General features: G+C 62.3%; 55 protein-coding genes and 2 pseudogenes (2 of these 57 running past the window's edge). 36 read left to right on the top strand and 21 right to left on the bottom strand.

The window, feature by feature from the left end; genetic code table 11:
* From CK215_RS17110 to CK215_RS31815, 9 genes are all read left to right on the top strand, one after another.
* On the top strand, positions 1–521 hold the 3' portion of the coding sequence (locus tag CK215_RS17110; protein ID WP_095779451.1) for a transcription termination/antitermination NusG family protein. Its footprint begins 43 nt before the window's first position; the window shows 521 of its 564 coding nt (coding positions 44–564); the start codon falls outside the window, past its left edge; the stop codon is at positions 519–521.
* Between the two features lie 272 nt (positions 522–793).
* Complete coding sequence (locus CK215_RS17105; RefSeq protein ID WP_245418719.1) at positions 794–2542, top strand: hypothetical protein; 1749 nt, start codon at positions 794–796, stop codon at positions 2540–2542.
* A 184-nt stretch (positions 2543–2726) separates the two neighbouring features.
* Positions 2727–3947: a glycosyltransferase gene (locus CK215_RS17100; RefSeq protein ID WP_095831607.1), complete on the top strand. Its 1221-nt coding sequence runs from the start codon at positions 2727–2729 to the stop codon at positions 3945–3947.
* A 136-nt stretch (positions 3948–4083) separates the two neighbouring features.
* Positions 4084–5448, top strand: coding sequence for a polysaccharide biosynthesis/export family protein (locus CK215_RS17095; RefSeq protein ID WP_245418718.1), 1365 nt, complete (start codon positions 4084–4086; stop codon positions 5446–5448).
* Positions 5449–5475: 27 nt separating this feature from the next.
* A complete protein-coding gene (locus CK215_RS17090) occupies positions 5476–7659 on the top strand; it encodes a type I secretion system permease/ATPase (RefSeq protein WP_245418717.1) in 2184 nt (727 codons plus the stop codon).
* Positions 7660–7686: 27 nt separating this feature from the next.
* Positions 7687–9006, top strand: coding sequence for an HlyD family type I secretion periplasmic adaptor subunit (locus tag CK215_RS17085; RefSeq protein WP_095831606.1), 1320 nt, complete (start codon positions 7687–7689; stop codon positions 9004–9006).
* A gap of 54 nt (positions 9007–9060) precedes the next feature.
* The gene (locus CK215_RS17080) at positions 9061–10014 is read left to right on the top strand and encodes a sulfotransferase (RefSeq protein ID WP_095784038.1); all 954 of its coding nucleotides are present in this window, start codon (positions 9061–9063) and stop codon (positions 10012–10014) included.
* 72 nt (positions 10015–10086) lie between these two features.
* A complete protein-coding gene (locus CK215_RS17075; protein WP_245418716.1) occupies positions 10087–11592 on the top strand; it encodes a lipopolysaccharide biosynthesis protein in 1506 nt (501 codons plus the stop codon).
* Between the two features lie 151 nt (positions 11593–11743).
* The gene (locus CK215_RS31815) at positions 11744–14371 is read left to right on the top strand and encodes an RTX toxin (protein WP_245418715.1); all 2628 of its coding nucleotides are present in this window, start codon (positions 11744–11746) and stop codon (positions 14369–14371) included.
* A 171-nt stretch (positions 14372–14542) separates the two neighbouring features.
* On the opposite strand, the gene CK215_RS17065 is transcribed toward CK215_RS31815, so the two are convergent.
* The 6 genes from CK215_RS17065 to CK215_RS17040 form a co-directional block, all read right to left on the bottom strand.
* Positions 14543–14785, bottom strand: a complete 243-nt coding sequence (locus CK215_RS17065; protein WP_082980372.1) for a hypothetical protein — start codon at positions 14783–14785, stop codon at positions 14543–14545.
* A gap of 79 nt (positions 14786–14864) precedes the next feature.
* Positions 14865–15866, bottom strand: coding sequence for a nucleotidyltransferase family protein (locus CK215_RS17060; protein ID WP_066992056.1), 1002 nt, complete (start codon positions 15864–15866; stop codon positions 14865–14867).
* Positions 15857–17008: a PqqD family protein gene (locus CK215_RS17055; protein ID WP_095831605.1), complete on the bottom strand. Its 1152-nt coding sequence runs from the start codon at positions 17006–17008 to the stop codon at positions 15857–15859. The genes CK215_RS17060 and CK215_RS17055 overlap by 10 nt, the downstream gene beginning before the upstream one ends.
* 156 nt (positions 17009–17164) lie before the next feature.
* Positions 17165–18169 carry a hypothetical protein gene (locus tag CK215_RS17050; RefSeq protein ID WP_095831683.1) on the bottom strand — a complete coding sequence of 335 codons (1005 nt, stop codon included), beginning with the start codon at positions 18167–18169 and terminating at the stop codon, positions 17165–17167.
* Positions 18170–18177: 8 nt separating this feature from the next.
* A complete protein-coding gene (locus tag CK215_RS17045; protein ID WP_066992051.1) occupies positions 18178–19011 on the bottom strand; it encodes a hypothetical protein in 834 nt (277 codons plus the stop codon).
* A gap of 43 nt (positions 19012–19054) precedes the next feature.
* Positions 19055–20359 (bottom strand): O-antigen ligase family protein, encoded by a 1305-nt coding sequence (locus tag CK215_RS17040; protein ID WP_066992048.1) that lies wholly within the window; start codon positions 20357–20359, stop codon positions 19055–19057.
* Between the two features lie 411 nt (positions 20360–20770).
* Here CK215_RS17040 and CK215_RS17035 point away from each other — a divergent pair, with 411 nt between their 5' ends.
* On the top strand, positions 20771–21019 hold the full coding sequence (locus CK215_RS17035; RefSeq protein WP_095783956.1) for a hypothetical protein: 249 nt from the start codon (positions 20771–20773) through the stop codon (positions 21017–21019).
* 84 nt (positions 21020–21103) lie between these two features.
* On the opposite strand, the gene CK215_RS17030 is transcribed toward CK215_RS17035, so the two are convergent.
* Positions 21104–21691, bottom strand: a complete 588-nt coding sequence (locus CK215_RS17030) for a sugar transferase (RefSeq protein ID WP_170950320.1) — start codon at positions 21689–21691, stop codon at positions 21104–21106.
* A gap of 426 nt (positions 21692–22117) precedes the next feature.
* Between CK215_RS17030 and CK215_RS17025 the strand changes: the two genes are divergently transcribed.
* The gene (locus tag CK215_RS17025) at positions 22118–23323 is read left to right on the top strand and encodes a hypothetical protein (RefSeq protein WP_095783955.1); all 1206 of its coding nucleotides are present in this window, start codon (positions 22118–22120) and stop codon (positions 23321–23323) included.
* A gap of 149 nt (positions 23324–23472) precedes the next feature.
* On the opposite strand, the gene CK215_RS17020 is transcribed toward CK215_RS17025, so the two are convergent.
* The gene (locus CK215_RS17020; protein WP_245418714.1) at positions 23473–24183 is read right to left on the bottom strand and encodes a response regulator transcription factor; all 711 of its coding nucleotides are present in this window, start codon (positions 24181–24183) and stop codon (positions 23473–23475) included.
* Positions 24184–25103: 920 nt separating this feature from the next.
* Positions 25104–25712, bottom strand: a complete 609-nt coding sequence (locus CK215_RS17015; RefSeq protein ID WP_095831604.1) for a cysteine hydrolase family protein — start codon at positions 25710–25712, stop codon at positions 25104–25106.
* Between the two features lie 159 nt (positions 25713–25871).
* Between CK215_RS17015 and CK215_RS17010 the strand changes: the two genes are divergently transcribed.
* Both CK215_RS17010 and CK215_RS17005 read left to right on the top strand, forming a co-directional pair.
* Positions 25872–26903 carry an ATP-dependent DNA ligase gene (locus CK215_RS17010; protein ID WP_095831603.1) on the top strand — a complete coding sequence of 344 codons (1032 nt, stop codon included), beginning with the start codon at positions 25872–25874 and terminating at the stop codon, positions 26901–26903.
* 131 nt (positions 26904–27034) lie between these two features.
* Positions 27035–27316 (top strand): hypothetical protein, encoded by a 282-nt coding sequence (locus CK215_RS17005; RefSeq protein WP_066992031.1) that lies wholly within the window; start codon positions 27035–27037, stop codon positions 27314–27316.
* A 16-nt stretch (positions 27317–27332) separates the two neighbouring features.
* Here the strand turns inward: CK215_RS17005 and CK215_RS17000 are convergent, their stop codons facing one another.
* The 5 genes from CK215_RS17000 to CK215_RS31330 form a co-directional block, all read right to left on the bottom strand.
* Positions 27333–28157 carry a Ku protein gene (locus CK215_RS17000; RefSeq protein ID WP_095779472.1) on the bottom strand — a complete coding sequence of 275 codons (825 nt, stop codon included), beginning with the start codon at positions 28155–28157 and terminating at the stop codon, positions 27333–27335.
* Positions 28158–28162: 5 nt separating this feature from the next.
* Positions 28163–28339: a hypothetical protein gene (locus CK215_RS31335; protein ID WP_082953724.1), complete on the bottom strand. Its 177-nt coding sequence runs from the start codon at positions 28337–28339 to the stop codon at positions 28163–28165.
* 76 nt (positions 28340–28415) lie between these two features.
* Positions 28416–29162 carry a metallophosphoesterase gene (locus CK215_RS16990; RefSeq protein ID WP_067320643.1) on the bottom strand — a complete coding sequence of 249 codons (747 nt, stop codon included), beginning with the start codon at positions 29160–29162 and terminating at the stop codon, positions 28416–28418.
* On the bottom strand, positions 29155–29961 hold the full coding sequence (locus CK215_RS16985) for a nucleotidyltransferase (protein ID WP_095831682.1): 807 nt from the start codon (positions 29959–29961) through the stop codon (positions 29155–29157). The genes CK215_RS16990 and CK215_RS16985 overlap by 8 nt, the downstream gene beginning before the upstream one ends.
* A gap of 181 nt (positions 29962–30142) precedes the next feature.
* Positions 30143–30304 carry a hypothetical protein gene (locus CK215_RS31330; protein WP_082953723.1) on the bottom strand — a complete coding sequence of 54 codons (162 nt, stop codon included), beginning with the start codon at positions 30302–30304 and terminating at the stop codon, positions 30143–30145.
* Between the two features lie 583 nt (positions 30305–30887).
* Between CK215_RS31330 and CK215_RS16975 the strand changes: the two genes are divergently transcribed.
* Both CK215_RS16975 and CK215_RS16970 read left to right on the top strand, forming a co-directional pair.
* Positions 30888–31448: a hypothetical protein gene (locus tag CK215_RS16975; RefSeq protein ID WP_066992020.1), complete on the top strand. Its 561-nt coding sequence runs from the start codon at positions 30888–30890 to the stop codon at positions 31446–31448.
* Between the two features lie 8 nt (positions 31449–31456).
* Entirely contained in the window at positions 31457–31669 is a 213-nt protein-coding gene (locus CK215_RS16970) for a hypothetical protein (RefSeq protein WP_095831602.1), read from the top strand.
* A 66-nt stretch (positions 31670–31735) separates the two neighbouring features.
* Here the strand turns inward: CK215_RS16970 and CK215_RS16965 are convergent, their stop codons facing one another.
* Positions 31736–31999 carry a hypothetical protein gene (locus CK215_RS16965; RefSeq protein WP_095831681.1) on the bottom strand — a complete coding sequence of 88 codons (264 nt, stop codon included), beginning with the start codon at positions 31997–31999 and terminating at the stop codon, positions 31736–31738.
* A 182-nt stretch (positions 32000–32181) separates the two neighbouring features.
* Between CK215_RS16965 and CK215_RS16960 the strand changes: the two genes are divergently transcribed.
* Positions 32182–32472, top strand: coding sequence for a hypothetical protein (locus CK215_RS16960; protein WP_095831601.1), 291 nt, complete (start codon positions 32182–32184; stop codon positions 32470–32472).
* A gap of 46 nt (positions 32473–32518) precedes the next feature.
* Positions 32519–34510 carry a protein-L-isoaspartate(D-aspartate) O-methyltransferase gene (locus CK215_RS16955; RefSeq protein ID WP_095783945.1) on the top strand — a complete coding sequence of 664 codons (1992 nt, stop codon included), beginning with the start codon at positions 32519–32521 and terminating at the stop codon, positions 34508–34510.
* Positions 34511–34582: 72 nt separating this feature from the next.
* Here CK215_RS16955 and CK215_RS16950 read toward each other — a convergent pair whose 3' ends face one another.
* Positions 34583–34900, bottom strand: coding sequence for a hypothetical protein (locus CK215_RS16950; RefSeq protein WP_095831680.1), 318 nt, complete (start codon positions 34898–34900; stop codon positions 34583–34585).
* A gap of 166 nt (positions 34901–35066) precedes the next feature.
* Here CK215_RS16950 and CK215_RS16945 point away from each other — a divergent pair.
* Both CK215_RS16945 and CK215_RS31325 read left to right on the top strand, forming a co-directional pair.
* Positions 35067–35159: pseudogene (locus CK215_RS16945) on the top strand (DUF2934 domain-containing protein); the annotation flags it as partial.
* 44 nt (positions 35160–35203) lie between these two features.
* Positions 35204–35341 (top strand): hypothetical protein, encoded by a 138-nt coding sequence (locus CK215_RS31325; RefSeq protein ID WP_156752600.1) that lies wholly within the window; start codon positions 35204–35206, stop codon positions 35339–35341.
* 145 nt (positions 35342–35486) lie between these two features.
* Here CK215_RS31325 and CK215_RS16940 read toward each other — a convergent pair whose 3' ends face one another.
* Together CK215_RS16940 and CK215_RS16935 are read right to left on the bottom strand one after the other, a co-directional pair.
* Complete coding sequence (locus CK215_RS16940) at positions 35487–35912, bottom strand: hypothetical protein (RefSeq protein WP_066992011.1); 426 nt, start codon at positions 35910–35912, stop codon at positions 35487–35489.
* Positions 35913–36249: 337 nt separating this feature from the next.
* The gene (locus CK215_RS16935) at positions 36250–36735 is read right to left on the bottom strand and encodes a hypothetical protein (RefSeq protein ID WP_095831600.1); all 486 of its coding nucleotides are present in this window, start codon (positions 36733–36735) and stop codon (positions 36250–36252) included.
* Positions 36736–36932: 197 nt separating this feature from the next.
* On the opposite strand from CK215_RS16935, the gene CK215_RS16930 reads away from it, so the two are divergent.
* Positions 36933–37253, top strand: a complete 321-nt coding sequence (locus CK215_RS16930) for a hypothetical protein (protein WP_095831599.1) — start codon at positions 36933–36935, stop codon at positions 37251–37253.
* A 381-nt stretch (positions 37254–37634) separates the two neighbouring features.
* Here the strand turns inward: CK215_RS16930 and CK215_RS16925 are convergent, their stop codons facing one another.
* Together CK215_RS16925 and CK215_RS16915 are read right to left on the bottom strand one after the other, a co-directional pair.
* On the bottom strand, positions 37635–38501 hold the full coding sequence (locus tag CK215_RS16925) for a Ku protein (RefSeq protein ID WP_095831679.1): 867 nt from the start codon (positions 38499–38501) through the stop codon (positions 37635–37637).
* Between the two features lie 564 nt (positions 38502–39065).
* On the bottom strand, positions 39066–39305 hold the full coding sequence (locus CK215_RS16915; protein WP_095831598.1) for a hypothetical protein: 240 nt from the start codon (positions 39303–39305) through the stop codon (positions 39066–39068).
* Positions 39306–39465: 160 nt separating this feature from the next.
* On the opposite strand from CK215_RS16915, the gene CK215_RS16910 reads away from it, so the two are divergent.
* The gene (locus tag CK215_RS16910; protein WP_095826294.1) at positions 39466–40251 is read left to right on the top strand and encodes an SDR family NAD(P)-dependent oxidoreductase; all 786 of its coding nucleotides are present in this window, start codon (positions 39466–39468) and stop codon (positions 40249–40251) included.
* 80 nt (positions 40252–40331) lie between these two features.
* Positions 40332–41510: a zinc-dependent alcohol dehydrogenase gene (locus CK215_RS16905; protein WP_095831678.1), complete on the top strand. Its 1179-nt coding sequence runs from the start codon at positions 40332–40334 to the stop codon at positions 41508–41510.
* Between the two features lie 386 nt (positions 41511–41896).
* On the opposite strand, the gene CK215_RS16900 is transcribed toward CK215_RS16905, so the two are convergent.
* Positions 41897–42169: a hypothetical protein gene (locus tag CK215_RS16900; protein ID WP_095779479.1), complete on the bottom strand. Its 273-nt coding sequence runs from the start codon at positions 42167–42169 to the stop codon at positions 41897–41899.
* Between the two features lie 213 nt (positions 42170–42382).
* On the opposite strand from CK215_RS16900, the gene CK215_RS16895 reads away from it, so the two are divergent.
* The 14 genes and pseudogenes from CK215_RS16895 to CK215_RS16830 form a co-directional block, all read left to right on the top strand.
* Entirely contained in the window at positions 42383–43489 is a 1107-nt protein-coding gene (locus CK215_RS16895) for an SDR family NAD(P)-dependent oxidoreductase (protein WP_095831597.1), read from the top strand.
* Positions 43486–44559: an NAD-dependent epimerase/dehydratase family protein gene (locus CK215_RS16890; protein WP_095831596.1), complete on the top strand. Its 1074-nt coding sequence runs from the start codon at positions 43486–43488 to the stop codon at positions 44557–44559. The genes CK215_RS16895 and CK215_RS16890 overlap by 4 nt, the downstream gene beginning before the upstream one ends.
* A complete protein-coding gene (locus tag CK215_RS16885) occupies positions 44556–45848 on the top strand; it encodes a TIGR04295 family B12-binding domain-containing radical SAM protein (RefSeq protein ID WP_095831595.1) in 1293 nt (430 codons plus the stop codon). Before CK215_RS16890 ends, CK215_RS16885 begins: the two co-directional genes overlap by 4 nt.
* Positions 45833–46933, top strand: a complete 1101-nt coding sequence (locus tag CK215_RS16880) for a glycosyltransferase family 4 protein (RefSeq protein ID WP_095831594.1) — start codon at positions 45833–45835, stop codon at positions 46931–46933. The genes CK215_RS16885 and CK215_RS16880 overlap by 16 nt, the downstream gene beginning before the upstream one ends.
* 2 nt (positions 46934–46935) lie before the next feature.
* Positions 46936–48066, top strand: a complete 1131-nt coding sequence (locus CK215_RS16875; RefSeq protein ID WP_095831593.1) for a glycosyltransferase — start codon at positions 46936–46938, stop codon at positions 48064–48066.
* Entirely contained in the window at positions 48063–49157 is a 1095-nt protein-coding gene (locus tag CK215_RS16870) for a glycosyltransferase (protein ID WP_095831592.1), read from the top strand. Before CK215_RS16875 ends, CK215_RS16870 begins: the two co-directional genes overlap by 4 nt.
* The gene (locus CK215_RS16865; RefSeq protein WP_095831591.1) at positions 49154–50263 is read left to right on the top strand and encodes a glycosyltransferase; all 1110 of its coding nucleotides are present in this window, start codon (positions 49154–49156) and stop codon (positions 50261–50263) included. Before CK215_RS16870 ends, CK215_RS16865 begins: the two co-directional genes overlap by 4 nt.
* A gap of 23 nt (positions 50264–50286) precedes the next feature.
* Positions 50287–51243, top strand: a pseudogene (locus CK215_RS16860) (UDP-glucuronic acid decarboxylase family protein); the annotation flags it as partial.
* Between the two features lie 448 nt (positions 51244–51691).
* Positions 51692–51850 carry a DUF3309 domain-containing protein gene (locus tag CK215_RS16855; protein ID WP_066991972.1) on the top strand — a complete coding sequence of 53 codons (159 nt, stop codon included), beginning with the start codon at positions 51692–51694 and terminating at the stop codon, positions 51848–51850.
* A gap of 191 nt (positions 51851–52041) precedes the next feature.
* Entirely contained in the window at positions 52042–53145 is a 1104-nt protein-coding gene (locus CK215_RS16850) for an inositol-3-phosphate synthase (RefSeq protein ID WP_095831590.1), read from the top strand.
* Positions 53142–53735: a histidine phosphatase family protein gene (locus CK215_RS16845; protein WP_095831589.1), complete on the top strand. Its 594-nt coding sequence runs from the start codon at positions 53142–53144 to the stop codon at positions 53733–53735. The genes CK215_RS16850 and CK215_RS16845 overlap by 4 nt, the downstream gene beginning before the upstream one ends.
* Positions 53736–53748: 13 nt before the next feature.
* Positions 53749–54849 carry a glycosyltransferase gene (locus CK215_RS16840; protein WP_095831588.1) on the top strand — a complete coding sequence of 367 codons (1101 nt, stop codon included), beginning with the start codon at positions 53749–53751 and terminating at the stop codon, positions 54847–54849.
* Positions 54849–55652 (top strand): sugar phosphate nucleotidyltransferase, encoded by an 804-nt coding sequence (locus CK215_RS16835; protein ID WP_067320592.1) that lies wholly within the window; start codon positions 54849–54851, stop codon positions 55650–55652. Before CK215_RS16840 ends, CK215_RS16835 begins: the two co-directional genes overlap by 1 nt.
* Positions 55653–55654: 2 nt before the next feature.
* Positions 55655–56098 carry the 5' portion of a TIGR04290 family methyltransferase gene (locus CK215_RS16830; RefSeq protein WP_095831587.1) on the top strand. 318 nt of this gene lie beyond the right edge of the window, so only the first 444 of its 762 coding nucleotides appear in the window; it begins with the start codon at positions 55655–55657; the stop codon falls past the right edge of the window.

The raw sequence follows: 56098 nt of genomic DNA, 5'->3' as shown, positions 1-56098 counted from the left end.
CGGACAAAAGTCACGGCGGCGAAGCTGCGCGCTGGTGCGTGGTCCAAACGCACCAGCATTCCGAGAGCCTTGCCGAGCGGCACCTGCTGTCGCAGAACTTCCGGACCTATCTGCCCAAGCGCAGGCGAACCGTCCGGCACGCCCGCAGGGTCAGGACCGTCTCCAGCGCGTATTTCGACTGCTATCTGTTCGTCTCCCTGGCTGTCCATCAGCAGAGCTGGTACCCGATCAACTCGACCGTGGGCGTCCGAAAGCTCGTCATGAGCAAGGGCATGCCGGTACCGGCGCCTTATGGGGTGGTTGAATCCTTGATATCGGCAACCGATGAGGACGGGATTTTGCACCCGGACATCCTGTTGAGGCCGGGCCAGAAAATCAGGATCATAGACGGGCCATTTTCGGACCAGCTCGGGATTCTTGATCATGTCGGAAGCGCCGGAGCGGTCAGAATCCTTCTCGACATCATGAACCGGTCTACTCCTATCACTATTGATCGGGACAAGTTGTCGATAGTGTCTTGAAACTACTCGGTGAGTTTTTACTCACCGCTTTCGTTACACAGATGCCGAAATACTCGGCAGGGAGTGATGAGTTGGCACCCAATTCACCCTCGGTGCGGTAGCCTGCGAAGGTGATGTCAGAACCTGCGGGCCGGCACTGAGACGATTGGTCGTTCGACATCCCAGGAACACCAGCCCACCGAGGGGCTTGGACTTACCGCACGCCAGTTCCACGACGTTTCCGGCGACGACGAGCGAGTGACGCTCGCCCGCGACCAATCACGAGAAATCTCTTGCAAACACCACGCAAGTCCAAATCGGCAGCCTTCCCTCCGGCCGGGGCCGGAGACCTTCGGGATCGTCTGCAGCCGCAGCAGTATCGCCGCTGGGCTACGGAGGCCAAGGCGGAGATCGTGGCGGAAACGTTGGCGCCGGGAGCGAATGTTTCAGCGTCGGCGAAGACTGTTGGCGCGGGCGCATTGGGCAGCCACTCAGGTGCAGCGCCGTATCAAACTGACGGAGGCGCTCCTTTCAGGCCGATCGAAACGGCGCCGGCACTGCCGATTGCCAGCGAACTGTTTCGAGCACTCAATGAAGCTGGCGTGAGGTACGGAATTATTCAGGATCTCGCGTCCGTGCATAACGGATTTGCCGGACGGGATGATCTGGATGTGCTTTTGGACAAGCATGACTACCCGCTCTTCTGCTCCATCGTCTGTCAATTGCACGGCCGGCGCGGCGTGAGCCTCTCCTGCTACGACAATGTCTGTGCCGGCAGAGAAGACTGGTTCCTGCCTGACTTCACGCATGGCCGCTATCTCCATCTCGATATGCATATCGGTGCCCGCGTCGGCCGGGAATTTCGCAAGCGCTATCCGGCTTTCGATTATGCGGCGATCACGCGATGGGAGGCGATTTGCGTCGACGGAGTATCGGTTCCGGTGGTCTCTCCCGAAGACGAGCTTCGAATAGCGATTGCCCGCTTCGCCTTCCGCGCCTCGGCGCTTCCATGGAGGCAATGGATCACCCTCGACGAGGGTTGGAAGCAGCACTTTGCGCGCCTGCCGTCCACGTCGGACGAGCACGGCTTGCAGGTCGTCGACTGCACGTTTGACGGCGCAAGAACGGTGCGCTGCAGGTTCCTGCAAAGCGCCGACGGCTTGGCCGCCCACCGCGGAGATCTGGCCAGACTGCGGCGTTCGATCCGGGAAATGTGTGGTTATACGGGACGCCCCGCTATCGCCGATGCGGCGGTCCATCTGGTGCGCAAGACCTGCTATCTCGCCCTGAGATCCCTCCACCGCTTGCTGCCGGGGCGCTTTCCACCGAAGAGACGGCCCGCAGCTGGTGGATTCGTGGTGGCCTTGATAGGTCCCGATGGCATGGGCAAGAGCACTCAGGCTACCCGGCTGAGGCAGATATTCGGGTGGAAATTCGGGTGTGCCCAAGTCTATGTCGGAACTGGCGATGGCAATGGATGGCGGCTTCGCAAGGCATTGCAGACCGTCGTCTCTCCCCATAGACGGCGCCTGAAGTCCCTGGCCCAGAACGATGGCAGCGATTCCTCCGGCCGGGCTTGGTCGAAGGGAGGACTTGTCGCTGCCGCGTTGGCGTTTTGGGCGGTTTTCATCGCTTTTGAGCGATACGCTGTGGTGAAACGCGCACATCGATGGTCGACGCGCGGCATAATCGTCATTTGCGACCGGTGGCCGCAGGCGCTCGGCAGGGGATATCTGGACGGGCCGACCATTCCCGCTCGCCTGTTCTCCGTCCCAGGCCTGTCAGTTCTCGCCCGGCTTGAGCAGCGACTCTACGAGAAGATGGCGGAACGCCGCCCACACCTCGTTTTGCACCTCGTTTCAGACTTTGCGGTCTCCGAACAGCGAAAGCCCGGGGACATCAGGAAAGAAGCGTTCGACGCGCGGCTATCGCTGATGGCGGAACTGCGGGCGAAGGACAAGGATATCCGGACCGTTGACGCCAGCGCCGGCATAGAGGCCGTCGGCCAAGAGTTGTTCAGGCATATTTGGCTGTCTCTCTGAGAGGCAAATCGGGCGGTCCAACCGCCCCGCATCATCCCCGACGTGCAGCTTTTACGCGATCGCGCCGAACGACGGGCGAGCCCGGCCCGTGCCCCGAACCCGCGGAAGGCGCCCCGCGACACTCCCGCTCGATCCCCTCGATCTCTCGCCGCTCCCGGATTTCATGTCCCTGAGGTACAAGCAAATGAAGATCGTTCATGTGATCACCAGACTGCTTCGAGCCGGCTCCGAGGAGAACACGTTGGCTTGCTGTCTCGCTCAGGCGCGGCACGGCCATGAAGTGCTGTTGGTTCACGGCGCGGAATACGACCCGAGGTTACGGGCATCCCTTGCCGGAGCCCTGCGAGTGGTGACGCTGGAAAAACTCATCAATCCGATCTCGCCATCCCGCGACGTTTCCGCCTTAAGGCAGCTCACCCGCCTTATGCGTGATTGGCGGCCCGACATCGTGCACACCCATCAAAGCAAAGCCGGCATTGTCGGCCGCCTCGCTGCCAAGGAAGCCAATATCTCCGGCATCATACACGGTGTCCACATCTTGCCTTTCGTGCATGTCGGCCGCGGGCAGAGGCTGGTGTTCCTGGCCGCCGAACGCCTGGCCGCGAGGTTCACGCGCGCTTTCATCGATGTCAGTCAGGCCATGCGCGACATCTGCATCGCCAATCATCTGGGCAGCCCCGATCAGCACCATGTCGTCCATTCCGGCTTCGATCTGGCACGCTTCGCGAACGCGCGCTGGCCGCAAGATCCGCATCTGCTCCTGGGGACGGCTGCCGGGGAGCCAAAGCCGCCGGTGGTCCTGATGTTGGCCGCGCTGGAACCGAGAAAACGCCACGTCGAGTTCATTGAGGCATTCGGCAAAGTCGTTGACCGAGTTCCAAACGTGCGACTGCTCCTCGCCGGTGACGGACCGGCGCGTTCGGACGTCGAATTTGCCATTGAACGATCCCCATTCGCAAACAACATTCGCATGATCGGCTACCATAGCGAGCCCGAACGACTGATCAGCCTGGCGGACGTGTGCGTGCTGACCTCGATGCGAGAGGGATTGCCTCGCGTCATGATGCAGTATCTGGCCGGCGGTCGAGCCAGCGTGGTCTCGCATTTGCCCGGCGTGGAAGAGGTTGTTCGCCATGGCGTGAACGGAATTGTGACCCCGGCCGAGGATGTGGGCGCCGCGGCGGCGGCTGTCGCCGGTCTTCTCGAGAACCAGCAGCACCGCACTCAACTTGCCGACGGCGCGAAACGCACCGACCTGTCGTCCTGGGGGCTGGACGCCATGTGCGAAAGCGTCGAGCAGATTTATCAATCGGTGCTCGAGCCCACCCCTTCGGCCGCGAGGCCAAACGAGGCAAGAATTCGTGACCGCCTCGCCGGGCAAACCTTCGGGCTGCACGGATTTTGATCAGCCTTCGCTGCTCCGATGGAGTTCGCAATGCAGGCTTACTTCTCGAACCGTAGGAAGAACCTCGTGTCACGCTCCCGCCGGCGAATGTCGGCGGGCCCCGATGGCAGCAGGCTAGACAACCGGAGTACCGACGATGCGTATGCGTATTGACCAGCAATTTCCTCCCAAGCCTCTGCGCATGAAGGGCTGGTGCCGACGGCTAGTTTCCAACTTCGAACCCGCGGTCGGCAGCATGCTCGCAATGATCGGTGGGCTTGCCGTTGCCATTGTACTGCTCACCGCAAGTGCATCGCGCGCGGATGGATACACCTTCGACACCGGCGACATCCTGCGTGTGTCCGTGATCGGCGAACAATCCTATCCGCTGGAGGTCGTTGTCGATGATCGGGGCTCGATCTCACTGCCAATGTTGGGTGATATCAAAGCGCGCGGCCTGACCACCGTTGCCCTCTCGCAGGCCATCCAGCAAGCATTTCAGCAGCAGAAGCTGATCCTCCAGCCGTTCGTGAAAGTGGAGATCGGACAATACCGGCCATTTTTCATCTCCGGAACGGTGGCCCACCCCGGATCCTATCCGTTTCAACCCGGAATAACGGTTCGCCATGCACTCGCCATAGCAGGCGGGTTTCGCGCCAGCGCTGTGGGCAACACGGAGCCCGCCCTGGAAATAGCTGATCTGCGAAGCGCGCGCTCAAACCTGGCGCTTGAAGAATATCGCCTGAAGGTCCGTCTTGCCCGGCTCCAGGCGGAAAGTCGACTGGAAAAGTCCTTCGTCGCTCCTCCCGATTCGCCCGTCGAGTTTGGCGGGCAGTTGATTGACGGCATCATCGCGTCTGAACAGCAGCAGTTGGACGCCCGGCTTGCCGCGTATCGGGATGACGTTTCCTACCTGGAGGCCTCGCTGGATCGGGCGAAGAAGGAAGCGGCCATGCTAGCCGCGGCCAGGGAAGAACGTGAAAAGACCGCGAACATCCAACTGCAAGAACTGCAATCTGCCCGGTCTCTGCGGGAAAAGGGTTTGATAACGAACTCGAATGTGTTGACGGCGGAACGAGCACATACCAGCTATCGGGCTGAACTGGCGCAGACGGAATTGCAGCAGGAACAGGCGCAGCAGGCGATGCTGAACGCTGAAAGCGAGCTGCGAAAGAAGCACCAAAGTCACGAAATGGAATTGATCGGCCAGACCCAGGACGCGCAAGTTGAGCTCGGAAAAATCCAAAGTCAAATCAGATACGTGGCCGACAAGCTTCTCTTTATCTTCACTTACGGCGAACAGAGAACCTTCGACGACCTGCAGGGCTCGGTGAGGATTTCCATCTTCAGGCGCGACCAGAAGATCGCCCACGACATCGTCGCCGATCAAAACACGGAAGTGAGAGCCGGCGACGTCATCGAGGTTTCCGTCGTGGCCAACAAGGGGTTCTACGCTCCGGACTCTGGTATCTCTCCCAAAGTGCAAAATCCGGCCGTCCAGCGCAGCATGGTCGGCCAATAGAGCAGCAGATATCTTCGGAATTTTGACGTGATCTTTGGCACAGCATTGACGGCCTTTGGAGCGCGTCCCCGCCGGGCGAATTTCCATGCCAAGACGAAGCAGCGGCCGCCAAAGCGCCCCCGCACAACTGCGCGCCGCAAGAAGTCGAGCAAGGCCCCGCGCCGCCGCCTCATCGTCCGTCTTCCCGCTGCAATCCTGCTCCTCCTCGCCGCCGCGCTTGCGGGTGCGGAGTTTCTGCCACGCTTTGTTGATCTCGCCAGGGTTTCGCAGACGCGACCCTGGACGGACCTCGTGGCTGGCTGGCGCTATTTTTACGACCTGCAGGCCCTGCTGGCCGGTCCGGGCGCCCTCCAGGTTTTCGTGGCGGTCGCGGCCCTTGATCTCCTCATGGCAGCCGTCCGCAGCGCAAGGCGGAGACGAAGAAGCGACTTGCCCGGCGCATTCGCGAACGCCGGCGCCCCGTCCCCGACCAAGGAATCGGCGCCCGGCTCCGAACTGGCCAGTGCGTTGCGTTCCTGCAAGGCAGCCTTCGCGGGCGTTGCGGTTTTCAGCGGCGTGAGCAACATCCTCATGCTGACCGGCGCAATGTTCATGTTAGAGGTCTACGACAGGGTGCTGCCGAGCCGCAGCGTCCCCACTCTGATAGCCATGGCAATACTGGCCGGCGTTCTGTTTGCCGGGCAGGCGGTAATCGACCTCGTGCGCGGCCGCATCATGAACCGGATCGGCGCTGAGCTGGACGAAGCGGTCGGGGGACGCGTATTCACCGCCGTTTCGAAATTGCCCCTGTACATCGGCCAGCAGGGAGATGGATTGCAGCCGCAACGCGATCTCGACAACATCCGTACTTTTCTGTCGAGTGCCGGGCCTGGCACCCTGTTCGATCTTCCCTGGCTGCCCTTCTATCTGGCGATCATCTGGAGCCTTCATCCGACCCTCGGGACAACCGCCGCTTGCGGCGCGTTGGTGCTGGTGACGCTGACGGTCGCGACGGAGATCCTCACACGCAGACCGATGGGCGCCGCGGTTCTAAGCAGCGTGAGGCGCAACAGCTTGGCCGAGGCCAGCCGGCGCAACGCGGAGGTGCTTCAGGCGATGGGCATGGGCAGGCGCCTGCACGACCACTGGCGCGAAGCGAGCCGCGAGCATCTTGCGCTGCAACAGCGTGTCAGCGACATCGTTGGCGGTTTCGGCAGTTTCGCTCGTGCGTTGCGACTGATGCTTCAGTCGGCGATGCTGGGTGTGGGCGCCTGGCTTGTGATCGAGGGCGAGGCGACCTCCGGGATCATCATCGCCGGCTCCATCCTTGTAGGCCGTGCGCTGGCGCCCGTCGATCTTGCCATCGCCCATTGGCGCAACTTCGTCGGGGCGCGACAGAGCTGGAGCAGGCTGAGCAAATTGCTCGCCCGGTTGCCGCAGGATGCTCAACCGATGGCGCTTCCGGTGCCCGGGTCGAAGTTGACGGTGGAGCGCATCGCGATCGGTGCGCCGGGCGCACAGCGCATCATCGTGCAAGGTGTGGAATTCAGCCTGGACGCCGGCTCGGTGCTCGGCATCATAGGACCAAGCGGTTCCGGCAAATCGAGTCTGGTTCGAGGGCTGGTCGGCGCATGGCGACCGCTGGCCGGCCGTATCAAGCTGGACGGCGCCGCTCTCGACCAGTGGTCGTCGGAGCGGCTGGGCCGCTACATAGGCTACCTTCCGCAAGACGTCGAACTGTTCGCGGGAACGGTTGCCGACAATATCGCGCGCTTCGATCCCGGGCCGGACCCGCAGGCCATTGTCGCAGCCGCCCGCGCCGCGGGCGTCCACGAGCTCATCATCGGTCTCCCCAATGGCTACGAGACGCAGATCGGAGAGGGCGGAACCGCGCTTTCAGCCGGCCAGCGTCAGCGCATTGCGCTGGCGCGCGCGCTGTATGGCGATCCGTTCCTGGTGGTCCTCGACGAACCCAACTCCAATCTCGATGCCGAAGGTGAAATGGCGCTTGCCGCTGCCATCCTCGCAATCAAGGCCCGCGGCGGCATCTTAGCGATTGTGGCGCATCGGCCGAACATTCTCAGCACAGTGGATTTCCTGCTCGTGATGAAAGAAGGCCAGACGCAGATGTTCGGCACCAGGGAAAGCGTTCTGTCGACACTCTTGCCCGCGCCACAGACCGTGACCGCAGGCCTGCAGCCGGTTTTCAAGCTCACTCCGACACCGCGTTGATGGCTGACCCGGATTGGAAATGGGGAAATGACAGCTGCCCTTTCGAACGTGTCGCTTTTGAACCGACGGTCGATCCGTCGCAATCTGCTGGGTGGCACGACCATCGTCGCATTGCTCATCGGCGGAATGGGAGTCTGGGCCGGGACGGTGGATGTTTCGGGAGCGGTGATTTCGCACGGCACGGTGGTCGTCGACAGCAGCGAAAAGAAGGTTCAACACCCGACCGGCGGCGTGGTCGGTAAGATTTTTGTGCGCGACGGCGACCGCGTCAGGGCCGGAGACGTTCTGGTCCAGCTCAGCGACACCGTTCCGCGTGCCAGCCTGGCATACGTAACGAAGAACCTGGATGAGCTCTATGCGCGAAAGTCCCGGCTCGAGGCCGAGCGTGACGGCAGCGAGCGCATCACGCTTGCTCCGATGCTTGTCGCGAGAATGAACGACCCTGAGATAGCTGCCACAGTGGCCAGCGAACAGCGGCTGTTCGAGCTTCGTCGAACCGAGGTGTCTGGCAACAAGGCGCGCCTGCGCGAACGCATCGAGCAGTTCGGGAAGCAGATCGAAGGCTATTCGGCGCAGGAATCGGCAAAGACGAAGGAGATCAAGCTGATCAACGACGAGCTCGTCGACATACGCAGTCTTGTCGAAATGAAACTCACCCTCAAATCGAAGCTGACCGAATATGAACGTGAGGCGACGCGCATCGAGGGTGAACGGGCGCAACTCGTGTCGAGCATTGCGCAGGCAAAGGGAGCGATCGCCGAAATCGAGCTGCAGATCCTGCAGCTGGACAAGGAGTTTTCCAGCGAGACCGGGAGCGATCTGCGCGATGTCGAGGCCAAGATCGCCGAGTTCCAGGAGCGCAAGGTCGCCGCCGAGGACCAGCTGTCGCGCATCGATATTCGCGCCCCCGCCAGCGGCACGGTCCATCAATCGGCAGTCCATACCGTTGGCGGCGTGATTGGCGCGGGGGATCCGATCATGCTGATCGTGCCCGACACCGATGCTCTCGCGGTCGAGGTAAAGGCCGCACCCCAGGACATCGATCAGCTCTCGATCGGTCAGCGCGCGCTTCTTCGCTTCACGGCTTTCAACGTCCACACCACGCCCGAAACGGAAGGTATGGTCTCCATGATCGCGGCAGACGTGACGCGCGATCAGCATACCAACGAAATCTACTACACGGTACGCATCACCCCCGACCCCCACGAGCTGAAGAAGCTTGGAGCGCTCTCGCTGGCGCCCGGCATGCCGGTGGAAGCGTTCGTACGGACTGGCGACCGCAAGGTGCTCTCATACCTGATGAAGCCTTTGACGGACCAGATGATGCGTGCCTTCAGAGACCAGTAGCATCGCAGCTATCGTGCGCATCCGTGCATTGACCTTTAGCGATAGGGGCTTGTCATGACGACAACAGAGTTGAAACCTCCGATTTTTCTGATTGGCAACTACCGGTCGGGCACCACCATCACGCAGAAATTGATCGGGCTGCACCCGGATGTCGTCACCTGGTACGAGCCAAAAACATTGTGGCTCTATGCCGATCCGGCGCGGCGGCATGACGAATTTGTCAAAGCCGACGCCAGCGAGAAGGTCGTGCGCTACATTCGCAACCGGTTCCTCGACTATCAGCTGCGGAACGGCAACCGGCAAATCATGGAAAATACGCCCGCCAACGTCTTGCGCGTGCCATTTATCCACCAGATATTCCCAGAAGCTATATTTCTATATATTACAAGGAATCCGTTCTCCTATATAAGCTCCATGGAACTTAAGTGGCAGCGCGCAAAAAGTTTCAAAGGTCTTCTGCGACTATTGAAAGAAACGCCGGCCACGCAAGTCCATTACTACGTGGGAGACGTCGTAAAGCAGATAGTCGCCAAGAGGATACTACACAGAAAATACACGTCGATCTACGGACCGCGCTACAAGGGAATAGATCGGGATTTGCAGGAGCATCAAAAATTGACAGTGATCGCGCGCCAGTGGGCGCGCGGCAATCGAATGGCCCGAGAGGATCTCGCCAGGCTTGGCGAAGGCCGCGTGCTGTCGTTTCGCTATGAGGATCTGATACAGGATCCCGAGTTGGTCTTGCGCCGTATCTATGAACATTGCGGGCTGCATTGCTCTGACGACATCCTTCGCGTGGCGAAGGAGATGATCGATCCCGGCCGCCAGCAGAAGTGGCTGCGCCTGGATGCGAACGAACTGGCGGCGATCATCCCCGAGGTGCGGGATGAGATGGGATTCTACCGCTACGAGATCCCCCCGTCCCTTCTCGTCGGGCATGGCTCGCGGCCCACGCGGGCGCCGTTGGCGTTTCAGCATGGCCATCCGAATATCCCCTCCCCCCGCTGAGCGGTTCCGGGGAGATGCATGGCCGCCCTTCTTTGGTCGGTCGAGTAAGCAAGGCGGCATGTGGAGATTGGCGTGAGCGACATCCGGCGCGGGCTGGCAAAACGCAGTGTCGTAGGCATGTTCTGGACGGGCCTGTCCATGGGCGCCTTGGCGGTTGCCGAGCTTGTCGCCCTCGTCCTCCTGGCCCGGTTGCTCTCGCCCAACGAGTTCGGTCTCTACTCCGCGGCACTGATCGTCATCAAGTTTTCGGCCATCTTCCAGGGCCTCGGCATCACGCCTGCGATCGTGCAGCGACCTGTACTGGAGGAGCGGCATCTCCGGGTCGGATATACCCTGTCGCTCTTCCTTGGCCTTACCGTAACCGCTCTGGTATGGGCGTTGGCACCCGCTATTGCCGGTCTTCTTCGCCTGCCCGAGCTCACTCCGATCGTGCGTGCGGTCTGCTTCATCTTTCTTTTCCAAGGAGCCTCCATGGTGGCGCTGGCCTCGGCCCAGCGTGCCTTGCGGTTCCGTTGGCTCGCGCTCGTCGACGCGGTCGCTTTCGCCATCGGCTACGTGGTCGTCGCTCCGGTGCTGGCTTGGCTCGGCTTCGGTATCTGGGCACTTGTCGCAGCGATCCTGGTCCAGCAGTTGTTCCGCACGATCGTGCTGCTCGTCGGCCAGCGGCACCCGATGCGGCCGTTGCTCGAGAGGGGCGCGATTTTCGAACTGCTCTATTTTGGCGGCGGCTTCACCATTGCGCGGGTCTGCAACTACCTTGCCACTCAGGTGGACAGGCTTGTCGTGGGCCGCTATCTCGGCGCCGATGCGCTCGGTGTCTACGGTTTGTCGTCCCAACTCATGACCACTCCGGCGGTCATCGTGGGCCAGGTGCTCGATCGCGTGCTGTTCCCCACCATGGCGCTGGTCCAGGAAGAGCCCGTCAGGCTTGCGCGCGCCTATCGCAGCGCGGTCGCCGGTTGCAGCCTGCTTGTCCTGCCGGCCAGCGTGGTGGTGGCGATCGTCGCGCCCGAATTGGTTCGGGTCATTCTCGGACGGGGCTGGGAAGGCGTGGTCGGCCCGCTCCAGATCCTGGCGTTCAGCATGCTGTTCCGCACGAGCTACAAGCTTAGCGACTCCGTCTCGCGAGCAACCGGAACGGTTTACGCCCGGGCCTGGCGCCAGGCTGTTTTCACCGTCGGTGTCTGCATCGGAGCCTTCACAGGGCAATTCTGGGGCGTGGAAGGGGTGGCGTTTGGTGTCGGCCTGGCATTCGGGGCAAATTTCTTTCTCATGGCGCAGCTGAGTCTCCGCGTGACCGGGATGACGTGGGCGAATTTCTTCCTTGCGCACCTGCCTGGCGTCGCGCTCGCGGGCGTTGTCGGAACCGGTACCTGGGCATTCGTGGACTGGCTTCGCGCCCTCCATCTATCGCCTCTTCCGCTGCTCATCGATACGGCATTGCTGGCGTCTGTGGGGGGCTTGCTGTTGTGCTGGCTCCTGCCGTCGCTATTCCTTGGGCGGGAAGGCCTGTCACTGCTGCGCCTGCTCGCGGCAGTCGTGCCCGCATGGCCAAGACTGAGGCAGGCAACAGACTGATCAGCGGCGGAACTCGAGGTCAGTTCCCAGGATCACGTTCTTCACGCGCAACGACGCCATCGCCTTGCTCGATCATGGGCTCAGCCTGACGCCCGATCGGGCACCGGGAGATTCCGTCGTTGCGGAGGAAATTTACGAGAGGAGACCGACTATGGCTGAACTATTCGAAGCGCGGCTGGCGGCCGCGGGCGATGATGTCGAGGAGAAAGCTTCGGGCTCGATTTCAACCAATGTCGACGATCTGGAACTGGGCTTTGCCAGCACGACTCGCCAGACGGTCGGCCTACGCTTCACCGGCGTCGATATCCCGCAAGGCGCGATCATCACGAGCGCCTACATCCAGTTCCAGGCCAATGAGGTGAAGACCGGCGCGACCTCGCTGGTGATCAAGGGCCAGGACACCGACGACGCAAGCGCCTTCACCAGCACCAGCTTCAATGTATCGTCACGGGCAACGACCGACGCGTCGGCGACTTGGACGCCGGCCCCGTGGACCACGGTGGGCGAGCAGGCCCTGGCCGAGCGCACGCCCGACCTGACGGCTATCGTGCAGGAGATCGTCAGCCGCTCGGGCTGGGCGGCGGTCAACGATATGGCATTCCTGATCACCGGCACCGGCACGCGCACAGCCGATTCCTACGAGTACAATCCGACCAGCGCGCCGCTGCTGCACATCGAATATGTCTTGCCCGGATCCGGAAGTCCGGTGGCCTTCAACACGCCTGCCGATGCCGATCCCACTGCCAACCAGATCGCCGAGCTCGCCGCGGCGGGAGCGCCGACCGGGATCACCGCTTCGGCCACGGATCCCGACGCCGGCGCGACCGTCACCTACAGCCTCAACGACTCGCGTTTCGACATCAATGCCAATACCGGCGTCATCACGCGCTCGGGCACAGGCACGCTCGACTTCGAAACCCAGTCGTCCATCAATCCGACGGTGACGGCAACTTCTTCCGACGGCAGCACCGCCACCCAGAGCTTCACCCTCGATGTCCTCGACAGCCCGGAGCCGGTTGCGTTCAACACGCCGCCGGATGCCAACTCCGCGGCCAACCAGATCGGCCAGAACGCTGCCGCCGGCACCGCCGTCGGTATCACTGCTTCGGCCTCTGATCCCGATGCCGGCTCGACTGTCGCCTACACGATCGACGACACGCGGTTTGCCATCAGTTCCAGCACCGGCGTCATCACGCGATCAGGTACCGGCACGCTCAACGCCCAGTCCGAGCCGTCTGTCAACCTCACCGTCACCGCCACCTCGTCGGACGGGAGCGTCGTCACGCACCCCTTCACTGTCAGCGTCACGGCCGGCCAACAGCCCGTGGCCTTCAACACTCCGCCCGACTCCAACTCCGGCGCCAACCAGATCGCCGAGCTCGCCGCGGCGGGGGCACCGACAGGGATCACCGCTTCGGCCTCGGATCCCGATGCTGGCTCGACGGTCACCTACAGCATCAACGACACGCGCTTTGCCATCAATTCCAGCACCGGTGTCATCACGCGCTCGGGCACAGGCACGCTCGACTTCGAGACCCAGTCGTCCATCAACCTGACGGTGACGGCGACCTCCTCCGACGGCAGCACCGCCAACAAGAGCTTCACCCTCGCCGTCCTCAACAGCCCCGAACCGATCGCGTTCAACACGCCGCCCGATGCCAACACCGCGGCCAATCAGATCGTCCAAAATGCCGCCGCCGGCACTGCCGTCGGCATCACCGCCTCGGCCAAGGATCCCGATGCCGGCTCGACGGTCACCTACACGATCGACGACTCGCGCTTTGCCATCAATTCCAGCACCGGAGTCATCACGCGATCGGGCAGCGGCACGCTCAACGCCCAGTCCGAACCGACGATCGATCTCCACGTGACAGCCACCTCGTCCGACGGCAGCATCGCCACGCACACCTTCACCGTCGGCGTCACCGCCACCCAGTTGCCGACATCCGTGACCTTGGCGCACACCATTCTGACTTCGCAGTGGTCACCGCCGAGCCCCGACCCAACCGATATCGTCTATATCTCCCACCTCGGCAAGCTGCTGGTGACCGATAGTGAGGTGGAGGAGATGTCGATTTTCACCGGCAAGAATCTCTTCCAGATGAATCTGAACGGCACCCTGGCGGGCACGCTCACCACCATCAATTTCTCGGATGAGCCGGCCGGGGTCACCTATAATCCGGCGAACCACCATCTCTTCTTCTCGGACGATACCGGCACGAAGAGCGTCTACGAGTTGAACCCGGGCAACGATGGGCTTTACAACACCTCCGACGATATCGTGACCTCGTTCAGGACCGCCGCGTTCGGCAGTACGGATGCGGAGAGTATTGCCTACGACACAAACCGCGGCGTGCTCTATCTCGAGGATGGCACAACCCATAGGATTTACACCATCGCTCCGGGCCAGAACGGCAGATTCGACGGCGTCCCAAGCACGGGGGGCGATGATGTCGTGACGAGTTTTTCTGAAGAGGCGCTCGGAACCCCTTCTGACGGGGGCATCGCGTATGATCCGGTCCACGACCTGCTTTATGTCATCGTGTCACGCACCTCCGTGGCAATGGTGACGCCAACCGGGGATCTGCTGGGCACGCTCGACATCTCCGCCGCCAACGCGAAAAAGCCGGCGGGACTTGCCCTGGCGCCGAGCAGCGACGATCCGAGCCACCAAATGAGCCTCTATGTCGTCGATCGCGGCGTGGACAATGACTCGAATCCGACCGAGAACGACGGCAAGATCTATGAATTCCATTTGAACGATTGGCTGCTCGCCTGATCTGACAGGGGGAGCGACCGCCAACAAACAAATACCCCGACCGCGGCGTGCCGCCAGCGATCGGGGTATCAAAATTGAAGCAAAGACGCGAAAGCGCGCCGCCCGGATCCATTTCCGCGCGACGCGCTTTTGGTTCTCAAAACGCTGCTTCAGCGACCCTGACGGTCAACCTTACGACTGGCCGGGAGGCCCGAGGTGAATGTGGTTTTTGTCGCCCCAGCCGTTGCCCGGGCGTGTTCCTCCCGATTTGGCGATTGCTCTGGAGTTCAGGCTGGTGCCGAGCAGAACCGTTATGGCCGGTGGAGTCACCGCCGCAAAACGCCCTGCCTTCTTGAGAAAGTCCCGGCGCGCCTGAGCCTCTGAAACGAGGACTTCCTGCGTCCTTTCCGAGCGTTTCGTGCTTTCGGTTGGCATGACGATTCTCCCATGCGGGTTCCAAAGTATCACAACAGCTTATGTTTCCCGATGCCAGGATACTAGTTCACCAAAAGGCTTAGATTTTCGCGCTTGGAAGCAAAAGCGTACGAGCGATGCGCCGCGCGAAATCGGACGAACCTCCCCTCGCCGAACCCCTGGCGCTTAGAAAGCGCCGCGTTCCCCAAATCAAATTGCCCGCCAGGCGCAACGGAGCGCCGATGATCGGGTGGGTTGCCGTGAAGACGCGCCTCCAGTGCTGGAAACGGACGATCGGGCGCCGCGCGCATCTTGCCGGGATCCTGGTTCCGAAGAAGTGATGCAAGGCCAGGAGCTGGGTATCCAGGGCATTGCGGGCGCTTCGGTCCGACATGGATGCCTGCAGCGCGCTCCAGTCCACGTTCTCGGTCTCCGCCAATTGCGCCAGGTCGTGAAGGTGCCTGAGATCAATCCTTCCGCGCCAATAGTCGCCCTCCTTAAAGAGGTCGTGCACGATCCAGTGCAGAGCCCGGGACTGGGCAGTAGGAATATTCACCCACAAATCGTCGTGCTGGACGAGCTTGGGAGGTTCAAAGTCGATCGCCCGGCGCGCCCGGAGTTCCAGCATTCCGGCATCCTGCTCACGCGCCATGCCTCGCTCACCTGCCACCTCGACATAGCCGAGCTCTTCAAGGCAGATTTGAGCGGCCGCCTCTTTGGCCGGCTCCACGGCCAGATCGAGGTCGCTTGTCATCCTGCTGGGAGCCTGGCCTGCCGGCGCAAGGAACAAGGGAACAGCGCCCTTGAGCAGGAGCGGAACGATGCCGCGGCGATTGAGCGCCGCAACGGCTTCGCGCAGTTGCGCACGCAAGCGCAAGTTCCGCTCCCGATTGCAGTCGTGAACGAACCGGAGATACTCGGACACGTCCTGCGGTAGCCGGTGGATCTGGCCGGCGCGCGCGAGGGAGGAGTACAAATCCGGCGTGAGCAAAGTGCGATTGGCCAGGGCGATTACGGCGTGCCAATCGGCCCGGTCGGCCGGACTGCCGCGAAGTCCGGCGATCAGAGCCTCGAGCGCGTTGCCTCTGTGTCTCACCGGCATGCCTTCGTGATCACCTCTACTGCATCATCGAGCTTCGAATAATTCAGGCAATAGGTGCTCGCCGATCCGATTACTAGGGTCAGAGTGTCGAAGGCGCTGCCGCTCAACTCTCGGCCGGGTGCGAACGCCCCGTTGAGCAGCACACGCAATGCGCTGGCCGGGTCGATCGGCTCGAGGCAAGCTTTCGCGTCGCGACCTCGACGAAGCTGGATTACATAGCCGATTGGTATGGGGGAGGACGGCACGACCTCGCTGGGCACCGCAAACCGAACTCGCCTGCGGTCCGGGCGGCGACAAACCGGAACAGCGTCGAGATCGGGGAAGCGTGCGGCCAAAAGCGGCCATGCTCCTGCCTTGACGGCGGGCGCAAACGGCAGACCAATGCCATATCCCCGGGAGTCCAACAGGGTCACATCGTCAGATACGAAACCGAACCCTGCATTGACCAGCGCCAGGGTCAACGTAGTCTTGCCTGCGCCCGGGTTGCCGCAAAGAAGCACGATGCGCTCATTTTTGAGAAGCGCAGCCGCGTGCAGAGCAAGTTCGTAGGCGCTGCGATCAAGGACCTCGATCAGCATTTGCCCTTTCAGCATGACGGGGAGCTCGTCCGGTGCGCAAGAAAGAACCCAGTCGCCATCCCGGAACAGGTGGACCCGTCCTTCATGCTCGACCAGTTGGAACAGAATGTCGGCAGTCTCTCGTCGGACCTCGAGATGCCGGAACACGGCGACCGCGGGAAAGGCGCAGGCTGCAGGGTACTCGATGCGTACGGAAAGGCCCGCGATCGCGACGACCTGGCTCACAGCCTCTCGAGCCGACACAGACGGCGGTGCGTCGGGCCGTATCAAGCTCAGCCGCTGCCAATCCCTCAGCGCGGCCTCGACATGCCTGTTTGCCTCGATCCCATCGACGCCGCCGGCGCGCGCCATTTCGGCCGAGATGGCGCGCGGCGATGTGCCCTCTTCCAGGGAGCGCCAGATCTCGGCAGCAGTATCGTTGACGGCGAAGATGGCGCGCTGAGAAGGACTGAACAGGATATTCTGCCCCCTGACGCGTGCCAGCCGTCCCTGGGTCACAAACGTGGCCGGGATATGAGCGGCGGAGCCTGGCGCCAACGTTCCGTAACCCGCCTCGCGATTCATCGAGTAGTCCTCTCCCCTTCTGCCGGAACGCGACGGCGGTCCACCCTGTTGTTGCGAAACAGGTAAGTTCAACGGGCGAAGCGGCAAGCCTTTCGGCGGGAGTTCACTTCGCCCAACGCAGCTAAGCAACCGAATGTTTGCCCCGAGTGCGACTTGTCACAGCGCTTCGTCGGAGAACCGGGCCACGTTCTGATGCGCCACAACCCATTGCAGATGCGCCTTGTTCCAGTATTCGCGCGCGTCAGCGCCCGTCAGCACCTTGAAACCGGATGGCGGCAGCGGCAATTCCGAGGGAATTGGTTCGTCGGGCAGCCACAGCAACACATTGTCCCGGTTTTCGATAGCCAGCCCCCAGGTTCTTTCCAGGCGACGGAGTCCACGCATGTTCACCGAAGCCAATGCGAAAACCGATCCCGTTATCCTCAGCCTGGGTGACTGATCGACGGCCTTGATCGGCGCCTGATGTGTGATTTCGTCCTTGGAGAGAAACGGGTGCATGCGAATGAGGGTTCGATCGATCCGCACTGTCTCCCGTGTCCCATCCCGCTCGTTTGAGGCAGGATCCACGCTGATCCCCGAAAAACAGCCGTCGAACAGGCAATCCTCGACAATGCCGCTGAGCAGGTAGTCATTCTCCACCGCATCATCCCTGATTTCGCTGAGCCAGCAGCCTTTCAGGTGAAAGCCGTCGGCCCGCGCCGCGAACCGCACGCCATCCCAGCAGCGCCGCGCGCGGACACCTTCTATTGTCGCATTGGCGGTTCCGTCCCTGACAAGCAGAGCCGCGCTGTTGCAGTAGGTGTCGCGCCAATCGGAGGTCAGCGGCACCTGGCCGTCGAAGCGCCCTCCGATGAAATGAACGCCCGGACAGTTGCGGATGACCACCGGGTAGCGATTGACTGGCAGGTTTCCTTCGTCGCAGCCCATCATCACGCTGGGCTCAGGATTTCTGCTGTTGGCGACTGTGAAGGAAGCATTCCGGGCATCGATTGTCGCCCCGGCTTCGAGATCCCGAAACATTTGTTGTTCGTAGCCATGCTCGCCCGTCAGAACGAGCTGCCTGCCCTCCGGCATCTGCCCGCCCTCCGCCTGGTACGTGCCCGGCAACAGGGCGAACACGGGAGACAGCCCAGCAAGACCCATGAATGAACGGCGGTCCATCCTCATGCTCATTGACCTGAAGAAGCGAATTGCCGATGACGGTCGAGACAGGCCGAACGGACCGCCTCGAGAGCTCTCGAGGCTACGGCCTCGGGCGAAGCAAGCCTTTCGATGTCGATAGCCGCCAGCACGCCCATGCGATCTTCCGTTCCCATTCCCCGCTCAAGAGCGGCCGCCATTTCGCGGCAAGCCCGATCCGCCGCAGACCAAAGGTCGGGATCGCTGTCCGGAGATGTCCGTTGCAGCCGCGAGGAGCGATCCCCCCTGGTCAGGAGCCGGTCTCTGGCGATGCCGGTCTCGCTGTGCAGGTGGACAAAAACCATGTCATGCAATCCGACGGCAGAAAGCATATCCAGCCAATTCTCGGATGTTTTTCTGCATCTGCTCTTCAGCAATATGGACCAGAATCCCTGCAGCAACCCCTGATCCATTATGATTATTGAATTTCTTCTTTCCCTCTCATGCTGGATAAATGCGACCAGGCTGATAAGATTCCAGACAAGCCTGATGGCATCAAGGCGCGACACTTGCCTGCTTTCGATGACGAAACGGGCAATTCGAGCAAGCAACGAGCGAAACTCACGATCTAGCAGCCGAGGGGCGACAACGCCCATTCTGTGTATCTGCCTCTCGATGAATGTTCTTCCTTCCCACGCCACTCGCACGTCGCCTTCCAGCAGGCCGCACCGTCGCAGGCTGTTCGCCAGCAGGCCGGAGGTGGTTGTCTTTCCGACCCCGGGCAGACCAAAGAATTCGACAAATCGAATGTCTGTCCGCAGCGCGCGTGCTTCGACGCTTGGCGGGAGGCTTGCCGCCAGGTCACCAACAGTGTGCGAGGTCATTGGATTTCGGGTGGTACGATGAACTCTTGGAACGCCAATGAAGTCAAGGCGATGTGCGAGGGGCATACTCAACTTCAAGCAGTTGAGACCCGGTCCCGACATACAACCTCGGTGTCTTGGCAAGGCCGGTCTGCAGCGATCGCTGCATGCCGCGGTAGACTATGAGCAAAGCGAGCGGCAGCCAGAAGAAGGCCGCGGTTGACGGCCCGAAGGAATCGCTCATCTGGTTGGCGACCAAGTAGTTCCATACGGCGACCGATGTTCCGAGCACCATGACATTCACTTCGGTCGCTTGTTCGCTCCTGCCCCTGTCGACCAATGTGTGAAGAACGGCGCTGATCAGATAACCCACCACCAGCAGAACCATGATCACCACCAAGGCGAGGCCGGGCACTCCCAGCGTTCTAAAATAATCGATGAACAGGTTGTGGCTGTGCGGAGCGATGTCGCCCACCCATTGCCCTGCGCCCACGCCCATGAACGGATGCGACAGGCCCAGATCGATTGATATCGACCACAGTCGTTGCCGCGAAACGATCGAATGTGCCTCCCCGCCGGAGAGCTGAAGCGACAGCAGCTTGTAGGCCCGTGGGTTCAGGAACTGCAACATCATGAAGCTAGCCTGGAACAATATCGGAGCCGTAACGGTCGCCGCGATCACTGTTACCGGACGCTGCTTCCTTATCACCAGATAGATGCAGTATAGCCCGTAGAACGTGCCGAGCCCGACGACCCCAAGAACGAAATTCGTCTTGGATCCCGATTTGACCAAACCCAGCAACCCCGCGAGGAGGCAAACCGAAAGGAGGATTCGGTGCCTTCGAGAAGCGACCAGCTTCGCGGCGACAAGCGGCAGACCGGCCGACAAGGCAATTCCGAGCTGGTTTGCATGCTTGAAATAGCCTTCCGCCCGATCGGCGAATCGAGCATCGCCGAGGCCAATAACGACAAGGCAGGATGTAACGGCAACCATGATGGCCATGGTCATCCCAATCCTGTCGATTGCCTCAAAACTCCTAGGCCTCGCGGCGATCAATGCAATGGTCGGGATAGTGGCGAAACCAAACACCTGGGCGAAGACAGCGCGCATGGTCCTGACCGGATTGTCCGCGTGTAGCGCCGACAGCAGCGACAGAACCATGATGAGGGCAGATGTTGTCAGCACGGCAGCCGCCAGGGCCGTGTCGGTGCGATGCAGACGTTTTGTCGCTTCGGCGTAGGGAACGAGGCTTACCAGGCCGCAGAACAAAGCGAGCAAAAAGGAAATCGAGCCATCGGTTCCGGCAATCCGCGTGGCGCCAGGGAACCATATCGACACGATCAGCAAAAGGATGGAAGCCTGCAGCATCGATGGACGTCACGCTGAAAATGCTATGCAACAACCGCGGGCCGACGCGCTCTTGCCTCGCCAGGCTGCGTCCGGTGCCCCTGTGTCCTGAACGGCAACGCCAAGAAATAGAGACACAACGTTCACTCCAGGACGGTGATTCAAGGCGCGCTGCCGCACCGCGGGTGAATACTCCGCGTACCTATTTCATAAGCAGCGTAGGCGCAGCGGGATGACAAGGAAATGAGCGAAAACGCGTCATTGGGACAAGGTGTCCTACGCCTTTTGTGCAAGGGCTGGTGGTGCTGCGATTCCAGTCTGCCTGGTCGAGATCCGGCCTAGCCGCGGCGGGGATTCGGTGTTGGTGCGGATTTGCATATGTGGGAGACTTGGGCGCGGCACACCGAGTCTTTCACACCGTAGGAGATCGCCGTGCTTTGGGGTCTTGTCGCCGTCGGCGTGATCGGCATTTTGCTCGGATTTCGTGTTCGCGCGCCGGCGCTCATCGTCATGACCGCGGCGATTGTGGTGTTCAGCGTCATTGCAGGCGGCATCGGCAGCCTGTTTGCCTGGGACCGTCTGCTTTCGATCCTGCTTTTCGTTGTCACGCTGCAGGGCGCCTACCTGCTCGGCGTCTTCCTCGGCATCGTGTGGCGTCGCGCCGTGACCGATGAGCATTGACGGACTGGGGCTGCCATTTCGTCGCTGGCGCCGGATCTTTTGAAAAGCGGCGATGCCGCCAATGCTCGCTGCCTTCCTAGGCAGTCAGGACGCGTGATCGAATCTCATCACGGCGAAGACCGTCCGAACGAGAATGACGACGTCGGCCCATATGGACCAGTTTCGCACGTAGCGGCTGTCGAGGGAGACACGGCTGGGATAGTCTATTGCGTCTCTGCCCGTCACTTGCCACGCGCCGGTCAGCCCGGGCCGGGTTCGAAGATAGTCGATCGCGCAGGCGCCGTAACGTTGCAGTTCGTCGGGGACGACCGGCCGAGGACCGACGCAACTCATGTCGCCGCGCAGCACGTTGATGAGCTGAGGCAACTCATCCAGGCTCGACTTTCTGAGAATGTGCCCCAGGAAGGTGACGCGCGGATCGTTCTTGAATTTCAAATTCTGCTCCCACTCCTTGGCGGCTTCGGGATTGCTCGCAAGATAGTCGGCCAGAACCTGCTGGGAGTTGGCAACCATGGTCCTGAATTTGTAGCAGGCGAAACGCCTGCCGTTGAAGCCGACCCGGGTGTGAGAGAATATCGCCGGTCCGCCGTCGGTCGCCAAAATCAAGAGGGCAACCACAAGCATGATCGGAGCGGCAAGCACAAGCGCTATCGATGCGACGGCGACGTCCATGATCCTCTTGCGCCGCCCCCCAAGCGGACGATGGTTTTGACCGACGCCTATTCCGGGTCTGCGGGGGTTCGTGTCGAATGCGCTGATTGTCATGAGCTTCGCCAAGGAAACGGCTGATTTTAGCGCTCAACTTCACGCGGCGGATCATTCCCGGCAAGAACCGCAAAGGAGGTAGCGCCCTATCTGGCGCCGGTTAGCCTCTTAGCCTGAACGCGTATTGCCGGCGCGGTGTCGATAAGCCTTCTGATCAAACGGCGTAACACTGGCACCCATTTTCTGCAGTAGCAGTTCGGGCAAGTTCGACTGTATTCGTGATCGACGAAATGGAACTGGTCCGGCTAGGGGCGATCCAGACCGCCGACTGAATTCAGGCCCTAGCTCTGATGGCGAGGATGCCGAGAGAATGTCTGGAGCCACTGGTGCCGGATGGGCGAGCCGGCAGCCGTCTGGCAATGCCTGAAAACCATGCGCGCGCATGCGACGAGATTCGACGAGACAGATCTTCCGCGTCGAAAGAATGCCTGCCAGCCTGTCAGTGGAGCACGCAACGTGACGCCCATTCCGAAGCCTTCGTCCGGTGACTTCCCCGCAAGACCGGGCACTCGTCATGTTCTGGAGGTCGACCATACGGAAGCACTTGCCGTCGTCCGCAAGCAGATAGCTTTGCTCGATCTTGATCTCTCCGGCCTCACTGTGGTGGTTGGCGCGGCGACGGGCTATCAGGCGGTGACTGCGACAGCCGCGGCGCTCGCCAATGCGGACCGTGTCGTTGCACTCACCCGCGTATCCTCCAGACATCCGAGCCTGGCGGCGGCCGCGGACGCGACGTTGGCATTTGCCGAATACGCCAAGGTCGCCGAACGCGTGGAAGTGACGAATCGCATCGAAAGCCGCAAATGGCAGGAGGTCGACCTCATCACCAATTGTCCCCAGGTCGGACCGATTTCGAGATCGCTCATCGAGCTCTTGCCCTCTCATGCGGTCGTTTCGCTCATGGCCGAGCCTTGGGAGCTTCGGCAAGGCGTATTGGACTTCGATGCCTGTGACGAGGCCGGCATCAAGGTTGCTGCTCCAAATCTCGGTCACCCGGCCATAGACCTGATGCCGGAATTCGCGCGCTTATGCCGGGTCTTACTCGAGGATGCCGGCGTCGATCAGCGTGCCTCGAGATTCGCCGTCGTCTGCGACACGCCCTGCGCACCATTCCTCGAGCGTATGCTCGCCGAACGTGGAGCAAGAGTTGGTGTTTTTTCCCATCCGGTTCTGCTGACCGATGATGCATGGGAGGTGATCATCGTCGCTATGCGGCCCTCAGCCAAACCACCGATGGACATCAACAGCCTGGGCCGCATCGCCAGGAGAACGCGCCAGGCGCTGCTGGTGCAGTTCAGCGGCGGGATCGACCGCTCGGCCGCCAGCTATTTCGGCCTGAGGGTATGGCCGCCGAAGCGCCCCAACCGCGGCGAGCTGGGCCTGCCGCTCGAGATACTCGGAGCGGCTCCGGTGATCCGCAGACTGACGGGAGGCCTGAAGGCTGCCGAAGCAGCATATCGCGGTGCGGAGTTGGGCCGCGACAGTGTTGGATTTCTCGTGAAGGCAGGATTCGAGATGCTCGACCGGGAACATGCCTGAGCATCGGCCTGAGCGCATCCGTTTCAAGACCTGCAGGCACGGTCCTACTCTTGAATCTCGAAGGGAGGCGGACCTGAAATAGGTCCGCCTCCACGTCGAGGATCGGCGTGCGCGTCGTTCTATTGCCAGGCACCAGGCCTGGGCAGCCTTCAAAGCATCATCTGTCTAAGCTTGTAGGCCACCTCAGTGCGGTTCGTGGCTTTCAGTTTTTTCATGATGTTGCGGATATGGACCTTGACCGTGCTCTCGCAGAGGTTGAGCTCGTAGGCAATGATCTTGTTGGCCTTGCCTTTCCTGAGCGCTTCCACGACCGCGGCCTCGCGCGAGGTGAACATTCCGGCGAGCGGACGGGCGCCATTTGCCGTCGAATGGATGATCTCGCGAAGCGCCAGCACGCAGCTGGCGGGCACGAAGATTCCTCCGGCGCGGGCGAGACCGATGGCCTCGGCAGCGACCTTCACCTTGACGCTCGTGGGAATGTAGCCGCGGGCGCCGCATTCGAGAGCCGCAAGGATCTCCCCCGGCTCGTCGGAATCCACCACGACGATTACGGGTACGGCGCCGACCTCGGAGATGAGGTGCACAAGTTCCGCCCGAACGCTCTGGTCGGTCACCTTTCTGGCGCCGAGAATAACGAGGATCGCGGAAGCCTCCGCCCCGCCGGCGACGTGCTGAATCTCATCAAGAGATCCTACGGCGCTGACGCGCAAAGCCGGATTATGTTCGATAAGGCCTCGAGCAAGACATTCGCGCTCGAGTGCCCGCTTGTCCACAATTACCACCAGACCTTCGGTCGGGTGTCCTTCTTCGAGATCAGACGTGCCGAGCCCGTTCACGTCCGTCAGATGCCCGTTCTGCAACGACCCCGTCGCATCCTTCCAAGACTCGGAAATTTGAAGATGTCCCATCGCCTTATTTACTCCTCTCCGCCGCCGACTTTGCTCTCTCCCCTTTTTGTTTTGACTCCCACGCAGGGCTTGTCAGCGGCATGAACTGTTACGCTCGTTTACCGTTGTGTCGGGCGACTAGCTGCTAAGTGAGGAATAGATTCAAGGAGTAGTGCATACGCCGGCCCAACCCACGGACGTATGGGATCCCCGCTCCATTGAGGTAATCCAGCCTCAAACGCATACTACGATGCTGTGGAAAAGGCGCATTAATCCTGGTTAACAATTTGGTAATTATATCTTAGGTGGCTAATATGACCGAAAGGATGACAACCTGAAGTTGCTAAACGGGAATTATGCTCCTCAAAGTTGCGCGCAAGCCTGTCTCGACCTTAGGAGCGAGATTTGCGGTTTGGAGCAAACGGCGCCACAGTTCTGAGAAAAACATTGACCTCGGCTGCGGTGCCCCCCACCCAACCACTGCAGCCGGGGTTTCTTTTTTGGCCGGCAATCGCAGTCTTGTCGGGCCGGCAAGGTCAATCTTCGCGCGGCCTATCTCCACAACATCAATGCGTCGTGCCTCGGAAATCACGCCTACCGGTACTAGCGTTTCAGGTTAGGCCTGACTGTCTCGACTTCTTCTCGCGTGGCCGTGTCCGGCAATTCGCCAGGACCATCCGGATTCCGTGTCGGGTTTTCGCGCGTGTCCCTCGGCGGCTTTTGCTTTGGGTTGGGGTCAGCCGGATTTGGCTTGCGAGCTTTTTCCCGTTTCGCTGGTTTAGGCATCTACACACTCCCTGCCTGCGCAATTTCGGAGAAACATTGCGGTTCCCGTCAAACAGCAGTTGATCGGTCGCTTTCGGCTGTAGCCGGTGCGGATCGTCCCATAACGTTCAGGTCCAGGCCGAAAGGACCGTCTCCATCTCGACGGTCTCGACCTGTTGCGCGAAGCGCTGATGGTAGACGGTCATCAGGGCATCGTGCGTCGCGTCCGATGAACTGCAAAGCGCATCCGTGACCAGCACCACGCGATATCCGATGTCGATCGCCCCCAGGACGGTTGCGAGCACGCAAACATCGGTTTCGCCTCCCGTGACCACCAGGGTGTCGATGCTGCGCGCGGCAAGTGCCGTCTGTAGTCTGCCCTCCGGCCAGGGCGAATAAACATGCTTGTCGATCACCTGCGCCGGCGGACAGAAGGATGACAGCGGAGGCAGCAACCCGACCATCTCTGGCCCGACATTTTCGATCGTCATCGACGCCCAGCGCTCATAGTAGCGCCTCCAGGTGCCGGCACCCAGGCCAGGCTTTTCAGCCGGCACGAAGCGCGTGAAAAGGGTCTGCTCGGCTTTCCATTCGACGAGGCTGACGATCCTCGGAAGGACGCGGGTGATCCACGGCGTGGCCCATTCCGAAGGTTCCGCGAACAATTTCTGCATGTCGACGCATAGATGCGCGCAGCGCTCGCCCAGAGGACCATAGCTCAAGCCGGAAGCCGACATCGGATTTCCTGTCGGAAGTTCATGTTCGCTCTGGTGAAGAAGTGCCCGACGCGGTCAAAGCTCGACATTTGGTTTCTGAACTTTGGTGAGGCAACGCCTCGCCGTGCAACTCGTTCCCGTCGACCGGAAACTACAGGTGTGGTCGAACGTTCTACCGAGATGGAGACCTCCAGGATTACGTCCCAACCGGCGATCTCGAGTCCCGAGTTTCCGCTGTCTTTGGATACGCCGCCGATGGAGGCGCGGACCGCGGACGCCTTGCCTGAAGGTCCCTGGCAGTACGAACCCAAATGGGACGGGTTTCGCTGCCTGGCCTTCAAAGGCCGCGACGCCATCGAGCTTCGCGCCAAATCCGGCAAGCCGCTTGGCCGCTACTTTCCCGAACTGACCACGATGCTGCGCGACCTCGCCGCAAGGCAATTCGTCGTGGACGGCGAGATCGTGATCGAGATCGACGGGCGCGTCTCCTTCGACGCGCTGCAGATGCGCCTTCATCCGGCCGAGAGCCGTATCCGCAAGCTGAGCGCGGAAACACCGGCGCGGTTGATCCTGTTCGATGCACTGGCTGCCCCGGGAGGCGAGATGTTGCTCGATTTGCCCTTGCCCGATCGGCGCCGGGCGATCGAGGACTTCGTTGCCAGGGCAGAGAACGCCGGGCTGAAGCTCTCGCCGGCCACAACGAGCCTCGCGACCGCCAGACGATGGTTGCGCGGCGCCGGCCGAGGTGCCACCGATGGCGTGGTCGCCAAGGCACTGGCCGAACCCTATCGCCCGGGCGAGCGAACCATGATCAAGGTCAAGCGGCTGCGCACAGCAGACTGCGTGGTCGGTGGCTTTCGCTACCTGAGCGGCAAGCGCCAGATCGGCTCGCTGCTGCTTGGCCTCTACAACGACCGTGGCCAGCTCGACCATGTCGGCTTCACCTCGACCATCGCCAGTGACGAGCGAGCGGCGCTGACCAAGAGGCTTGAAGCGTTGCGCGGCGGGCTCGGCTTCACCGGCAAGGCACCCGGCGGCCCGAGCCGCTGGAGCACCGAGCGCAGCGGAGAATGGGAGCCGGTGCGGCCCGAATTGGTCGTGGAGGTCCGCTTCGACCATGTCACCGGCGACCGATTCCGGCATGGAACAAGGCTGATGCGCTGGCGGCCCGACAAGGCGCCGCGCCAATGCACGTTCGAACAGATCGCGTAGGACACCTACCAGGAAGAGGCGACGCCACAACGGCCGCCGCTTGCTGCAACGGGCGGAACCACCAATCGCCTGAGCGGTTTTCCAACTGAGCGAACCGCGAGCCGGATAGGCTTGCAGCATTGGAGAACGAGATGGACCCGCGTAAAAAGCAACGCACCGCAAATCAGGACGAAACCGAGGCTCCGGCAGTCGAGCAGCAGGACTGGGACGCGCTTGAGGGCGGCCGGATCCTGCCCGACAGCGTCGCCGTCAACGGCGACCCGCAGGACGATGAAGAAGCGGAGGGAACGCTCCCCGAAGAAGACGACGACAATCCCTATCAGGAAAGTGACGAGGCACTCCCGGACGACGAGGAGGAGCGGGTCCTCGCGCGCGATCCCTCCAAGGAAGGAAGCCGGTTCGACGAGGTCTGAGCGGCCTTTCTTGGCGTCAAGCTGACTTGCGTTTGCCTTGCTTCGCGCCTTTCGCGGCGATGCCCTCCTTGGCAAGGCTCTTGCGCAGAACGTCGGCCAGATTGATGACGTTCTCACGCGGTTTCGGCGCCGCCTTGGGCAGCTTCTTGCCTTTGCGCTTGGCCTCGATCATGGCGATCAGCGCGTTCTCGTATGTATCCTCGAATTTCGAAGGATCGAACTTCGTCGCCTTCTTGTCGATCAGCAGGCCGGCGATCTCGAGCAGGTCCGCCTCGTAGTCCTGCTTCTTCAGCCCTTCGAACACCGTCGCCTCCGAAACCATCTCATTGCGGTCCCGCAGCTCGGTGAGAAGCATTCCCTTGCCGAAGGGCTGGATGAGAACCTCGCGTCCGCGCTGGTAGAGGACGACACAGGATCGCGCCGCCACCCGTTTGTTCTTCATGGCCTCCCGAAGGACGTTGAACGCCTCTGCGGAAGCATCCTCCGCCGGAATGAGGTAATAGGGCTTTTCGAGATAGCGCGTGTCGATGTCTGCGACCGGCACGAACTCGCCGATTTCCAGCGTGTGCTCGGAGGTGAGTTTCAGCGCCTTGATCTCCTCGGGCTCTATCTGGATGAAATCCTCCTTGTCGGTCTCGAAGCCCTTGACTTGGTCCTCGGCGTCCACCGGTTCGCCGGTCTCCTCATCCACATAGGCGCTTTTCACCGGCAGGCCGTCCCTCCGGTTCAATATCCTGAAATGGATTTTCGACGCTTCGCTGGTGGCGCCGACGATCTTGACGCCGCATGAAACCGATCCGACCTTCATGAAGCCTTTCCAGATCGCGCGAGGCGCAGCCATCGAGCTTACTCCGTCCGGATGCGCCCGGCAGGCGCCGGCGGATCGTCGGTTTCATCGGGATTTGGGCGCGGCACCTCGTCCGGCAGCCCGTGCCGCTCCGGCTTCCTGACCGGCTCCGGTTTCCAGCTGGGCGCCGGCATCGGCGTGTCGCGATCGGGATCCGGTTGTCTGGGGTCAGGCATCGAAGTTGGTTCCGTTGGTCTCCTGCACAACTCATCGCTGCCGGCATGGTTCCGAAGCGGCAGGCAGCGCTGCGCCTCAGATTTCGAGCAGCGCGTAAGGACGGCCGGTCGGCTTCGCGATATGCATGGCGACGTTGTAGACGCTGGCCCCACCAGGGGTCCGGCCTTCATACGAGCCGCGATGGGCATGGCCATGCACCACGGCGCTTACCTTGAAGCGATCGATGGTTTCGGCCAGCCGCGAGGAGCCGAGGAACGGAAAGATTTCCGGAGGCTCTCCCGCCACGGTCTCCGGGACCGGCGCATAGTGGAGCACCACGAGCGTGCGCTTGGCGCGCACCTGCCGCATAGCATTCTCGAGCCGCATTGCCTCGTTGACGCTTTCGGCCACCATCGCCTTGATGGCCGGCTCACCGAAGGAGCCCAGCATCCTTCGACCGAAGCCGCCGACAAAACCCTTCACGCCGACGAAGCCGACATCGTTCAGTTCGATCGCCTGGCCATCGAGAAGATGGACCCCCGCCTGGCGGAGCGTTGCAGCGATCTGCTCGACGCAACCGGATTCGTAGTCATGGTTGCCGAGAACCGCGACCACGGGAATCGAGCATGCGCGCAGATCCTCGGCCAGAAGTTCCGCCTCACGCGGTTTTCCGAGATTGGTGAGATCGCCTGTAAGGACCAGGACGTCGGCCTCGCGCGATATCTCGCCGAACAGGTCGCGGTACGAGGTCTGGGCATCTTCCTGAACATGCAGGTCGCCCATGGCGGCGACCTTGATGACACCGTTGCCGTTTGATTTCGCTGATGTGGCTGGTTCAGGCATCGCGCATCTCTCCAACGCCGCCGACGCCGGCAAACCCCCATTCCTTGACGTCGATCTCATAGTCGACCTGCGACAGCAGGCGGCCGCGGCAGATCTTCATTTTGGGCGACGGCAGCTGCCGTTGCCGCGCAAGCCGGCCCAGCAGTTCGTCGAGCAGCCAGTCTGGGATGCGGTCCCGCTCGCTGGGATAGATCCACCGGAAGTTGAGGACCTGCATCAGCAGCACTTCCCAATGGACATCGAGATAGGCGAGCAGCCTTTGCCAGTCGATCTGGTCGTGCGCCTTGAGGATGGTGTGGGCGATGTCGGCGCCGTCGTGGCGTCCTCTGTCCTGGATGAAGCATTTCGACCAGATGAGCTCCGTTGGGCCAATGATCCGGACCCGGCTGCCCAGCAGCTCGACTTGGCGGGCATGCTCCAGCCACTGATCTTTGACCTGCATTGTGCCGTTGGCCGAGGCAAATATCACATCGAAGAAGTGCTGGCCCTCGAAGACCTTCCCGAGCCAGCGGTCGTCCCGGATCTCGACCGCATAGCCGATATTCTTGAAATGCTCGAGTATGCGCGCGCAGTCTCCGGCCTTGCAGAAGATATCCAGATCCTTGGTTTGCCGAACAACGCCCGTATACGCGCTCACCGCGTAGGTCCCGGCGACGAGGAAAGGAATGTCGGTAGCGGCGAGCTCGCGGATTGCATGGGTGTAGAACGCTTCCGCCGCGGCGCTTTTCAGCGTTGGCTCGGCTTTCGCGTCGATCACGGGGAGCGATGCTGGCAGACCCGGCAACTCGTCGTTGGTCATCAACTGCAGCTCCGATTTCGGACCTTTCGATAACAGCCGCGGGCCTCGCTTGTTCCGCTGTCGGAGTTTGCGAAATAGGCCCGGCAACACCGTCCGGAGATCAGGCAAGCCGCGCCGCGCGCGGAGCATTGCCGAAATCGCGTGAAAACAACGACTTGGGCGCGACAGCTTGGCTGGTGCGCTAGTCCTTTTGCTCGCGGTACAAGCGCTCGGTCGCGCGGTCGCTCTCGCGCCGTTCGACTGGGCCTCTGTGACGGCGGGTGAAAAGCACGTAGATGATCGCAATGAGAAGGATCAGCGGACCGCCGGCAACAACGAACAGCCATAAATCGGAGCCGAACATGGCGTTTCCCTTCCTGTCGAAGGTGGTTTCTCCAGCAACCTATCGCTGGTCTTGAGCTAACCGATAAGGGCTGCAAATGTTCCTGTCCAAGGGAGTAGGCGGCCTGCGTGGTCAGCCGCCTACGCGCCCGGCGGGATCGCCTTGGCGACCATGTCCGGCCGTTGCGGCACCCTGAGCCAAACGGCCGAAGGAAATCGCAGACGGTAGCCGCCAGTTCGTTTGGGTCCGCCGTATGCGCGCTGTCTCTTTGCCGAGAGCGGCCTCTTGACCAAACCGCAGCAGGAAAGGCCGTCCCGTTCAAGCGACTGCAGCGAGCAAGAACCTCTGAGGCTTGTCGTGGAACGCAGCCTGCGGATCACAGTTCCGGCAGACGCCATCTGAAAATCGACAGGCTCGGACTGGAACAAAGCCCTGAGACGCTTGTTCGGCTCCGGCCCATCGAGCACAGGAGCTGGAAGCCATGAACATGCGGACACTTCTCGCGCCATTAGCCGTCGCTGCGACCTCCTCGTTTTTTCCGGCGGTCGCAGCCGATAACGCGCAAACCTTTGCCGGCCGATAGTAATCGATAGGAGACATCAAAATGCAGACGATCACCGCACTGTTCGACGATTATGACGATGCCGCCGATGCCGTGGGCGAGCTGGAGTCCATGGGCGTACCGCCGAGCGATCTCAGCATCATCGCCAACAATGCCGACGGCCGGCATTCTTCCGCGGCCGCCGAAGATGCAGCCAGTGGAGCCGGGATCGGGGCGGTCGTGGGCGGCGCCGGCGGCTTGGCGACGGGCCTCGGCGCCATAGCAATACCTGGCGTCGGTCCGGTCGTGGCGGCTGGCTGGCTGGCGGCGACAGCCGCGGGCGCGGCCGCGGGCGCAGTTGTCGGTGGAGCGGCCGGCGGCATCATCGGCAGTCTGACCGACGGCGGCGTGTCGGAGGGCGACGCCCATGTCTATGCCGAAGGCATTCGCCGGGGCGGCACTCTGCTTACCGCTCGCGTCGAAGATGACCTCGCTCCGCAAGCACAAGCGATCCTCCACGATTCCAGGTCGGTGGACATCGGCGAACGGCGGAACGACTACGAAGCTGGCGGTTGGACCGGATTCGATCCGCGGGCCGGCGATTACCGTCAGCAGAGCAAATAGGAGTCAGCGTGAGACGAGTGCTGTTGCCGCTGATCCTGACAGTGGTTGTGCTGTTGGCATGTTACTGGGCCTTCGCCTATGTCCAGAGTAGCTGGCCGACGGCACCGTTGAAGCGGACACCTGAGCAGAACCAGGGCGGAAACGCACCCCAGGACACGTCTCCCGCCGCCGGCATAGAAAAGGATCCGCAAGGCAGCAACAAAATGCCGGGCAATCAATAGCGGCAGGCGTAAGTAGCGAGCATCAGGCGAGCGAATTGCTTTCCGCCTGATCGCCTGGCGCTTCTCTCATCCGCGCTCGACGAATTTGTTGAAACGGCTGGGCAAACCTTCCGCCGTTAGGTCTTGGTGCACGAAGGCAAGTTCGTTCTCATCCAATATGGCGAAGAACTCTTCCCATTCGACGGGCTGCAGATCCTCTTCGTGCTCGCCGAAGTCGACGCGCAGCACCGCCCCCTTGCCTGCAGTCCGCGCGACTGCAGGTCTGCCTTCGCGGGCTTCAATCCAAGCCCGGATCACCTCGTGATTTGTGGTTTTCAGTGGCTCGCTCATGATCAACCCTTCCGGCTAATCGCCAATCCTGGCGCTTTGCTCGTTAGCGAATGAGGATTCAATCCGCGTCCGGCTCGCTCGTTCCCGCGAATTCGCTCCTTGCGAGGCGGTGGCCTGGCTGCGTGGCCAAGGGAACCAACTGCCGCCCTACTGGTTCGGAATGCATTCATTGGAGCCTTGCCATGCCAAATGCAGCCGAAATTTTCGTCGACACTCCGGTTGCCTGGGATGCCGAGGTCATGTTCGGCCTGCCCGGCGATGGCATCAACGGCATCATGGAGATGGCTTGCGCCAGCATCGAGAGGGCCGATGAGGTCGAACGCGTTCTTGACGAAGCCTTGATGCCGCCGAAGATGCCGCCCGATTATGCCAAGAATTTCCGCAAGGCGCCGCCGGAGACTCCGGGGCGCGAGCGGATCGAGGAGAACGTAGCGCGGGAGCCGGCCAGGACGATGATGGAGGCCGAGGGATGACGTTGCCGCAGCCGCTTGCGATTCCAACTTCCTGTTGAGGATGCACATGCTCGACCTGTCCCGCGAACGTCGCCGAATGGTCGATGTTCATCTCCGCCGCCGCGGCATTCATGATCGTGAGATCCTGGCAGCGATGCGCGAGGTCCCACGCGAGACTTTCGTGGACCCTGGCTTCGAAGAATTTGCCTACGAGGATGGACCGCTGCCGATTGCCGAGGGCCAAACGATATCGCAGCCCTATATCGTCGCGTTCATGCTGGAAATGGCTGAGATCGGGCCCGGCGATCACGTCCTCGAGGTCGGCACGGGATCTGGCTACGCCGCCGCCGTGATGAGCCGCATCGTCGATCATGTCTACACGATGGAACGGCACGCCGGCCTGGCGGAAACCGCGAGACGGCGCTTCGAGACGCTTGGCTATCGCAACATCGAGGTGCGCACCGGCGACGGCACCAAGGGCTGGCCCGAAGCGGCACCGTTCGATGCCATCGTCGTCGCGGCGAGCGGGCCCGGCGCGCCGCTCGCGCTGCAGCAGCAGTTGGATGTCGGCGGCAAGTTGGTCATTCCGGTCGGAGATGACCCTGACGAGCAGCGTCTCCTCAAAGTCACCCGCACTGGCGCTTCCACCTACAGCGAGGAAGATTTCGGTGCGGTGCGCTTTGTCCCTTTGATCGGCGAAGAAGGCTGGCAGGAGGACAACCGCATCCGAACCAGCCGTGTCTCCCCGCTCTTGCCAGCGCGCAGTCTTCCGCAGATGATTGCCGCAGCGGCCGAACCGCTTCCGGAGTTCGATGATCCCGCCTTTGTGGAGGCCTTCGATCGCTTTGCCGACCGGCGGATCGTGCTGCTCGGCGAAGCGAGCCACGGCACATCCGAGTTCTATCGGGCGCGGGCTTGGATCACCAGAAGACTGATCGAGAAACATGGCTTCACGATCGTCGCCGCTGAAGCCGACTGGCCCGACGCCGCGGCGATCGACCGCTATGTGCGTCACCGCCCACCTTCGCCGCGCGCCGACATGCCTTTCCAGCGGTTTCCCACCTGGATGTGGCGCAACGCCGAATTCGCGGCATTCGTGGAGTGGCTGCGTGCGCACAACGAGCAGATCGAAACACCGGCAAGCCAGGCAGGGTTCTACGGCCTTGATATCTACAATATGAGAGCCTCGATCGCGGCGGTTTTGGAATATCTCGACCGCATCGATCCGGAGGCGGCAAGCATTGCCCGCGAACGCTACGGCTGCCTGACGCCGTGGCAGCACGAACCCGCCACCTATGGCCGGGCGGCGCTAACCCGAGGCTACCGGGAATGCGAGGAGGCGGTGCTGCGGCAGTGCCGGGACATGCTGTCGCGTCAGCTCGATCACGCCGGCCAGGACGGCGACGAATTGTTCGATGCCGCGCAGAACGCCCGGCTCATCGCCTCCGCCGAGCACTACTATCGCGTGATGTACTATGGCGGCGCGCAATCCTGGAACCTGCGCGACACGCACATGTTCGAGACGCTGCAACATGTTATCGAAGCGCGTTCCCCCGATGCCAAGGCCGTGGTCTGGGCGCACAACTCCCATATCGGCGACGCCCGCTTCACGGAGATGGGAATCGTCAGAGACGAAGTGAACATCGGTCAGCTCTGTCGCCAGCGGTTCGGCGACGACGTAGCCCTCATCGGCTTCGGCACGCATGCCGGCACGGTCGCTGCCGCCAAGCATTGGGACGGCGAAATGGAAATCATGTCCGTGCGGCCTTCGCGCGAGGACAGCTATGAGCGGCTTTGCCACGACGCCGGCACCGCTCGTTTCCTGCTCGACCTTGGAGCTGATCCAGCCCTTCATGATCGGCTGACCGAACGTCGGCTCGAACGGTTCATCGGCGTGATCTATCGGCCGGAAACGGAACTGCACAGCCACTATGCCGACGCCTCGCTTGCGCGGCAATTCGACGCCTTCGTCTGGTTCGATGAAACCACCGCCGTGACGCCCTTCGGGCCGGAGCATGCGACGAGCGGTGTCCCGGACACCTACCCCTTCGGGGTGTAGGCGATGGACGGATGCATTCGACATCGCGCTGATGCGGGAACTTCGGCGCAGAGGTGATGCGGCGAGCGAACGCTACTGTTCTTTCACGTAGGCACCAGGCCGGCGGCCGCCTTTGGGCGCTCTTGCATCCTTGGATTGCTCGGGGACCGATGGGCCCGCTCCGGAAGTCTTTTCCGTCGCAGGACCAGGCGTCGCCCGTCCCGAAGGGTTTTGCCCTTCCGACTGATGCGTCTTGTCTTCCACCTCGCCCTGTCTGCGGGTGAGCCCAAAGCGATCGTGAGGCTTTTCGTTGCCGGCCGCAGCCTGCGAAAACCGGTCTGAGGGATCCGGATCGGTGTTGGCCGGGTACTTCCTGGCGCCGGTCTCGCGGCGGTTCTCTTCCTTGCCCATGACTCTCTCCGGGTTGATCTGGAGGATAACAAGATCGTCAGAAGAGCGTTCCCCGACCTGGCCGATGAGGGACGCGGGCAATCGGTTCCCATCAGTCCGATGGAACAAACACGCCATCGCCCAATTAGGCGAACAGACGGCGGTCCGGCACGAGGAGGCAGCAGTCATGGACAGGGAAGAACGCATCAGACGCCGCGCCCACGAAATCTGGGAGCAGGCCGGTCGGCCGCAAGGTCGGCAACAGGAACATTGGGATCAGGAACAAGCCGGGCGGCTAGCAGAGGCGCCGAGGAAGGACTTCTGATGCCCCGGATCGTTGCAGTGATCGCGATCGTGGTGATTTTATTGATAACCGTGTGGGCCTGGATCGGCCGAGAGCCCGAGCGCCCGAGCGGCGGGAGCCAGCAGCCAGCGCCCCACGCGATCGACCAGAACGGCTGAGGCAGGGCCTGTCGATCGGGCACCTGCCCTACCCACCGCATCGCCCTCTTTGCATTGCGGTCTCGCCAGCCTTGTTTCGGCGAGCCGTCCGAGCGCCGCCGGCGACTGTCGCAACAGCCGCGATAGCGAGCAGGTTGAGACGCAGTCAGTGTATGAAGCGGCTTCTCAGCCAGGCAAAAATGCGATTGCCTGTGACAATTCTCCGGACGCGTCCAGCAGCCCAACTGGCCTGCATGGTTGCGCCGGCATGGCAGCTGCAGACGACTTCATGCAACTGCCAATCGGAGAGTTCAAAGAAGCGTTTGGCTTCCCCGTAGGTATCCGACTGCAGGCCCGAGGCCCTGAGCAACGGGTCTTCGAACGCAACCGTCAGCGGGGATCCAGCCGCCCGCGCCTCTTCCCGCATGCCTGGATAGAGATACTCGGTGCCGGTGAGCGCGGCGAGACAGCGCAACGGATTCCGCTCGAGCAGTTCTGCCCACCTCTCTATCTTTTCAGTCCTTGTCGTGAGCGGCACCAGCGGATTGATATCAGCGACTGCGTGCAGTTGGTCGAGCGTTTGGTGTTTCATGATAGGCTCCCGTCCATACTTGGCTGACCGGCTTGTCCTGGCGGGGTCGGCAGGCCCGCGTCTGAGGTGCGGGCCGATCAGTGTTTCCCACCGATCTCCGGCAGGCGCCAAAAAGCGCGCCTGCAAATCATCGAACTGACAGTCGTCCCCAAAGTTCCGGATGAACACGGAATTCATTTGGAATGCAGACAATCGACAGGTTCCGCAAGTGCAGGACTGCACGGCGTTTCAGTTGCGAGCCCAGGCTGGACTAATATGCAGGCGCTTGTCGGATATATCATATCCAGTGATAGGAACGGGAGCATGGTTCTTTCTCAGGCCACGCAGCCCGCGGTCCTCATTCCGCTGCCGCCTTTTTCCGTTTCGCCTCGTCGAAGTCGATCGCCAGCACGATCTTTCCGTTGGCGTCGCGAACCCGGACGGCCCAGCCCTGCTGCCCACCTTCGGCGGCCGTGTCGTCAAGCAAATCAATCGCCGAACGCAGCGCCTCGTCATGCACGGCCTCCAGATTCGGGAATTCCACGCCCTTCAGCTGCCGCATGCCATCATGGTCGCGATATTCGAATGTGAAGGGGCTGTCCGGCTTGGCGGGCTCGCTGAAGTCGCGGTTGCTCTCCTGCGCGGACCGGTGTTCCACGGTCTCGAAAACCGCGCACTGCACCATCATCTCTTTGGCGCGATCGATAAGAGCGGTGTCGCCGTACGTCGGCCGTGGATCGGATCCAGCCATTGTGACGGCAATCTTTTCGCCGCCCTCACCGAGAAATTCGACTGTCACCACGCCTTCCGAGTTGGAAACTATTTGGGTCTCGAGAACCTGCATCGGTGCCTCGTCATCTTAGATAACGAAGGTAAAAGCTGCCCAACAGGAAATGTTCCGGCCGCGCTCAGCGATTGGCGGCAGCGATAGTTCCCCCTTCCCGGAAACGAGTTCCCGCACAGCAGCGTTTCTACTTCGCGTTCAAGATCCCGTGGGAACACCGACGCCGGACAGATGTTTGGTAGCGAAGGAGCTGTCCGATGACCTCACCGAGCAAGCGAAGACCCGCCGAGGGTCGAGGCGAAATGCAGATGGGCTTTACCCTGGACAAGACGCCCGGATTCGACCCTTCTGCCGCCCCGCAGGAAACGGATGCAGAGGCGGGAGGGTCGACGAGTTCCGCCCATCGCGTCGCATCAGATGAACCGAAATTCACCAATCAGGCGAGCTTCGCCGACGCCATGCAGCGCCCCCAGAACGCGCCCGGCCTTCAGCCGAGCAGAAACGGGCCGGTGCTGGTGATTGCAGTGCTCGTGGTTCTGGCGGGCGCCGCTTTCCTGCTTGCCGCTCGCCTGGGTTGATGCCGATGCCGGCTCGCCGAGGCGCTCCAACCCGGAACGCCCGATGCAAGGTCTGGTAGCTAGGGAGTATGTGCATGCCCATGTTGAAAAAGCTTCTTCGCCATCTTTGGCGACGGAAAATCCAGCCGGCGGCCGATCCGTCCCCAGTCGATGCGATCGTGCGGCTGTTGCGTGAAAGCGAGGAACGCAACGGATAGATTTTTGGATCGTGCTCGGTTGCCGCCGGCGCGCGAAATCCTCGAGCTCGTGCTCTTCTGCCGACGGTGTTTTAGCCCGCGCTGAGCGTTACCCGAATTCCTCCTCGGCGAAGGCGCCAAGCCTCCAGCCTTGTTTGCCTCGGCCTGCAAGCCAGCTTGATGTCGCTCACCGCACAGACAACTGCTATGCCGACTTGCGCCCCCGTGCAGAATTCTTCGTCTTTTTTCGTTTCGGCGCTCCCCTGGACTTCGGGGACTTGGACTTTGCCCCGGCCTCCGCACCGAGGCTCTTTTTCAGCGCATCGAACAAATTGACCACATTGGATGGCTTGGGTTCCGCCTTGGCTTTCGGCGCCTTCCTGCCGGCCTTTCTGGCGCGAACCAGTTCCAGCAGTGTCTCCTGATATCGATCCCGGAACTCGGTGGGATCGAACTTGCCCTTCTGCTTATCGATGATGTGCTCGGCCAACCCGATCATCTCGCTGTCGGGCTTTCCCGACTTGATCTCGGCGAAGACGCCGGCGGGCTCGCGCACGGTGTCGCCATAACGCAGGGTGGTCAGCATCATGCCCTTGCCGCGTGATTCGACCACCACCGGGCGTTCCCTCTGATAGAGCACGATGCGAGCGAGCCCGGCCATCTTCTTTTCGGCCAGCGCGTCGCGGATCACCGCAAACGCCTCTTCCGAGACCTTGTCGGCGGGCGTCACGTAGTAGGGCGCGTCGAGATAGATCTGCTCGATCGACGATTTGTCGACGAAGCCGTCGAGATTGAGCGTGTGCGAAGACTCGATCTGCACCGCCTCGATGTCTTCCTCTTCGATGAAGATGAATTCGTCCTTGCCGACTTCGTAGCCCCTGACCTCGTCGTCTTTATCCAGCGGCTTGCCGCTCTCGGCATCGACATAGATGCGCCGGACCCTGTGGCCGGTCTTGCGATTGAGCACGTGGAAGGAAACCTTCTCGGCATGGGTCACGACGTTCGTCAATTCGACGGCGCAGGTGACCAGCGACAGTTTGAGATAACCGCTCCAGGCGGGACGCGGCGCCATGGCGATCTCCTTGGCGACAGGAATGCAGCCGGAACGGCGAACGCACCGCTTCGGTTCCGACGTCGCAGGCCGGCGCATCGCGTCGGCTTCAGCCGGCTGAACCGGGAAGCAGCGCTGAACTTCCCGGCGGGAGAAGCAACGGGAGCTTCCGACAAGGGCTTGGCCCGACATATTCGAGTTGCAGACATTTCGTTCGAAACGTCCGTCCGTCGCGGGATCATTCGGAACAATGGGCCTTCGGGCAAGTTGGATACGGCTCCAACGGCGAATTGATCTGGAACGACCGTGGCGACGCGGAAGATCGACAAGGACAGGCGTGAGCGCACCTCGAATGCTGCGCGCGAACTGCTTGAGACGGAACGACTGGCGCGCCAGGCAAAGACGGCGCGACTACGCGAGCAGCGTCTGGCCGCGGCACCGGCGGCAAAGTCGCCTCCTCCCGCGGCCAGGCCGGGCCGGACGCCCAAGAAGCGAAAAATCATAGATATCAGCTAGCGCCTGGCTCCGTTCGGCGCTGCCGCTTTAGGGCGGCCGGAAATCGATGACGCGTCCAGCCAGCTTCTCTCATTCCTTGGCCGCTGGCTCTCCAGGCCCAATCTCGGTCTCATCTAATATGTGCTCGTGAATGATGCCGAGGATTTGCAGCCTCACCGCCTCACGCGCCTCCGGCTGGATGAACGGCATGAGGGTATCGACCCTCTCCTTGACCCGACGGGGCAGATCAGCGCTGGGATCGGTCAGCTGGCTGCCATGCTCATAGAGGTTGTCGGTAAGTTTCTTATCCAGATCGGAAAAGATGCCCATGGCTGTCGCTCCACATTGACGGCGGAACAGCCGTGCCCCGAATTGGTTCCGTCTCGCCAAGCCTCGTTTGCCGCGCGTTGCCGAATCCCAAGAATTCGAACGGAACAATCGCACTCTGCGCATGTTCGGCCAGACCACACTCGAACGGTCGGAGAACGAAATGGAAAACGGAAAGCTCGCCGTGGTGACCGGCGCTTCCAGCGGCATCGGCAAGGAACTGGCGAAATTATGCGCGAGAGATGGCTACGAACTGGTGATCGTGGCCGACGAGCCGGCGATAGAGCAGGCTGCCGAGGCGCTGCAATCTCACCACGTTGCAGTCGAGGCGGTAGAAGCCGACCTCGCGACCGAGGAAGGGGCCAATCAACTGATCGCGAGGATTGGTGACCGCGCTATTGACCTTCTGTTCCTCAACGCGGGACGAGGCCTGGGCCGGGGCTTCATCGATCAGGACTGGCCCAAGGCGCGCCGCGTCATCGACACGAACATCACCGGCACGGTCTATCTGGCACATCGGCTCGGCCGGCAGATGGTCCGGCGTGGCCGCGGCCGGATCCTGTTCACGGGCTCCATCGCCGGCTTCATGCCCGGCACCTTCCAAGCGGTCTACAACGGCACCAAGGCCTTCATCGATTCATTCGCAATCGCGCTGCGCCATGAGTTGAAGGACAGCGGTGTGACCGTGACAGTGCTGATGCCCGGCGCGACGCAGACCCGCTTCTTCGAGCGCGCCGACATGATGGACACCGAAATCGGGACTCAGGAGAAAGACAATCCGGCCGATGTGGCCAAGGACGGCTATGACGCCATGATGGCCGGAAAAGAGCAGGTCGTTAGCGGTTTGAAGAACAAGATGCAGGCTGCCGCGGCCCATGTCACGCCGGCCGGCACGCTGGCCGAGCAGCATCGCAAGGCCGCCGAACCGGGCTCCGCGAACAACGGATGAATGCGAAGCGCCGCCCGGGGAACATTCCAGCCGGGCGCAAGTTCGATGCACTCAATCCTCCAATCGACAGGAACGGCACGATGAAAGCGCTGACATGGCACGGCAAGGGCGATATCCGGTGCGACGCGGTCGCCGATCCCGTGATCGAGGACGACCGCGACATCATCATCAGGGTTACCTGCTGCGCCATTTGCGGTTCGGACCTGCATCTGATGGACGGCTATATGCCGACGATGAAATCGGGCGACGTGCTGGGCCATGAGACCATGGGCGAAGTGGTGGAGGTCGGCCGTGGACACAGCAAGTTCAAGAAGGGCGATCGCGTCGTCGTTCCCTTCAATATCTCATGCGGCGAATGCTGGTTTTGCCAGAACGGCCTGTTTTCACTCTGCGACCGGTCGAACCCCAACGCCGACCAGGCCGCCAAGGTCATGGGCCAGTCGCCCGCGGGCCTGTTCGGCTATTCGCATCTGGTCGGTGGCTATTGGGGCGGGCAAGCCGAGTATTTGCGCGTGCCTTTTGCCGATGTCGGCCCGATCAAGGTGCCGGACGGCATGGACGACGAACAGGTCCTGTTCCTCTCCGACATCTTCCCGACCGGCTATATGGCGGCGGAGAACGCCGGCATCCGGGAGGGCGACACCGTCGCCATCTGGGGCTGCGGGCCGGTCGGCCAGTTCGCGATCCAGAGCGCCTGGATGCTTGGCGCCGGACGCGTGATCGCCATCGACAAGGTGCCGGAGCGGCTTGCTATGGCGCGGGACCACGGCAAGGCCGAGACCCTCGATTTCAGCAACGTGAATATCTACGATGCCCTGATGACCATGACCAACGGTCGCGGCCCGGACAGTTGCATCGACTGTGTCGGCACCGAAGCCGATGCCAGCGCCACCCCGGATTCCATGCTCGATAAGGTCAAGGCGAGTGTCTATCTTGGCACCGACCGGCCGCATGTGCTGCGCGAGGCGATCTATTGCTGTCGCAAGGGGGGCACCATTTCGGTGCCCGGCGTCTATATCGGCCTTGTCGACCACATCCCGTTCGGCGCGGCGATGAACAAGGGGCTGACGTTCCGCATGGGACAAACCCACACGCAACGCTATCTCGAGCCTCTCCTGCACAAGGTCCAAAGCGGCGACATCGACCCGTCCTTCGTGATCACCCACCGCGCCGGGCTCGAGGCCGGACCCGACCTCTACAGGAAGTTCCGCGATAAGCAGGACGGCTGCATCAAGGTCGTGATGCGCCCTCACGGGTGACCACGTCTTTGCCCGGAACTCGCCCGGGCGCCCTGTCGTTGCGATCAGGTAAGGAGGTATCAAATGGCTCAACTGAAAAACACATCTCGGCCGGCCACCAGGTCACCGAACGCCGAAGGCCTTCCGCGTCCTGACCGCGATGCCATGGATAGCGACGCCGGCGCGAGACCGGCAGTTCCCAAAACAGCCGGCGCCGCCGAGGAACAGTCGACATCACCGCTCGACAGCAAGGTTGCCAATCGCAATGCCGGTCGCAAGCGCGAGGCCGGAACCACCCCGCGCCCAACCGACAAGCCATTGGATTGAGGCAACCGGGGCGGCGCGGCAGCCTCCGCCGGTCGGGCCGCTTGCGTGCGTTCGTTGCTGGTTACCTGCCGCCGCCCGCGTCAACCATTCCCGCTCCGCTCGACAAATTTGTTGAAGCGGCTCTTTCCTCCGCTCCCGGCCTTGTCCTGATGGAGGAAGGCAAGGTCGTTCTCGTCGAAGATCCGGAAGAACTCATCCCACTCGATCGGTTCGAGCGCTTCCTCCGGCTCGCCGAAGTCGATGCGCAGGATGCCGCCCTCGCCCTTGGTGCGAACCACGGCGGGATGGCCGTCCCTCTCCTCAACCCATTTGCGAATTTCGTCGTGATTGGTGGTCGTCTTCGCTTCAGACATGGCATTCCCTTTCTCGCCGCACGTCAGTGAGCGGCCCTAACAGCGCGCAAAGGGCAATGTTCCCAGGCATGCGGGCGACCCGCCGACAGCTTCGCCCCGGAGGGAACTTTGATGAAGCAGGGAACAAACCTTTTGTCCCGAAGTTCGGGAGCCCAACGCTAAATCGGCCCCAACGCTAAATCGGCCCCAACGCTAACTCGGCAAGGAGTTCTCGTGAAACGTGTCCTGGTTACGGGAGGCTGCGGTTTCATTGGCCGGCATGTCGCCCAGGAACTCATCGAGCATGGCTACGAGGTCCGTGTCCTGGACGCACTCTTGGACCAAGTGCACGGCAATGAAGCCGTCAGCATTCCAGCTGGCGCCGAGCTGATACGGGGAGATGTACGTGATCGAGACGCGGTCGCCGACGCGGTAGCGGATGTCGACACCGTCATCCACCTCGCTGCCGAGGTCGGCGTCGGCCAATCCATGTACGAGATCGCCCGATATGTCGGCACCAACGATCTCGGCACCGCGACCCTGCTCGAGGCGTTGATCAAGAAACCAGTCGAACGCATTGTCGTCGCATCGTCGATGAGCATCTACGGCGAAGGCCTCTACAAGACACCAGACGGGCGGCGTATCGACGATGCCCATCGCAAGCCAAGCGACATCAGGATCGGCCAATGGGACCCGCTGTCGGCTGCCGGCGAAGCGCTGTCGCCGATTCCGACCGACGAGGAGAAACGTCCTGACCTCGCTTCGATCTACGCGCTGACCAAATATGCGCAGGAACGCGCGGTGCTGATCTTCGGTCAGGCTTATGACGTGGATGCGGTGGCATTGCGCCTGTTCAACGTCTTCGGCGCCGGTCAAGCGCTCGCAAATCCCTACACCGGCGTGCTTGCCAACTTCGCTTCGCGGCTCGCCAACGGCAAGCGGCCGATGATCTTCGAGGACGGCGAGCAAAAGCGCGACTTCGTCCATGTGCGCGATGTCGCCCGCGCTTTCCGCCTGGCGCTGGAGCAACGCCAGGCAGCCGGCCACGCGATCAATATCGGCAGCGGACGGTCCTACACCATCAGCGAGGTCGCTCGATTGCTTGCAGAAGCGATGGGCATTCCGAAGCGGCCGCCCGAAATCCTCGGCAAGGCGCGCTCCGGCGACATCCGCAACTGCTTTGCCGACATTGCCAAGGCGCGCGAGCTGCTTGGCTTCGAGCCGAGCCATCGGCTTGAGAACTCCCTCGGTGAATTCGCGGCCTGGGTTCGCAACACCGTCGTCATCGACCGCGGCGCCGACATGAAGCGCGAGCTTGAAGAGCGGGGGCTGGTGTCATGAGTGAGCGGCATCGCGGCCTTGGCAAAGCGCCGGTGGCCGTCATCGGCGGCAGCGGCTTCATAGGCTCAAACCTCGCCGACAGCCTGTTGTCGGATGGCGAGCCCGTTCTGGTCATCGACAATCTCAGCCGAGCTGGCGTCGAGCAGAACCTCGAATGGCTGGCGCAAAAGCACGGCAACCATCTCAGGGTTGAAACCGTGGACGTGCGCGACCAAGCCAGGCTGGCCTCGGTGCTGACGCCAGCAAGAGCGATCTTCCATCTGGCCGCCCAGACCGCCGTGACCACGAGCCTGACCGATCCCGCGGAGGACCTCGACATCAATCTCAAAGGCACCTTCAACGTGCTTGAGGCGGCGCGCCAGGTGAGCGCCCCGGTAATCTTCGCCAGCACTAACAAGGTCTACGGCAGCTTGCCCCAGCTCGCGGTGCGGGAAACGGACGACCGTTACGAGCCTTGCGACGAAGCCATCCGCGCCAATGGCGTCGACGAGACGATCGGGCTCCATTTCTGCACGCCCTATGGCTGTTCCAAGGGCGCTGCGGACCAGTATGTCCTTGATTATGCCAAGTCCTATGGCCTGCCGACGGCGGTGCTGCGCATGAGCTGCATCTATGGACCGCGCCAGTTCGGCACCGAGGACCAGGGCTGGGTCGCGCATTTCCTCCTCAGCGCGCTCAGCGGCCGGCCCATCACCATTTATGGCGACGGCAAGCAGGTGCGCGACATCCTGCATGTGTCCGACGCGGTTGCCGCCTATCGCGGAGTGCTGGCCAGGATCGAAGACCTCAAGGGACAGGCGTTCAATCTTGGCGGCGGACCGCGGAATGCCGTCAGCCTGCGCTCGCTGCTGTCGGAGATCGCCATCACGACCGGCCGCGACATCGTGGTGCGGCAGGATCTCGAACGTACCGGCGACCAGCCCTTCTTCATAGCCGATACCCGCAAGATAGAGGCCGCGCTTGGCTGGCGCGCGCATGTCCCGTGGCGCGAAGGCATCAGCGACCTTGCCGGCTGGCTGTTGCGGCACCGTCTCCAGCCGCACGCTGAAGTGGCGAGGTACGTCGCATGAAAGTTGCACTGGTCAACCCGCGTTGGACATATGAACACAGCATCTATTTCGGCTGCCGCCAGCCGCATCTGCCCGTGGAGCTTGGCTACTGCAAAGCCCTGCTGGAGACCGACGGCCACAGCGTGCTGATGCTGGACGGACAGTTGCAGAATCTCGACAACGCGGAACTTGCCGAGCGCGTGGCGGCGTACGGGCCGGAAATGACCGTCGTGACCACCGCGCCGACCTATCTGTTCTGGCGCTGCGCGCCGCCGGAGCTGCGGGTGCCGGCAGAATTCCTGAAGCATCTCGCCGGGCGCGGCGGGCGCACCGCCGCCGTCGGGCCGCATGGCTCGGCGACGCCGGCCCCTACCCTGCGCAAGCTTGGCGTCGATGTCGTCGTGCGCGGCGAATGCGAGGAGGTGGTGGCGGAGCTTGCCGGGCGCGGCGAATGGAGCGCCGTCCCTCACACGGCGCGGCTCGAGAGCGGCGTGCTGGCCTGCAACGGTGGCGTGAGCGTCAGCCGCTTCGTCGACCACCCGGCACTTCATTGGCCGTCCGATTGGATTGCGGCCCATTCGCACCACCATCATCGGTTCGACACGGACCAGAAGGGCGCCGGTGCCGAGGTGGAAGCTTCGCGGGGTTGCCCCTATAATTGCAGCTTCTGCGCCAAGATCGATTTTCGCGACGCCTACCGCCGCAGGAACCACGACGCGGTCGTCGCCGAGATCGACGGTCTGATCGCCCAGGGCGTCGGCTACATCTACTTCATCGACGAGATTTTCCTGCCCCAGAAGGCGCTGCTCGAGGCCCTTGTCGACCGCGATATCCAATTTGGCGTTCAGACGCGCATCGACCTCTGGAAACCGGAGTTGCTGGAATTGTTGGGCGAGGCCGGCTGCGTCTCGATCGAAGCTGGCCTGGAAAGCCTGACCGTCGAAGGCCGCGAAATGCTGGCCAAGCGCTGTCGGCTGGGCACTGAGGAACTGGCCGCGCTGCTGGTCGATGCCCGCCGCCATGTTCCTTTCGTCCAGGCCAATCTGATCGGCGTGGTCCAGGACGATCCGGCGCTGGTGGAGTATTGGCGCAAGCACCTCATTGACAACGGTGTCTGGGCCAACGAGCCGGTGCCGCTCTATCCCTATCCGAGCTCGCCAAGCTACCGCGAGCTGTGGGGCGAGCCCGACGATTTCGCCTGGGAGCGCGCGCATGAGCATTATCTGGCTTCGTTCAGGACGTTCAGCGACATCCAGGATCAGCGCCCGCGCGCGCTGGCCGAATTGGAGTCCTCATGCTGCAATCATTGATCCATCGCCCGCGGCGCATCCTGATGACCACCGACTCCGTCGGTGGCGTCTGGCGATATTCGCTCGACCTGGCGCGCGAGCTCACCGCCCGAGGGGACAGCGTCGTGCTGGCCGGGCTAGGGCCTCGGCCTTCTCGGGAGCAGGCACAAGAAGCGCAGTCCTTCGCGACGCTCGCCTGGCTCGAGACCCCTCCGGACTGGATGACGCGCAACGAGAGCGATCTCGACGGCCTGCCCGGCGAGCTTCGCGAGCTTGCAACGACCTGTGCCGCGGACCTCGTTCATCTTAACGCTCCGGCCCAGGCGGCCGAGGTCGATCTGCCCTGCCCCATTCTCACGGTCTCGCACTCCTGCGTCGTGACGTGGCTGCATGCCGTGCGCGGTCAGGTGCCGACCGACGGCTGGGCCTGGCAGAAGGACCGCAACTGGGCCGGTTTCAATCGCGCCGATATTGTGGTGGCACCCAGCCGAAGCCACGCCGACATGCTTGAGGCCTGCTACGGGCCGGTCGCGCGGCTAAGTGTCGTCCACAACAGTGCTCTTCCCGGCCCGGTCGCCTCGCGCCGCGAGCCTTTCGTCCTGGCCGCCGCCCGCTGGTGGGATGAAGGAAAGAACGCGGCTGTGCTGGATGCCGCGGCTGCCATGACGGAATGGCCGGTCCAAGCCGCCGGCCCCCTCGGCGGGCCGGACGGGCAGATAGCGCGGCTCGATCATTGCGTCGCGCTCGGCTCGATCGGCCATGCCGAAGTGCGTCAGCGGATGGCGCGTGCCGGCATTTTCGTTTCGCCATCGATCTACGAGCCCTTCGGGCTTGCCGCGCTGGAAGCCGCGCTCTCGGGCGCGCCGCTGGTCCTCGCCGACATCGCGACCTATCGCGAGCTCTGGGACGGCGCAGCCATGTTCTTCGACGCGCGCGATCCGCATGCGCTTGCCGGATGCATCGCCCACCTCTCCCGCGACGAAAATTTGCGGCGCCAGCTCGGCCGGCGCGCCGTCCGTCGCGCGCGCAAATTTTCGCCGCAGGCGCAGGCGGTCGCGATGAGTGAAATCTACGATCGCGCGGCGATGGCCGTCGCAGGGCGCTGAGCATGCATTTCGTGTTCTACACCCATTCCGTCGTTTCCGATTGGAACCATGGCAATGCGCATTTCCAGCGCGGCATCATGCGCGAGCTTGTTGCGAACGGACACCACGCCCTCGCGCTCGAACCCGCGGACGGTTGGAGCCGTTCGAACCTTCTGGCCGAGCAAGGCCCCTTCGCCGTCGAGCGCTTCCGGAAGGATTTTCCCGAGCTGATGCCGGTGACCTACGATGCGTCCTTCGATCACGAGGCCTGGATTGCGAAGGCGGATGTGGTGATCGTCCATGAATGGACCGATCCAGATCTTGTGGCGCGGATCGGGCGGGCCAAGCTCAACGGCGGCAAGTTCACGCTGCTGTTTCACGACACGCATCACCGCGCCGTGTCGGCGACGCAGTCGATCTCGGCACTGAACCTGGAGCACTATGACGGCGTCTTGGTCTTCGGCGAGGCGTTGCGGGAGAGCTACCTTCGCGCCGGCTGGGGCCGACGGGCTTTCACCTGGCATGAAGCAGCGGACGAACGATTGTTCAAACCCTCTCCCGAAGTCGACGCCGTATCGGATCTGGTCTGGGTCGGCAACTGGGGCGACGACGAACGCAGCGCCGAAATCCACGAGTTCCTCGTCGCGCCGGCACGCGAGCTTGGCCTGTCGGGAACCGTTCACGGGGTGCGCTACCCAGCGCAGGCGCGGGCCGCGCTCGCCGACGCCGGCTTGCGCCACGAGGGCTGGATCGCCAATGCCGACGTCCCGAAAGCGTTCGCGCGGCATCGAGTGACGGTGCACATCCCGCGCCGACCCTATCGGGACCATCTGCCGGGCATTCCCACGATCCGCATGTTCGAGGCATTGGCCTGCGGCATTCCCCTCGTCTCTGCGCCATGGTCGGACGTGGAAGAGCTGTTCCGTCCCGGCAAGGACTTTCTGTTTGCCCGCGACGGCTCCGAGATGCGCCAGCACCTGCGCGACGTGCTGCACGACACCGGGCTTGCGAAGGCTCTGGCGGCAGCCGGGCTGGAAACCATCCTGGCACGGCACACATGCCGGCGCCGCGCCGACGAATTGTTCGACATACTCGCCGCATGCGGCAATCGCCATGCGGTCGACGGGGTGCCAGCAAGGGAGGCCGCCGCATGAAGATCGCCTTTTACGGATCCAGCCTGCTGTCGTCCTATTGGAACGGCGCCGCCACCTATTATCGCGGCCTGCTGAAGGCACTTTCCCGGCGCGGTTACGACATCGTCTTCTACGAGCCGGACGCCTTTGACCGGCAGAAGTACCGCGACATCGAGGTTCCCGACTGGTGCGACGTCGTCGTCTACGAGGCGACGCCGGATGCGCTGATGCAGGTCGCTTGCTGCGCCGCGCAGGCCGACATCGTCGTCAAGGCAAGCGGTGTGGGCTTCGAAGACGAAGCACTGTTGCGCGCCGTGCTCGACCACGCCCGCAATGACGCGCTGGCGGTGTTCTGGGACGTCGACGCCCCGGCGACGCTCAGCGAGTTGCGGAACGATGCCGCCCATCCTCTCCACGAGGAGCTCAAAAGGATCTCCCTCGTGCTGACCTATGGCGGCGGAGATCCCGTCGTGTGGGACTATAGGGCGCTTGGCGCCGCCGAATGTGTGCCGATCTACAACGCGCTCGATCCTGAGACGCATTTCCCCGTCGCCCGAGATCCCCGCTTCGCCTGCGATCTCGCCTTTCTCGGCAATCGCCTGCCGGATCGCGAGGCGCGCGTGGAAGGCTTCTTTCTCGAGCCGGCCGGAGCGCTGGAGGACCAGAAGTTCCTGCTCGGCGGATCAGGCTGGGGCGACAAGGCGATGCCGGAGAATGTCTCCTGGCTCGGCCATGTCGGCACTCGAGACCACAACGCCTTCAATGTCACGCCGAAGGCGGTGCTGAACATCAGCCGCGACAGCATGGCCAGCAACGGTTTTTCGCCGGCAACGCGGGTGTTCGAGGCGGCCGGCGCCGGTGCATGCCTCATCACCGATGCCTGGGCCGGTGTCGAGCTGTTCCTTACGCCCGGCGAGGAAATCCTGGTGGCGCGGGACGGCGCCGATGTTGTCGAGATCATGTGCACGCTCACACCAGGGCGCGCAAAGGCGATCGGGGCGGCAGCGCTTCGGCGTGTTCTGGCCGAGCACACCTACACACTGAGGGCTGAACGGGTTGACGCAATCTTCAAGGCGCATTTCGAGCGCGAGACCGTGGAGGCCGCAGAATGACGAAGGCACTCGACATCGTGTTCCTGGGTCTTTCTCTGTCCTCCTCCTGGGGCAATGGCCATGCGACGACGTTTCGGGGGCTGCTGCGGGGCCTCGACGAGCTCGGCCATCGCGTCACCTTCCTCGAACGCGACGTGCCCTGGTACGCGCACCACCGCGACCTGCGCGACCCCGATTATTGCGACTTGCGCTATTACGACACCGTCCACGAGCTCCGTCGCAACCATGAACGAGACCTTCAGCAGGCCGATGTCGTGGTCATCGGCTCGTTCGTGCCTGAAGGCAGGGCGGTCATCGATGACCTCGCGTCGCTGTGCACCGGGCTATTCTGCTTTTACGACATCGACACGCCGGTGACGCTGGCCAGGATTGCAGAGGATGACTGCGACTATCTCGCCCGCCGGCAGATTCCCTATTTCAACCTCTATTTCTCCTTCACGGGCGGACCGACCCTCCATCGCCTGGAGCTCGAATTCGGCGCGCGTCGGGCCGAACCGCTCTATTGCTCCGTCGACCCCGAGCGGCACTATCGAAACCGAAATGTGATCAAATGGGACCTAGGCTATCTCGGCACCTACAGTCCGGATCGGCACCAGACCCTGGAAACGCTTCTGCTCGAGCCTGCGCGTCGACTGCCGGATCGACGCTTCGTGGTCGCGGGCTCGCAATACCCGCACGATATCGACTGGCCCGATAATGTCGAGCGGATCGAGCACCTGCCGCCGGCCGAGCATGCCGGCTTCTATAACCGGCAGCGCTACACGCTGAATGTGACACGCACTTCGATGGTCGAAGCCGGATGGTCGCCCAGCGTCCGGCTTTTCGAAGCTGCGGCGTGCGGGACGCCGATCATCAGCGATCGCTGGCCCGGCCTCGACAGTTTCTTTCCGGCTACGGCGATACAGACGGCCGGCAGCGCAGATGATGTGACGGGAATTCTTCTGGGACAGCCGGACCGCGCCAGGCTCAGCATGGCCAGGCAGGCCCATTCGCTGGTCCTGGAAAGACACACCGGAGTTGCTCGGGCACGAGAGTTCACGTCGATGCTGGCGCGGGCAAGGCAGACACGTCCGGTGCTCGATCTGGATGTCGAAAGTGCAGCATGACAGGCAGACAGGAGAACACACAGATGCGGCGTTCAAGAAAGGCCCAACAGACACGGACGGCGCTTGTTGCCGGCGGTGCCGGTTTCCTCGGTTCGCACCTTTGCGAGGCCCTGTTTGGCATCGGCTATCGCGTGATCTGCATCGACAACTTTCTCACCGGCCGAATGGAGAACATTACGCCGCTTATCGGCCAATCGCGCTTCCGGTTGATCGAGCAGGATATCTGCAGCCCGCTGGAACTGGGTGAGCCGGTCGACCGTGTTTTCAACCTGGCATGCGCGGCGTCACCGCCCCGCTACCAGGCCGATCCCGTTCACACCACGCGCACTTGCGTGGTCGGGTCGCTCAATCTGCTCGAGCTTGCCGTTCGCGACGGTGCACGGTTCCTGCAGGCATCGACCAGCGAAGTGTATGGTGATCCCGAGCAGCATCCGCAGCGCGAGGACTATCTCGGCCATGTGAACTGCACCGGCCCGCGCGCCTGCTACGACGAAGGCAAGCGCACCGCGGAGACGCTTTGCTTCGACTATCTTCGGGCCGATCGGGCCGACGTGCGTGTCGCCCGTATCTTCAACACTTATGGCCCAAGGATGGACCCCGCCGACGGTCGCATCGTCTCGAATCTGGTCATGCAGGCACTTGAAAAGCGGCCGATGACGATATTCGGCGATGGCCGGCAGACGCGATCCTTCTGCTACGTCACCGACCTGGTAGAAGGCCTGCTGCGGCTGATGGACATCGAGCCCAATCCGCGCCAACCGATCAATCTTGGCAACCCCGGGGAATTCACCGTCCTCGAACTGGCGAGCCTGGTGAGGGAACTGACCGGCACCAGGTCGCCCGTCAAATTCCTGCCTTTGCCGGAAGACGATCCTCGCCGGCGACGCCCCGATATAGCCCGTGCGAAGGAGCTTCTTGGATGGGCCCCCAAGGTACCTCTCCGGCAGGGCCTGCTGCAAACGGTCGTTTACTTCGCCGAACTCGAAGGCAGCGCGACCGTGTCGCCCGCCGCCGCGACCAACAGGCCCGGAGCAGACGGATTTGAAACCGGCGGCCCGCAGGATCCCGATGCGTCCGGCGTTCTTTTCACCGAAGCGGAACATCCTACCGAGATTCTGGTTGGGCCCGATAACCGGCACGGAGAACGCAGTCGTGCAGTCGAAGCGATCAGCCAAGGACATCGAGCAGATGGCGGCCGCGGAAACCGCCGCCTTCCTGCGACGAGCCTCCATCACCTACCTCGAATGTTGCGTCAGCCTGATGATGACGCATCTTCAACGCGAAGAAGTCGCAACCATCCTCGAGCGGGAAGCTGACATGCTGCGCAGGCTGGACTGAGCCCCCAGCGCCTCAGACGAATGACGAACAAATAGCATGCCCCGCAGTCTGAGGTCCGAACGTCCACCTCGCCAATGAAGGGGACCCGATATGAGTCTCGGCACAATCCTCATTATTATCTTGATCTTGTTGCTGATCGGCGCGATCCCGGCCTGGCCGTATTCGTCGGGCTGGGGCTATGGGCCTTCGGGCGTGCTCGGCGTCATACTTGTCATCCTGGTGATCATGGCGCTCATGGGCCGGATTTGAGGCCGAGCGGGCGAGATTCCATTAGCCGCACTCCGAACGTCGCGTCCTGCGCTGGCCGTTCGGAGACAACCCGGCAACGGGAGTCTTGAACGTCGACCGCATCCGCGATTTTTCCACCTCTCAAGGAACATTCCCGACCGGTCACAGTTCGGCGCGAGGAACTTACCTCCAACAACAGAGGCGGCGGTTTCGTGACATCGAAAAAGGTTCGCATCGGCATCGTCGGTGTCGGCAATTGCGCATCCTCCCTGGTGCAAGGCCTCACCTATTATCGTCAGGCAAAAAGCAACGAGCCGATCCCCGGGCTGATGCATGCCGATCTCGGCGGCTACCATGTCGAAGACATCGAGGTCGTCTGCGCCTTCGACGTCGCCAAGAGCAAGGTCGGGCGCGATGTGGCCGAAGCAATCTACAACGCCCCGAACAACACCTTCCGTTTTGCCGATGTGGCGCCGATCGGCGTGCGCGTGCAACGCGGACCTACACTCGACGGCATCGGCAAATATCTGCGCGATGAAATCGAGGAAGCGAATGAGCCGGTCGCCGACGTGACCGCAGGCCTTCGGGAAAGCGGGGCCGAGGTGCTGGTGTCCTATCTGCCGGTCGGCTCGGATGCGGCAACCCGCTATTATGCCGAATGCGCGTTGGCGGCCGGGTGCGCTTTCGTCAACTGCATACCGGTCTTCATCGCTTCGCGGCCGGAATGGCGCCGCCGCTTCGAAGAGCGCGGCCTGCCCCTGATCGGAGACGACATCAAGAGCCAGGTCGGCGCTACCATCGTTCACCGGCTGCTCGCCAATCTGTTTCGGGAGCGCGGGGTGCGCATCGACCGCACCTACCAGCTCAACTTCGGCGGCAACATGGACTTCCTCAACATGCTGGAGCGTGAGCGGCTGGAATCGAAAAAAATCTCCAAGACGCAGTCGGTCACCAGCCAGATCGATGTACCGCTCGAGCCCGGCAACATCCATGTCGGACCCAGCGATCATGTGCCTTGGCTCACCGACCGCAAATGGGCCTATATCCGGGTCGAAGGCACGACCTTCGGCGGCGTCCCGCTGAATGCCGAACTCAAGCTGGAAGTCTGGGATTCGCCCAACTCCGCCGGAGTGGTCATCGACGCGGTGCGCTGCGCCAAGCTGGCGCTCGATCGCGGTATCGCTGGGGCGCTCACCGGGCCTTGCAGTTATTTCATGAAGTCTCCGCCGGAGCAGTTCACCGATGCCGAAGCCCGCCTGCGCACCCTCGCCTTCATAGCCGGTAGGGGCGAGCCGATGCTCGACGCCGCGGAATGACAACGACTATTTTCCTCGTGCGGCATGCTGCGTATGACAATGTCGGCCGCTATCTGGCAGGCCGCCAGGATATCGATCTTGGCCAAACCGGCCAGGCACAGACGCTGCATCTGGCCCGCCGTCTGGCGAGGGAACCGCTGGCGGCCATTTTCAGCAGCCCGCGCAAGCGCACCTTGGAAACCGCGAAACCGATCGCTGTCGCCTGCAATATTGAGCAGATCGGAATCTGCCAGGAATTGGACGAGATCGATTTCGGCGCATGGTCCGGTAAGACATTCGAAGAGCTGGCCAATGACGCCGCCTGGCGGATGTGGAACGACCAGCGACAGAGCGCCCGAACACCGAGCGGCGAGACCATGCAGGACACCCAGCAGCGGATCGTCGACCTCATGGACGTGCTGCGCGAACAAGCCCCAAACCGATGCGTTGCACTGATCAGTCACGCGGACGTCATCAAGGCTGCGGTGTGCAAGGTCCTTGGTCTTCAGCTCGGCGACTGTTTTCGCTTCGACATCGAACCTGCCTCGATCACCACCGTCGTCCATGGCGACTGGGGCTCTAAGCTCATTCGCCTGAACGAAATCGCCTGACTGGAGCTGCCCGATGCGCATGGTGATCTTCGGCCTCACGGTCACCTCTTCCTGGGGAAACGGACATGCCACGCTTTGGCGCGGGCTGATACGCGCGCTGGCGCCACTCGGCTGGTCGATCAGCTTCTTTGAGCGCGACACGCCCTACTATGCCGGCGCAAGGGATCTCACCCATCTCGATGGCGGCCACGTGGTGCTCTATCCGGGATGGGATGATATTGCCCAGGCTGCGGCAATCGCGGTCCGGCAGGCTGACGCGGTCATCGTCACCTCCTACTGCCCGGATGCTGTTGAAGCCTCACGCCTCGCGCAGGAGAGTTGCCGTGGGCTCAAGGTGTTCTACGATCTTGATACCGCGGTGACGCTCGCGCGCATCGAGCAGGGCGAGCGGCCTCCCTATTTCGGTCCGGAAGGCCTTCGCGATTTCGATTTGGTGCTGAGCTACACCGGCGGCGAGGCACTCGGTGCGCTCAAGTCCATGCTGGGGGCGCGCCGCGTCGTGCCGCTCTACGGCCATGTCGATCCGGAGCGTCATCGGCCGGCAAAGCCCAGGCCCGAGTTTGCGGGCGATCTGTCCTACCTCGGCACTTATGCCTCGGATCGCCAGGCCGGCGTCGAGAAGCTGCTCGTCGCGCCCGCCGTCCGGCTGCCGGATCGCCGTTTCGTCATTGGCGGCGCTCAATATCCGCAGGAGTTTCCGTGGAGCGACAACATCTTCTTCGTCAGGCATTTGCCGCCTGCCGATCATCCGGCCTTCTTCTGCTCGTCACGTCTCACCCTGAATGTCACCCGCGAGGCCATGGCGCGCAAGGGCTGGTGCCCCTCCGGCCGGCTGTTCGAAGCGGCTGCCTGCGGCGCCGCCATCGTTTCCGACGACTGGCCGGGTCTGGACGACTTCTTCGAGCCCGGCTGCGAAATCCTGCTTGCACATTCCACCGACGATGTGGTCGCCGCGCTCGGTTTGTCGGACGGCGAGCTCGAGGCGTTGCGCCGCCGAGCCCGCGAACGCGTCCTCGACGAACACACATCCGCACGCCGCGCCGCGGAACTGGACCGGATTCTGGTCGAAGCCGCCACCGCGCCAGCAAGCGAACCGATGAAGGAAACAGTCTGATGTTGGGTATCGTGCCTGCGGCGGGGCGCGGCAGCCGCATTCAACCGCTGGGTTTTTCCAAGGAACTGCTCCCGGTTGGCAGCCGGATGGACGGGCAAACCGAGCGTCCGTGCGCGGTCAGCGAGTATCTGGTGCGCCGAATGGTGCGCAACGGCGTCGACAGGATCTGCTTCATCATCGGTTCGGGTAAGTCCGATATCCTCGAATACTATGCGGCCGGCTATGACAGCGCGGCCGCGATTTTCGTGGCCCAGCCCTCTCCCGTCGGTCTTTGCGACGCGATCTTCCGCGCCGCCCCTCTCGTCGCGCCGCAAGAGACCGTCCTGATCGGTCTGCCGGACACGATCTGGTTCCCCGAGGACGGCTTCTGCCATCTGCCGGACGACCGGCTGTCATTCCTGCTGTTTCCTGTAGACCGTCCCGAGCTTTTCGACGCCGTGGTTGTCGATCAGGACGGCCGCGTCGAGCAGATTCAGGTCAAGCAGCAGGACGCAGCCACCGACTGGGTCTGGGGCGCGTTCAAGATGCCGGGCTGCATCTTTCAGCGGCTCGCGGCGCTTTGGCGCGAGCGGGACGGCTGCGACGAGTATTTCGGAACGCTGGTCAATGCTTACCTTGCTGCCGGCGGTGAAGCCTGGGGCATCAAGGCGGGATCGGCTTATGTCGATGTCGGCACCTTCAACGGCTACCGCACGGCGCTCCGGCTGCTTGAAAACAACGACGCCTCGGAAGACGATGGCACGGCGATATTCGTGCCGCCGAGCCGCTCGCACGTGCCATCCTTGCCAGGCGAAGGAGGCTGACCATGCTGCATTCCGACGCGGAAATTCGCCGCCGCATCGATGCGCTTGGACCTTGGTTCCACAACATGCAACTGGCGGGCGTGGAGACCGCTCCCGACCATTTCCTCGGCAACTATCCTCTGGTGAAATGGCAGAAATTCGCGGATGCGATCCCGGCCGATCTCTCGGGCAAGTCGGTGCTCGATATCGGCTGCAACGCCGGGTTCTATTCCATTGAAATGAAGAAGCGAGGCGCCGATCGCGTGCTCGGCATCGATTTCGACGTGGACTATCTGACGCAAGCGCGTTTCGCCGCCGAAATCGCCGAGTGCGACATCGAATTCCAGCAATTATCGGTCTACGACGTCGGCGCTCTCGGCGAGACCTTCGACATCGTGCTCTTCATGGGCGTGCTTTACCATCTACGCCACCCGTTGCTGGCGCTCGACCTCATCCACGAACATGTT

The sequence above is a fragment of the Mesorhizobium sp. WSM3864 genome, assembly GCF_002294955.1.
In the GTDB taxonomy this organism is placed as follows: Bacteria; Pseudomonadota; Alphaproteobacteria; order Rhizobiales; family Rhizobiaceae; genus Mesorhizobium.
This window is presented reverse-complemented; position numbering and strand designations above follow the sequence as displayed.

Excerpts from the sequence above, each read along its gene's own strand:
- CK215_RS16845 (WP_095831589.1), top strand. The coding sequence starts at position 53,142 with ATGACAACGACTATTTTCCTCGTGCGGCATGCTGCGTATGACAATGTC.
- CK215_RS16990 (WP_067320643.1), bottom strand. The coding sequence starts at position 29,162 with ATGCCTGAACCAGCCACATCAGCGAAATCAAACGGCAACGGTGTCATC.
- CK215_RS16960 (WP_095831601.1), top strand. The coding sequence starts at position 32,182 with ATGCCAAATGCAGCCGAAATTTTCGTCGACACTCCGGTTGCCTGGGAT.
- CK215_RS16955 (WP_095783945.1), top strand. The coding sequence starts at position 32,519 with ATGCTCGACCTGTCCCGCGAACGTCGCCGAATGGTCGATGTTCATCTC.
- CK215_RS16865 (WP_095831591.1), top strand. The coding sequence starts at position 49,154 with ATGACGAAGGCACTCGACATCGTGTTCCTGGGTCTTTCTCTGTCCTCC.
- CK215_RS16880 (WP_095831594.1), top strand. The coding sequence starts at position 45,833 with ATGCTGCAATCATTGATCCATCGCCCGCGGCGCATCCTGATGACCACC.
- CK215_RS17095 (WP_245418718.1), top strand. The coding sequence starts at position 4,084 with ATGCGTATGCGTATTGACCAGCAATTTCCTCCCAAGCCTCTGCGCATG.
- CK215_RS16870 (WP_095831592.1), top strand. The coding sequence starts at position 48,063 with ATGAAGATCGCCTTTTACGGATCCAGCCTGCTGTCGTCCTATTGGAAC.
- CK215_RS16910 (WP_095826294.1), top strand. The coding sequence starts at position 39,466 with ATGGAAAACGGAAAGCTCGCCGTGGTGACCGGCGCTTCCAGCGGCATC.
- CK215_RS16965 (WP_095831681.1), bottom strand. The coding sequence starts at position 31,999 with ATGAGCGAGCCACTGAAAACCACAAATCACGAGGTGATCCGGGCTTGG.
- CK215_RS16900 (WP_095779479.1), bottom strand. The coding sequence starts at position 42,169 with ATGTCTGAAGCGAAGACGACCACCAATCACGACGAAATTCGCAAATGG.
- CK215_RS16905 (WP_095831678.1), top strand. The coding sequence starts at position 40,332 with ATGAAAGCGCTGACATGGCACGGCAAGGGCGATATCCGGTGCGACGCG.
- CK215_RS31335 (WP_082953724.1), bottom strand. The coding sequence starts at position 28,339 with ATGCCTGACCCCAGACAACCGGATCCCGATCGCGACACGCCGATGCCG.
- CK215_RS17010 (WP_095831603.1), top strand. The coding sequence starts at position 25,872 with ATGGAGACCTCCAGGATTACGTCCCAACCGGCGATCTCGAGTCCCGAG.
- CK215_RS17040 (WP_066992048.1), bottom strand. The coding sequence starts at position 20,359 with ATGCTGCAGGCTTCCATCCTTTTGCTGATCGTGTCGATATGGTTCCCT.
- CK215_RS17000 (WP_095779472.1), bottom strand. The coding sequence starts at position 28,157 with ATGGCTGCGCCTCGCGCGATCTGGAAAGGCTTCATGAAGGTCGGATCG.
- CK215_RS17055 (WP_095831605.1), bottom strand. The coding sequence starts at position 17,008 with ATGAATCGCGAGGCGGGTTACGGAACGTTGGCGCCAGGCTCCGCCGCT.
- CK215_RS16925 (WP_095831679.1), bottom strand. The coding sequence starts at position 38,501 with ATGGCGCCGCGTCCCGCCTGGAGCGGTTATCTCAAACTGTCGCTGGTC.
- CK215_RS17015 (WP_095831604.1), bottom strand. The coding sequence starts at position 25,712 with ATGTCGGCTTCCGGCTTGAGCTATGGTCCTCTGGGCGAGCGCTGCGCG.
- CK215_RS16940 (WP_066992011.1), bottom strand. The coding sequence starts at position 35,912 with ATGAAACACCAAACGCTCGACCAACTGCACGCAGTCGCTGATATCAAT.
- CK215_RS16835 (WP_067320592.1), top strand. The coding sequence starts at position 54,849 with ATGTTGGGTATCGTGCCTGCGGCGGGGCGCGGCAGCCGCATTCAACCG.
- CK215_RS17065 (WP_082980372.1), bottom strand. The coding sequence starts at position 14,785 with ATGCCAACCGAAAGCACGAAACGCTCGGAAAGGACGCAGGAAGTCCTC.
- CK215_RS17005 (WP_066992031.1), top strand. The coding sequence starts at position 27,035 with ATGGACCCGCGTAAAAAGCAACGCACCGCAAATCAGGACGAAACCGAG.
- CK215_RS17050 (WP_095831683.1), bottom strand. The coding sequence starts at position 18,169 with ATGGACCGCCGTTCATTCATGGGTCTTGCTGGGCTGTCTCCCGTGTTC.
- CK215_RS17100 (WP_095831607.1), top strand. The coding sequence starts at position 2,727 with ATGAAGATCGTTCATGTGATCACCAGACTGCTTCGAGCCGGCTCCGAG.
- CK215_RS31815 (WP_245418715.1), top strand. The coding sequence starts at position 11,744 with ATGGCTGAACTATTCGAAGCGCGGCTGGCGGCCGCGGGCGATGATGTC.
- CK215_RS16885 (WP_095831595.1), top strand. The coding sequence starts at position 44,556 with ATGAAAGTTGCACTGGTCAACCCGCGTTGGACATATGAACACAGCATC.
- CK215_RS16975 (WP_066992020.1), top strand. The coding sequence starts at position 30,888 with ATGCAGACGATCACCGCACTGTTCGACGATTATGACGATGCCGCCGAT.
- CK215_RS17030 (WP_170950320.1), bottom strand. The coding sequence starts at position 21,691 with ATGGACGTCGCCGTCGCATCGATAGCGCTTGTGCTTGCCGCTCCGATC.
- CK215_RS17060 (WP_066992056.1), bottom strand. The coding sequence starts at position 15,866 with ATGCCGGTGAGACACAGAGGCAACGCGCTCGAGGCTCTGATCGCCGGA.
- CK215_RS16930 (WP_095831599.1), top strand. The coding sequence starts at position 36,933 with ATGACCTCACCGAGCAAGCGAAGACCCGCCGAGGGTCGAGGCGAAATG.
- CK215_RS31330 (WP_082953723.1), bottom strand. The coding sequence starts at position 30,304 with ATGTTCGGCTCCGATTTATGGCTGTTCGTTGTTGCCGGCGGTCCGCTG.
- CK215_RS16985 (WP_095831682.1), bottom strand. The coding sequence starts at position 29,961 with ATGACCAACGACGAGTTGCCGGGTCTGCCAGCATCGCTCCCCGTGATC.
- CK215_RS17080 (WP_095784038.1), top strand. The coding sequence starts at position 9,061 with ATGACGACAACAGAGTTGAAACCTCCGATTTTTCTGATTGGCAACTAC.
- CK215_RS17045 (WP_066992051.1), bottom strand. The coding sequence starts at position 19,011 with ATGACCTCGCACACTGTTGGTGACCTGGCGGCAAGCCTCCCGCCAAGC.
- CK215_RS31325 (WP_156752600.1), top strand. The coding sequence starts at position 35,204 with ATGCCCCGGATCGTTGCAGTGATCGCGATCGTGGTGATTTTATTGATA.
- CK215_RS16890 (WP_095831596.1), top strand. The coding sequence starts at position 43,486 with ATGAGTGAGCGGCATCGCGGCCTTGGCAAAGCGCCGGTGGCCGTCATC.
- CK215_RS16855 (WP_066991972.1), top strand. The coding sequence starts at position 51,692 with ATGAGTCTCGGCACAATCCTCATTATTATCTTGATCTTGTTGCTGATC.
- CK215_RS16840 (WP_095831588.1), top strand. The coding sequence starts at position 53,749 with ATGCGCATGGTGATCTTCGGCCTCACGGTCACCTCTTCCTGGGGAAAC.
- CK215_RS17085 (WP_095831606.1), top strand. The coding sequence starts at position 7,687 with ATGACAGCTGCCCTTTCGAACGTGTCGCTTTTGAACCGACGGTCGATC.
- CK215_RS16915 (WP_095831598.1), bottom strand. The coding sequence starts at position 39,305 with ATGGGCATCTTTTCCGATCTGGATAAGAAACTTACCGACAACCTCTAT.
- CK215_RS17025 (WP_095783955.1), top strand. The coding sequence starts at position 22,118 with ATGGGCGAGCCGGCAGCCGTCTGGCAATGCCTGAAAACCATGCGCGCG.
- CK215_RS16950 (WP_095831680.1), bottom strand. The coding sequence starts at position 34,900 with ATGGGCAAGGAAGAGAACCGCCGCGAGACCGGCGCCAGGAAGTACCCG.
- CK215_RS16875 (WP_095831593.1), top strand. The coding sequence starts at position 46,936 with ATGCATTTCGTGTTCTACACCCATTCCGTCGTTTCCGATTGGAACCAT.
- CK215_RS16935 (WP_095831600.1), bottom strand. The coding sequence starts at position 36,735 with ATGCAGGTTCTCGAGACCCAAATAGTTTCCAACTCGGAAGGCGTGGTG.